The sequence below is a fragment of the Alteromonas sp. IB21 genome, from assembly GCF_016405965.1.
GTDB lineage: Bacteria > Pseudomonadota > Gammaproteobacteria > Enterobacterales > Alteromonadaceae > Alteromonas.
This window is the reverse complement of sequence record NZ_JAEFCD010000033.1, coordinates 1-52,972: the sequence shown is the minus strand read 5'-3', so window position 1 is coordinate 52,972 and position 52,972 is coordinate 1. Positions and strand designations below refer to the sequence as shown.

Sequence of the window (52,972 nt, the reverse complement as noted above, 5' to 3'; positions counted from 1 at the left end):
TCTCTGTTGGAGAGAGTGGATAAATTTGGTCAATTAATTAATGCAATTGGTATAAACGTATAATTACGCCGTCTCTTCTTAACGCAAGTTTCTTCTTATGCAAAAAACAAAACACAGTGTCATCGAGGATGTATTCGCTTTGATAAGCGCCGGCTTGTTTGTTGCTTTTGGCGTTTACCTTTTTCAGTCTCAAGATTTGATGGTTGGAGGGGCAGCAGGTTTAGCCCTACTAGGTACGTATGCCGTTAATATGGATTTTGGCTTATTGTTCTTTCTAATCAATCTGCCGTTCTACACATTAGCTTGGACGCAGATTAGTAAACGCTTCACTATCAACACGTTTATTTCGGTTACTACGGTATCAATTTTAACCGAGCAAATTCCCGCGTTTGTGGATATTAGCCACGTAAACCCAATATTTGCCGCAGTGTTTGGTGGCATTCTAATTGGCGTGGGCATGCTTATGATGTTCCGTCATAGTTCTAGCCTTGGCGGAGTAGGCATTATGGCGTTTTACTTACAGCAGCGTTTCAATATTAGAGCAGGCACCTTTCAGCTCGCCGTTGACAGCACCATTTTGCTGTGCGCATTGTTTTTTATCGCTTGGCATTTAGTGCTGATTTCTATCTTAGCCGCATTTTGCCTCAACATGGTTATTTCTCTTAACCACAGACCTGAGCGCTACTTCCCTGCTCAAGAGAAACAAGCAAAAAGCAGGGCCGAGACAGACACTTTAGAGGGCTCAGACAAACGGGTTACCGCTTGAAAAGATAATACTCGTCTGTAGTAAAGCCATATTAAGAGACAAACAAGGATATAAGTCGCTATAGGCTAATTCTCTATCTTTTCGTTTTAATTGGGCTACACTGCCCTTTGTGTTAGAGCTAGTCAAGATAAAAAGCCCGATTAGGCTGTCCTAATCGGGCTTTTTTGTAACTCTTATTTGTATCCTTTGGCGCCTATTACAAACCTATTGCTTCTTTTGAACGGGTCTAGACGGTCGACTTACAACTCCACGGTTTACTCTTGGACGAGAAAACGAAGTACGCATACAAACCTCACTTATGAGTTGTTGCTCAGCACAGTCGGAGGCGAAACATTCACCGCAATCCTGCGTCTCAGCATAAACAGTATAGACTTAACTCACGGGTAAAAGTCTCATTCTTTTAATGAATAGTACTTTATTAAAACTTATATAGTGTTAGGCAAAATTGGCACAGCATTGAAATTTAAAGGTATTTCACAATGCGCGGTACACGCTGGGAAATTCTTGTCATGAGTTCATAGTCGATAGTGTCGGCCCACATCGCCACTTCCTGTATAGATACGTTTTGCCCCCATAGTTCAACCACATCACCCACGGCCACGTTGTCGATGTGAGTAACGTCAATGGTGATCATATCCATAGAGACGCGCCCGGCGAGAAACGCACGTTTTCCACGCACCATCACTGGCGTACCGTTTTTACAGTGCCGCGGGTACCCATCAGCATAGCCAATGCCTACAGTGGCTATTTTGCTAGGCTTATCCGCTACCCATGTTTGACCGTAACCAACGCCCTCTCCGGCTACGATATCACGAACGGCAATTACGCTGGAGCGAAGGGTCATTGCGGGGTAAACCTCTGTATCGCATTTTTGCGAGGTAGATACTGCACCGCCATAAACCCCTACACCTAATCGATTCCATGCTTTACGACTTTCTGGCCAATTCACGGTTGCAGGCGAATTTGCCACACTGATGGGGAAGCCGAGTTTATCCGCCACCTGCTTAAATGCCGTGAGCTGAGACTCAGTAAAGCTATTGTCTACGTCATCTGCACAAGCGAAGTGCGTAACGATAACGGTTTGGTCATTCAATAAATGGCGATACTTCGCTGCCACTGCTTCTATATCAGTCATGGAAAAACCCAATCGATGCATGCCACTATCGACCTTAAGCCACACGTGAGGGCGTTTGTCTTCAGGGCACTTATCTAACCACTCGAGCTGTTCCTCACAATGCATCACTAATATGCAGTTATTCTGATAGGCCATTTTGCACTCTTTTATCTGGTGCGCCCCTTCCAAAACAACAATGGGTGCCGTAATACCCGCGTCGCGAAGCGCAATGGCTTCTTCGATAATAGCAACGGCAAAACGCGAAGAAACATGCTGAAGAATCCGCGCTACATTTACTGCTCCATGACCATAGGCATCAGCTTTTACCACCGCCATAGACTGGCTTGAAGGCGCTAAAGCAGCAAGGACTTTGAAGTTATGTAAAAGGGCGTCAGCATGAATGATAGCTTGCGTTTGTCGGCTCACAGAAAAACACGTTCCTTAAATGTTTAATGGGAAAGAGTATAGAATGCCAAAGTGTACCACGAGAAGCATATTAGCGGCGCAGGATTAATAATGAAAAACGTACCATCTAACGCAAGGTTTCTTATGGCATAAAATACCGTTATGCTTTGTGCTAGCTCATTATCACAATTTCGCTGCCTCAAGGTTTTCAATGTCTTCGTACAATCCTTCTACTTCAGAATCGTCTGCCAACGCCAATATTAAAAGTAAAGTCAGTACTGGTAACCAAGCAGCAGGTAATAAACCCACCGTTAACGAATTAGCCCAGTCACTGAATAAAATTGTGTCAGAAGGCAGAAACCCAGACACCCTTGATATAGACACGCTAAGCACCGAAGGCATTCTTACCCGCATTAACAACGAAGACGCGAAAGTGGCAAACGCGGTAGCATCGCAAATTTTCCAAATTGGAAAAGCGGTGGATGCTGCAACCATTAGCATTAAAAACGGTGGCAGACTTATTTATATTGGCGCGGGGACCAGCGGCAGACTGGGCATACTTGATGCCGTAGAGTGCCGACCCACGTTTAGCGTTCCTGATGAACTGGTTGTTGGCGTGATAGCTGGCGGAGAAAAGGCCATTCAGCACGCCGTAGAAGGCGCAGAAGATGACGTCGACGCTGGGCGAGCTGATCTTGAAGCCCTGTCCCTAAGCCAAAATGATACGGTTATTGGGATTTCAGCAAGCGGTCGCACACCCTATGTAGGTGGTGCATTGGAATATGCCCGTTCGCAAGGCTGCTTTACCGGCGCTATTGCATGTAGCCCTAACGCCGCTATTTTTACCCATGCTGATGTAGCGATATGCCCAGTGGTTGGACCCGAGGCGCTTACAGGCAGTACACGCATGAAGTCGGGCACGGCGCAAAAGCTCATACTTAATATGATTAGCACCAGCACCATGATTAAGCTGGGGAAGACCTATCAAAACTTAATGGTAGATGTGAATGCCACCAACGAAAAACTAAAAGCCCGCGCGCTTCGCATTGTTATGCAGGCTACAGAATGCAATGAAGAAACAGCTTTGACCGCGCTTAGTGCGTGTAACAACAAAGCTAAAGTTGCGATTTTAATGGTATTAACGGGGCAAACTGCCGGGCAGGCCGCCGCTCAATTAGAAGCAAACGGGGGGTATTTGCGTACCGCCGTAAATAAGAGCGAATAACGACGGTAAACGAATACTATGAAGGTTTTAACTCCGGTTAAAGTGAACAAGGTTTTTAGACGCCTTACATCTAGCGCATTCGTTGCAGTACTTTCTCTAGCACTAATTAGCTTATCGCTTAACGGCTGTGCACAAACAAACTTATCTACACATGTACATCCAAGCAATACGGATGGCTCTTCGAAGCAGTCTTCATTTAGGGCAAAGCAGCTTGAATCAAGTGCCAAGCCGCTTGCTGTAGGCGCTGAACGTTATTCGAAATACCTGCCATTGCTGGAAGGTAAGCGAGTTAGTTTAGTGGTGAATCAAAGTGCCTTGGTTTCGACTCGCAACGCTTCGCCTTCTAACAAGATTGAGCCTGAAGAGACCGAATCAAGCATTAGCCTGGCTACACAATTGAATAAGATAGAGGCAAGCCAGCGCAATCAGCATCTGCTTGATGCCCTGCTACAACGCAGTGTTAACGTCGTAAGCATAATGTCACCGGAGCACGGATTTAGAGGAGATAAGGGCGCGGGCGAAAAGGTAAATAGCGATATTGATGCTAAAACCGGTTTGCCTATTCACTCCCTTTACGGCGCAACCAAAAAGCCTTCTTCAGACATGTTAGAAGGCATCGATGTGATTGTTTTCGATATTCAGGATGTAGGCGTACGCTTTTATACTTATCTAAGCACCTTGCACTACGTGATGGAAGCCGCCTTCGCGCGCAATATCGAGGTTATCGTGCTAGATAGGCCAAATCCTAACGGCCGTTATGTTGACGGCCCAGTACTACAACCTGAATTTTCGTCTTTTATTGGCATGCACCCTATTCCCGTTTTGCACGGTATGACCTTAGGCGAACTTGCTCAAATGATACTGGGGGAGCAGTGGTTAGATATTGACGTGAGCAGTTATAACAACGCGAAGCTAACCGTTGTCCCAGTAAAAGACTATCAACGCACTGCACATTATTCATTGCCAGTACCGCCTAGCCCTAACCTGCCAAACGATTTATCGATACTGCTTTACCCAACGCTGTGTTTTTTTGAGGGGACTGACGTGAGTATAGGTCGCGGCACTGACTTCCCCTTCCAGCTTATTGGTCACCCTTTTGTTGAGTTCGGTAAAACTCAGGTCCCGGTAAAAGCAAATAGAGCAGCGCCCCACCCTAAGCATGAAAATACCCTACTAAATGCAAACGTATTTACTTATGCTGATCCTACGAACTTGGAAGGCTCTGGCTCTAAGCTAACAACTCACAAGTACTCACCAATTAGTGGCTTAGATATCGCTACATTGATAGATGCCTATTCTCGTTTTTCTGAATATAACAAGGTGGTCGGCGCCAGTGGTGGCTTTCAAGAAACCTTCTTTACTCGCCCAGATTTCTTCGACAAATTAGCGGGTACTGATGCGCTAAGAATGCAAATTCAAACTGGTAAATCGCCTGCCGAAATTCGCCAAAGTTGGCAGAAAGAGTTAGGCGAGTTTATAGAAAAAAGACGGGCGTATCTTATTTACGAAGACTTGCTTTACGAAGACATGGATTAGGGTTCAGACAAGCGCCTTCAGCTTTGGGTATTTGAGGAGCCTTGCCAAGGTAAATAGAGGGGCGTACTCGCTAGTTGAACTACACAGGCAATATGCAAGTGAATACTCACACTCTGTAAATTCATAATTTAATAAGCACATGGAAAAGTTAGTAAAGACTAACTTTCGTCATTTTCGTCCCACAGTTGCGAGCTGTTCTTCAGCGGTAGCTTTTTATAATGACGCTTATTTCAGCGAAACAGGTGAACGTCCTTCAGCAAGTATGTTTCCAAGTAACACATCGGCCAGTGCGTTAAGGCCATAGCTTGTAACGTGCTTATTTTCCTTGTCACTTTCCGGTGTCATGCTCACTGTATAACTAAATGTAGCAATAGCAATGTTGGCTAACTCCTTCACGTCTTGCGCTTTATATGGCATACGCAGTGGGGCGAAGACCACGGTTTTATTCTGTGCTTTTGCAGCAACCATTATCTTTTTGCTAAATGTCATCACATCAGCCGCGCTTGCGCGACGCTTTACATGCTCGGGTAAATCAAACCCACCTAGTTCGTAATTCGCGTGAAGAGGACTAATGTTGCCAACTACCAGCGCATCAGCTTGTTTTAGTAGGTTCATTGCCAATTGGGTATTTGGTAACGCAGTTAATGGCAAACAGGCAAACTCTAGAGGCTTATTGTTGGCTTTGGAACGAGCGCGTGCAAGCGCTGCATCAAACGCTAAACACCTTGCAGCATCTGGCATAAGCGCAAGCCAACGGTTTGATGTTATTGGCAATTCATCCTCCCCATAAAGTACAGACACTGACGACCTAGAAAGCCCTTTCTCAATTTGAATTCCTCTGTTTTTCAAACTGTTAGCATTGTTCGTAGAAGCATTTTCTTTTGCTTCGTTAAGCCACCATGATATGGGCTTGGAAATAAAATCTTGCAGAGCAAAGCGTTGTTTTTCCTTAATAATTCTATTGTGGGAAGCATTAAGAAAAGCGCTTTCCGACATTCGTTTTGCCACGTTATCTAGAAGCAAAGCGAACTTTTCTATGTCGTCTTGGTTTCTTATAGTGAACGGCATTAGCGCTATGTCAGCACCTGCGTTGAATGCGCTAACTAACGCTTCTTCGTGGGAGAAAAACTGGGTAATGCCAGCCATATCTAACGCGTCAGTAACGATAAGACCTTGATACCCTAATTGCTTACGAAGCACGTCGGTTAGTATCTTTTTCGACAACGTTGCTGGAACGATTTGCGACTTACCATGCTTGTCAATAATTGTCGTATCGTCCAAAGATGGGTATTGAATGTGTGCACTCATTACCATTGCTGGAGGCGTTGCACTATTAATGATATTAGCAAATGGAAGAATATCGCCCGCCATTGCTTGCGCTTTGCTATGCGTTACTTGCGGCAGGCCGCTGTGGCTGTCTACATGGGTATCACCATGGCCCGGAAAATGTTTGATAGCGCTCATGACTCCCGTACTTTGTATAGCACTAACAAATGCCTGCCCAAGTGCAGCTACCTGCTCGGGGTTTTCAGAAAAGCTGCGTACGTTTATAACCGGGTTCTTTGGCTCGCTATTCACATCAACCGACGGCGCAAAGTTGGTGTTAATTCCAAGCGGTAGAAGCGTTTGGCCAATATGCGATGCCACACTTTGCGCAAATGCACTGCCTCGCTGATGAAAGGTGGCACCGATGGCCATATTGCCAGCAAACGGCGAAAGCATGTCTGAAGGCAACCTTGCGACTCTCCCCCCTTCTTGGTCGATAGCAATGAATAACGGCTGACGACCTGCTTTTACCATATGCTGCTGCATGGTGTAGTTGAGCGTTACTAATTGCTCAGTATTTTGGATATTCTCTGAAAACAAAATAACACCGCCGATGTTGTGCGTACTGAGCACATTTAACAGTGACGGTGGAATTAAGGCCATAGGCGTACGGCACCGTGATGATGGCGTATTGTCTTCGCAAAAATAGCGAAAATCCAAAATAATTTTTTGCCCGAGCATGTTTTTTACAGCGCGAATTGTTTCGGCATCAGCGCTGGGCTTAGGATTATTCGAAGCGTTAGCGCTTCCAGATTGAGCGGTTGCGCTAGCAGTAAACAGTGAAGCACTTAATAAAATGAGTATGCCTGACAAGATAGCGCTAAGGCCCATCAACGAAGCACGTTTTTTACAAATAACTTGCTGGAATAACAATGTTTATCTAATCCTTGGTAACACGAAGCACAATACGGTACGCTAGCATAAATGAGAGAAGCATGTTCGCCAACTTTGAACTGCAATCACACATTCTCTTACGCAAATAGACATACCTATAGGGCAAGTAGAGCGTAGTAACTTATCAAAGCTCAACAAGTCCTAGGCACACATAAATTTAAGTTTGGATAGAAGTATGGATTGGATGTCAGTCATCCCCCCTCTTGTGGCTATTGCCGTCGTTTTTTGGAAAAAAGAAGTCATATTAGCGTTGGCCCTAGCCGTATTGTGCGCGGAAGCGTTAATTTTGGTCAATGCTGATATTACTACAAGCTATATGGCACCCATTAATGCAATAGAGCGTGTGGTTGATACCGCGGCTAGCCCCGGCAATACACGTGTGCTGATCTTTTCAGTACTGGTTGGCGCATTGCTCGCGTTTATACGAGACTCTGGTGGCGTGACAGCAACCGTAAACTTTCTAGTAAACAAAGGGGTAGCGAAGAGTCGCAAACAAGTTGGCGGCTTGACCATGTTCACTGGCATCGCTGTATTCATAGAATCAAACTTAAGTGTGCTCACTGCCGGCATATTTGCCCGAGGTCTATTTGACCGTTTCGGCATGAGCAGAGCACGTCTTGCCTATATTATCGACTCTACCAGTGCGCCAGTATGTATCTTGATTTTACTCAACGGCTGGGGGGCGTTTATTTTAAGCTTACTTGATGCTTATGAGTTGCCTGCGTCATCTGCCTCTATTTTGTGGGGCAGTGTATTTTTCAATTTTTACGCTATCTTCACCCTGCTTATTGTCGCCTACACGATTTCCGCCGACAAAGTACATGGTCCTATGGCGGAAGAAGAAAAAGCGCTGACGCATGTTGAAGTAAACCAAACTACTGAACCTGCCACCAAAGCCCGTTTCATGCTGGTTCCACTGATAGTAATGGTGCTGAGTATGATTGGCTTTATGTTCTGGACGGGGAACGGCGTGTTATCAGAAGGTAGCGGCAGTAAGTCAGTACTTTATGCCACTGCCCTTGCCACTGCTCTTGCCTACGGCTTACTTCTAATTCATAAACGTTTTACCCATAAACAAGCGGTAGAAATTGGTTTTAAGGGGATGGGTGAACTCCTTCCTCTGGTCTCCATAGTGCTATTGTCGTTAACCCTAGGCAATAGCCTTAAGGAGCTTGGAACAGGCGTGTTTGTTGCGGGAATAGTGGGAGAGTACCTTCCACTTATGTTAATTGTACCTATGCTGTTTATCGCGGGAGCAATCATGTCGTTCACGACGGGCACGTCTTGGGGTACCTTTGCTATTCTCATTCCTATAGGCGTTCCCCTGATTCAAAGTTTGGGATTACCTCCCTCGCTTGTTATAGGTGCTATTTTAGGTGGCGGTATATTTGGCGATCATTGCTCGCCCATCTCAGACACAACGGCAGTGTCGTCACTCGCAGCCGGAACTGACGTGTTAACCCACGTAAAAACGCAGTTCCCTTATGCACTATTTGCGGGCGCACTTACGCTTGTTGCCTATTTCGTCGCCAGTTTAGTGATGCTTGGCTGATCCAGTAAGCATAGACATAGTGATAGCGCCTATAAACTGCTAAATGTTGCCAGTAAAAAATGAGTCGAAAATTTTCAGCAAGGAGTTTGTACATGATAAAACGGATAATGATCTTAGCGGTTATTTCTGTAGTGGTAGCTTGTTCTCATGCACCGAATAACACGGTAGATAACACGAACAACACCACCGTTGGCATTAGCCAACAGGCCGTTGCCATGCCTGACAGCTACAGTGCCGATGCGGCTATGCAAGTACTTCAAGAAGGCGGCAACGCTATTGATGCTGCTATTACCGCACAGTTTGTTTTGGCCGTCACTCTGCCAGAGGCGGGTAATGTGGGCGGTGGTGGCTTTATGACAATAAAGTTTGAAGATAGCACCGACTTTCTAGATTACCGCGAAATGGCGCCTGAAAATGCCCATCGCGATATGTATCTTGATGAGCAAGGTAATGTAAAACCTTACGAATCCTTGTTTGGGGCTAAAGCGTCTGGCATTCCCGGTACCGTAGCAGGCATGTGGGCCGCGCATAAACAATACGGCACATTGGATTGGGAGCGTCTACTTGCGCCCGCAGTAGATTTAGCAGAGCAAGGTTTTGTGGTTCACGAAAAACTGGCTAATAACATTGCTCACTATATTAAACGCACCGAAGAAGAAGGTATCAATAACAACTTCAGTGAGTATTTTGCACGCGCTAAGGCCGGCACTACTTTCAAACAGCCGGAACTAGCGAAGACGCTTAAAGCCATTCAGCAACAGGGAAAGGATGGCTTTTACAAAGGCCATGTAGCAAAGCACATTGTTGATTTTATGCAGCAAAATGGCGGCCTTATTACCTATGAAGATTTGCTAGCTTACAAAGCAGTGTGGCGTAAACCTCTTCACTTAAACTGGCAAGGTTATGAGCTGGTCACCGCACCTCCTCCAAGTTCTGGCGGTGTTGCCGTAGCCCAGTGGATTGGCATGCTAGAAGCCTATGACGCAACCCACGATTTGCCAGCGCAAAACAGCACTGAATATATTCACGTCATGTCAGAAATTGGTAAGCGCGTGTTTGCCGACCGCGCAGAATACATGGGCGATCCTGACTTTGTCAGTGTTCCGGTAAAAGCGCTAACAGACGCTAACTACATCACCGAACGCGCGGCAGATATTCAGCCCACCAGCATTTCTGATACCCCAAGCGTTAAGCCTGGTTTAAAAGAAAGCGAAGATACAACACACTTCTCCATTATGGACAGATGGGGTAACGCTGTTGCCAATACAACGACCATCAACCTTACTTTTGGTAGCGGTGTTGTTGTGACTGGTGCTGGCTTTTTGTTGAATGATGAAATGGACGATTTCAGCGCTAAGCCTGGTGTACCAAACTTCTTTGGTGCTGTAGGTGGGGAAGCGAATGCTATTGAACCTTATAAGCGCATGCTGTCTTCAATGACACCAACGCTGGTCACTAAAGACGACCAAGTGGTTTTGGTAACCGGCTCTCCTGGCGGCACCACCATTATTTCGTCAGTCACTCAGTCGCTATTGAATGCTCTGCTTTACGATATGAGCGCTGAAGAAGCCGTGAACTCACCACGTTTTCATCACCAGTTACTGCCAAAAGACACCATTCGTATGCACGACGGGTTTACAGAGGCTACCGTAAATGAGCTTAAAGCAATGGGCTATACCATAGATAACCGTCGCTTTGGTGATGTGCACTTAATTAAACGGACTAAAGAGGGCGTTGAGGCCGCGTCGGAAAAAAGCGGAAGAGGTAAGAGCCTTGTCCAGCCTTATTAACACAGTCGTATTTACACAGCCGTCTTAGTACAACCGTATTAGTACAGGGCTCAGCGTAATTAGTTCAGCCTTGAACAAAGTACAAGCTGAAAACTACAGCAACAGCGTGGCGTCTATAGGCACATACTTAGACGCCACTTTTTGAATACTTTCAGCCGTTAATGCAGGAACACCGTACACCGTTACGGTTTTCCCTTTGGCTTTAAGGGCGTTTACAAGAATATCGAAATCGCCGTCGCCCGACACCAAAATGATCTCATCAACATCGTCGGCGTGTTCAAGTGCATCTACTGTTATACCTACATCCCAATCACCTTTCGCCGAGCCGTCAGCACGTTGAATGAAAGGCTTTAACTTTACTTCAAACCCAATAGCACGAAGAATGTTTTGAAATTCACGCTGCTTGCTGTCACCCCTGTCTATGGCGTATGCAAAAGCATGTGCTATGTCTAAATTGTAGGTAAGTTCACGCCAAAACTGGTTGTAATTAAAGTTACGTTTGTACGCCTGACGACAGGTGTAATACACGTTTTGTACGTCTACCAGCACTAATGCTTTATTCAAAACCACTCTCTTCTTCGGTTTACTCGGTTAATGTTTTCTGATGTTATAGCCTTTTGCCAGTAAAACCAAAAAACGTGATGATGAAGTTTATGCGCAAAGCGCACAATTACCTGGGCTTAATACTATTTGTACAAATAGGTCTATGGTTTTTAAGTGGCTTAGTCATGGCCTGGTTACCTATCGATGAGGTAAGGGGTAATCACTTAAAAAATAGCATCGCCACATCCTGGCACAAAGCTGCGATCTCCCCCTCAGATATATTAAGTGAGCACGGTCGCTCAGGGTCGCTTTCACTCACCTATCGCGTTGATACCTCACAACCCTCGCTCGATGCCATCCCTGTTTATTTTGTCGTGGATGGCGATAATACTTATCGCTACAGCGCATTAACAGGTGAAGCTTTGCAAACCATGCAAGAAAGCGATATTCGTAAAGCAGCAAAAGGGCAATACGCAGGTACTGCCGATATTGGTGAAATGCAGCTATTGAGCGTATTGCCTCAAGAGGTACAGAATTTGTCTGCCCCGTTATGGCAGGTGAGCTTTAACGACGACCTTAATTCGCGGTTTTATATCGACCCAAACACAGGCAGCGTTCTACGAGTACGTACCGACACATGGCGTCTGTTTGATTTCATGTGGATGCTGCACATTATGGACTATAAAGACAGAAGTAACTTCAATACGCCGTGGTTAATTGCTTTTTCGGGCTGCGCCTTTTTGTTCACGCTTACAGGCGTTGCGCTTTTGTATAAACGCTTCAAACCGAAACGGAAAAACCGCTAGCCTAGAATTTGTTGACCTTTGATGTAAAGCAGAGATCAACAAACACTAATTATTGCGTAGCAAAAAGCTGGGAAATATCTGCGAACGCTTTGAACTCTAACGCGTTACCGAAGGGGTCTTTGAAGAACATGGTGGCTTGTTCACCCGGCTTTCCTTTGAAACGAATGTAAGGCGCGATAACAAACTCGGTGTTTACCGCTTCCAGTTTACTTGCCAGTGCTTGCCAATCGCTCATGGTCAGCACAACGCCAAAGTGGGGCACCGGCACGGCATGGTCATCGACACCGTTATAAGAAGGTGGTGACGGCATGGCTTCTACGCAGTGCGTCACTAATTGGTGGCCGAAGAAATTCCAGTCTATCCACTGGGTATCACTGCGGCCCTTTTCACACCCTAGCAACTCACCGTAGAACGCTTCTGCGTCGCTTAAATTAGTGACCGGTATGGCAAGATGAAAGGGCTGAACCATGAAAACTCCTGTTATAAAAACTTCTTAAGCAACGAAAGCTTAAACTTAGAAAACGGCGCATAACGAAAGAACACATCTAACGCGAATGAGCGCTTCATTACCGTTTTGATATGGCTAAATGTATCAAAACCTGCTTGCCCATGATAGCTCCCCATGCCGCTATTTCCCACACCACCAAAGGGCAACTCAGGGTTTGTCATAAACAGCATAGTGTCGTTAGTACACACACTGCCCGAACTGGTTCTACTGATTATGTTATCAAGCACATCATCCTTATCGCTAAAGGCATAAAGCGCAAGTGGCTTAGGCCTGCTGTTTACAAGCTTTATGCCCGCGTCTATGTTGTCGACGGTAATGATGGGAAGAATGGGGCCGAAAATCTCTTCTTTCATTAACGGGCTATCTAACGATGGTGCTAGCACGAGCGTGGGAGCCATTGCGGGGCGGGATGTATCTAGCTCGCCGCCATACACCACATTCACGTTTTCAAGGTAGCTTTCAAGGCGCTTTAGATGGCGATGATTGACAATATTGCCATAATCCGGTGACGACAGCGGTACTTTGCCGTACTGTTTTTTCAGCTCTTTTTTTACCGCATCGATAAGCTTTTGCTCAAAGCCCTTTTCTACAATGACATAGTCTGGCGCAATACAGGTTTGCCCCGCATTCATCCATTTACCCCACACTAAACGACGCGCGGTAACGGCCAAGTTTGTGTTTTTATCGACAAAGCACGGGCTTTTTCCACCGAGTTCCAGGGTTACCGGCGTTAAGTGCTTGGCGGCGGCGCTCATTACAATCTTCCCTACTACTTCACCACCAGTGTAGAAAATATGGTCCCATTTGCAGGCAAGTAGGGCCGTCGCTTCATCTTTACCGCCTTCTATTACGGCAACGCATGAATTATCCATATATTGAGGGATAAGCTTAGCCACCAGCGAAGAGGTTTCTTCAGCCAGTTCTGAGGGTTTTAATACCGCACAGTTGCCCGCTGCAATAGCGGCGATATAAGGAGCAAGCAATAACTGGAGCGGATAGTTCCACGCCCCAATAATAAGCACAGTGCCAAGAGGCTCTGGTTTTCGAAAACTTTTACCCGGCCACGCCACCATTGGCGTAGATACTTTGCGTGGTTTTGCCCATTTGTCTAAATGCTTAAGCGTATGCTTGATATCAGAAAGCAGGAAACCTTGTTCAGCCACCATAGCTTCGGTCTTACATTTGCCCAAGTCATTTTTAAGTGCTTGTAAGATATCGTGCTGGTTGTCTTTAAGTAGGGTTTCTAATGCCTTAAGCTGACTTTTACGCCACTCGAGGGACTGTGTTTTTCCAGTATCGAAACTGTCGTTAAGTTTGTGAACAACGTCGACAAAACACACGCCAGTTTCTACTGCGTGAAGAGAAGGTCTATTTGGCATAAGAAGGCTCCGATAGCATTACACCCACTACAACAATTATATGGTTCATCTTAAGGTTGTTGCCGGGCAAAGCAGCGCAATAATTAACTGATACTATCTTATATTAATAGGGATGTTCGAAGACAACGCAACTAAAATGTTAATTAATGTTTAATGCGAACGTGTCTAACCGTCCGTAAGCGGAATGAAGATGTATAGCGGACGGACGCTAGACAAAGAGGACTTACTGGAAATCCATAAGAAAAAAATAAAAAAGCCCAGTGAAAACTGGGCTTTTGAAGGTATTCAACGTGGTGTTTTTACGCGTCGTATGGACTACGTAAAACGATAGTTTCGTTTCTGTCAGGGCCTGTTGAAACGATGTCAACTGGAACACCTGTTAGTTCTTCAAGACGCTTAATGTAGTTTTTCGCCGCTTGAGGAAGGGCTTCAAACTCAGTTACACCAAAGGTATTGTCTGTCCAACCCGGCATTTCTTCATAAACTGGTGTTACTTTATCGTAACCGTCAGCCGCCATAGGTGGTACGTCTTTCACGTTACCCTCTGCGTCTTTGTAGCCGACACAAATTTGAAGGCTTTCAAGACCGTCTAGCACGTCAAGCTTGGTTAGGCAGAACCCGGTAATAGAGTTAATTTGTACTGCGCGTTTCATTGCAACAGCGTCAAACCAACCCGTACGGCGCTTGCGACCTGTAGTCGCGCCAAACTCGTGACCTTTAACACCTAAGTGCTCACCTACTTCGCAATCTAATTCAGTAGGGAAAGGACCTGAGCCTACGCGGGTGGTATATGCTTTTACGATACCAAGAACGTAATCTAGCTTAAGCGGACCAAAACCCGCACCTGTTGCTACACCACCAACCGTTGTGTTTGATGACGTAACGTAGGGATAAGTTCCGTGATCGATGTCTAGAAGTGTGCCTTGAGCACCTTCAAACATGATGGGTAAACCTGCTTTGTCCGCTCGGTCTAGCTCATCAGTTACGTCAACAACCATCGCTTTAAGAATGTCAGCAACTTCCATTGCACCTTTTAAGGTTTCATCAAAGTCTACTGCTTCTTCGCCATAGTATTGCGTAAGCGTGAAGTTATGAACATCTAGCACTTCTTTTAGCTTAGCTGCGAAGTCTTCTGCGTTAAATAGGTCACCAACACGTAAACCGCGGCGAGCAACTTTATCTTCGTACGCAGGACCGATACCACGACCGGTTGTACCAATTGCTTTCGCACCACGTGCTTTTTCGCGCGCGACGTCTAATGCAATGTGGTAGGGAAGAATAAGTGGACAAGCTTCACTAATCTTTAATCGCTCGCGCACTGGAACGCCACGCTCTTCAAGCATAGTCATTTCTTTCATTAGTGCGTCTGGGCTAAGCACAACACCATTACCAATAATGCAGGTAACGTTATCGCGTAGGATGCCTGATGGGATTAAGTGAAGTACGGTTTTTTCACCGTCGATTACTAGAGTGTGACCTGCATTGTGCCCGCCTTGGTAGCGAACAACATATTTTGCGCGATCAGTGAGTAGGTCTACGACCTTGCCTTTACCCTCGTCACCCCATTGAGTGCCGAGTACCACAACGTTCTTTGCCATGAATCATATGTGTAAGAAAATTAGGCGGGGATTCTACAAAATTCTAGGGCAAGGATCACCCCTTTTTCGAACAAAAATACCACTATTTTACTTTTGCTTTTAAAAACCGTTGGATGTGAATGGTTTATTCAACCACGTTTATTCAGGTGCCGAATGATTTTCAGACAACGAAGAGACAGCCGCAGTCAGATTTTAGCACTTTACTCACGGATAGAATAAAAAGATGAAAAAAGTAAAGCGACGGCGCTTTACTCTTTACTAGCTAAAATAAAACAATAACAGCACGCCAATAATAACAAGCGTACCGCCGATTTGACGAAGCTGATTGGTAGGCTGCTGACTGATTTCCAGTAGATAGTTTCGCCATTTATTAGGAAAGAGCAGCGGGCCAATTCCCTCGATAATTAAAACCAGCGCCACCGCGGGCAAAAGCCATTCCATACATTATCCTTTTTTGTACTTCTTAGACGGTCTAGACCATATTAACTAGCGCGGCGAGGTCGATGTAGTCGGCCGTATGATAGAGACCAAAACCAAACCGTAAGCGGTTGCCTCGAAAATCGGTAAGAATATGGTGTGATTTAAGGGTTAACGCTAATTGTTTGGTAACGTCAGCATCCTCTAATTCGAACGTCAAAAAGTGCCCTCTTTTTGATGCATCCCTTACCACCAAGTTTTCTTCATTGAGTAGCGGATGATTATATTCAGCCAGCTTATCTAAAAATATACGCTGCATGCCCATCACATGGTCATTTACCGTTTCGACACTGATATCATTCTGCTCAAACATGCGAAGTACCGCTCTTAGACGATACAGCGCCGTGAAGTCCATTGTTGCCCCAGCAAAGCGCATTCCATCTAGACTGTAGGGAACGCTTTCCTTTCCACCTGCAATGCGTGGCTTGTCTAATTCCCCAAACTCAGCAAACCAACCTGTATAAACCGGTCTTAAATTGCATCCTGTGGGCACATGTGCAAAGCACGCGCCCTCACCTGCTTGAGCGTATTTGTAACTACCCGCTAGATAAAAAGCGCGATGAGCAATGGCTTTTAAATTCGTAGGTTTTGCCATAAAGCCATGATACCCATCGACCACGACCAGTGTATCGTTGTTGGTCACGCTGTTTACAATATCCGCAACGTCATCTACGACATAACCCGAGTTGAAGAAGACCTGACTGAAAAAAACCAACTCAGGATTATGCTCAGCAATAGCTGCAATAAAGCGTGAAGAGAAAGTATCATAAGGTTTAGTTGGCACGGTAATGAGTTCTATCGCGCCTTGCTCTTGCATTCTACTGGCCTGACGCTGAAAACTATGGAACTCGCTGTCTGTCGATACCACTTTATACGGCACAGACGAGTCGATACAACTCATAATGCGGTACAGTAGTTCATGGGTATTAGGCGCAAAGACAATTTGCTCTGGGGCACCCGTTTTTAGGATATCGCTAATGCGTTGCTGTAGTTCTGGTACGAGTGTTTCGAAGAAGTATCCCCACTTCTCGTCTACATATGTTGCGCTGTCATCCCAGTATTCCAACATTGCGTCGCGGGTACAGTCTGGCCAAAAATAATGGCTGTGGCAGGCATAGTGTTGTTTATGTTTATTCGCGTTAAGAAAACCCGTGTAAAACTTTTGATATGACATACCTGCTACCTAAGTGAAAATCGTGCAAAATAAATAACTGGGTAAACAGTATCAAAGTTCTATGGTGTGCGCATGGCTCTGATTAAAGCCGATAACATTTATTTACAATTAAAGTGTAAATAGTTTTGCCCAATTTATGTGAATTGATGTTATTTCTGATGTTTGTCAAACAGGTGTGGAATCCACATCCGTAGCTGACATTTCAAAAACGAGTTTGTGTTTCTCGATTTAATGGTTAGTCTTATATCAGTGGATCTATAAAAAGGTTTTTTATGCGTTTCCCTAAATATGGAAATTACTCTTTGGATATATCAGGTAACGTACTTGAAGTGTTCGCGACAGGCGCATGGAACTTGAAAACCACTGAATTCTTCGTAGAAGAAATGCATGACATCATTAGCACTTTTGATAGCAAACCTTGGGCAGCGTTAATGGACGCTCGGCGATGGGTGCTATCTACCCCTGAATGCCAAACCCGGCTGACCGAAGCAATAAAAGTCAATATTAGCCGGGGGTTGACCCGTTCAGCTTATGTATTGGATGTTGGAATGGTAAAACGTGCTCAGTTAGAGCGAACTCACCCTTCAAAACATCGCGACTTTATTAGTAATAACTACGAACGAGAATATTTTCACAAGTACTTCGACGCGCTTAACTGGCTACATAAAGAAGGGTTTTCACCTATAGTAAAACCATAGTGGTCTATGTAGCCGACTGATTATAAAACGTTTATCAGGTTTTATTATAGGCAGCGCTGGTTAGTACAGAAGGCTGTAGACCTTACGGCGGTATTCTGACTTTAGCGGATCACCATCTGCCAGGGCATTTATCATATCCATCATTAGCTTTCTTGCATCACCAAAGCCGAGCTCTTTTTTCAGCACGCTGTAGAGAAGCGCTAGCGCATCTTGAGATTTGTTTGCCTGGTGCAATTGTACGGCTAAGTCTACTTTCAGTTGAAGATCATCTGGGTTAGCTTCTACCGCAGCTTGAAGATTACGAATTTCCGGCGTGTCAGCCGCCTGCTCTGCCAACTCAATTTTGCCCGCTAAGCTTTTGTAACGAGAGTCTTGGTCGACCAACTTAATCTCTTCAAGTAACGCTTTCGCAGTGTCAATTGACCCTGTCTCAATGTAGCAGTCAATAAGCATATACTTGGCATTTACGTTATCAGGGTTAAGCGTCAACGCTTCTTTGGCCGCTGGCAGTGCTTCTGCGTATTCACCCTGCTGAATGGCCTTACCCGCAGTAGCAAGCAAATCATCTTCTGGATTAGGAAGGTATTTGGAAAGCATTTCGCGAATTTGCTGTTCAGGCTGAACGCCAGCAAAGCCATCGACTGGCTGACCATTTTGAACCACCATTACTGTGGGTAGACTTCTGATACCGAACTGCGCGGCAACTTCTTGTTGCGCTTCACAATCTACTTTCGCCAAGATTAGGTGCTGGCTATATTCACCCGCTAACTTCTCAAGAATAGGCATGAAATCTTTGCAAGGCTCGCACCAGTCAGCCCAAAAGTCGATAAGCACCAGCTTATCTTGAGATGCTTCAATAATAATTTGTTGAAAGTTTTCTACCGTAATATCAACAATAGTTGCTTGGCTATTCGCAACGAGATTTTCCATAACGCAGGCCTTTAATTACTTATGTTGTGTGGAATATGGGGCAGTAATAGATAAATTACAAGGTTAGCTTAGCGTGAATAAAGCCTTTACCTTTGTCGGATTGGCGACTATTTGTTATGGAGTGTGATGTTAATGTAGTGTGAAGTTTTGCTGTTACACCTAGACTGAGAGGGGTTTATGACTACACAAACCAGCGAGAATACCGAATTTACTTCGTTTAAAGCCTTTTATCCTTTTTACTTAAATGAACACAGAGACGGTACGTGCCGTACTCTTCATTTCATTGGCTCATGGTTAGTCTTAGGCGTTATTGCTGCCGCTATCGTAACCGGCCACTGGGCTATATTGTGGGCAATTCCTTTAGTGGGCTATGGATTCGCTTGGGTCGGTCATTTCTTTTTTGAGAAAAATCGCCCTGCCACTTTCAAGCACCCTATTTATAGCCTAATTGGTGACTGGGTCATGTTTAAAGACATTCTGACGGGCAAAATCAGCTTAAGGGGAGAGGAAAAATAAGACAACGCTCTTTTTAACACGTTATTTCGCGTCTTTACCGCACACTCTTTACATACGAGAAACTAAAGCGATATGTTTAAGGCAAGGCTTGCCCTACCAGGCTGACTCTAATGTTCAGTCAATAACAGCAATCGCCAAATCTATCGCGCTCTGCGCCAGAACAATAAAAAGGAACCACCATGTCTGCGTTTCGCTTTACTTCTCGGTCTATCCGAAAAGGCTTTTTAGTCACATCGACAGCGTTTTCACTACTTGCCGTCAGTGCGGGTCAAACTTATGCAATACAGGAGCAGGAAGACAGCGCCTCTCTTGTACCTTCTAATGCACTCGCTTTTGGTGACACCTTTAATTTAGAGTTTGTCGCTAACCCACAGTTTATTGATGAAAAAACCGTGGTATATGCTCGACAGAGCATGGACATTATGTCGGACAGTCGTCAAAGCAGGCTTTGGCAGGTAGATATAAAATCAGGCGAACACCGCCCATTTATCGGTTTAGATGAGAACCTATCTCAAGCTACGTTATCACCCAACGGTAAAATGGTGGCCTACACGAAGGCAGTTAATGGCAGAGGGCAACTCCACCTTTACTATTTAGATACAATGCAGTCTGTGCGGCTAACGAATACCAGTGAAACGCCTCGCCAGTTGGCCTGGTCTCACGACAGTAAATCGCTCGCATTTACACTGTTTACGGAAGAAAAACAAAAGCCACTGTTTACCGCTATGCCAAATAAGCCAGAAGGCGCAAAGTGGGCAGAGCAAGCCACATATATTGACGCGGTGCAGTATCGAGGCGACGGCAGAGGCTATCTGAGAGAAGGGTTTGATCAAATCTATCTGCTGCCTGTTGAGGGCGGTACACCACGTCAGCTGACTTCAGGAAAATTCCCAAGTGGCGGCGCTCTTTCTTTTTCGAATGACAATGACTGGGTTTACTTCGCCACTCCCCACCAAGAAGACTATGCGTTGAACCCGCTGTCTAGTGACATTTACAAAGTGAATGTGAAGACGGCAGATATTGAACAAGTTACCGATATTGACGGACCTGAGGGTAGCCCTACGTTAAGCCCTGACGGTAAGTACTTGGCTTTTACTCAACTGAATGACAGGAAGCTGTCCTACCAGAATGGTGATCTCGTTGTCCTTGAACTTGAAAGCGGCAACATCACTCGCTTGACTGAAGCATTAGATAGAAGTTTAGGTAAATTTGAATGGCGTAGAGACAGTCGTGGCTTAATATTTTCTTACCGTGATCAGGGGGAAACCAAGCTTGCCACCGTGAATTTGAAAGGTGACATAAAACCTATTGATGTAACGCTTGGTGGCCAAGCCTTTGGACGCCCTTATACCTCTGGCGATTTCGCTGTTAGTGACAAAGGCGATATTGTTTACACGACGGCGAGTCGAACCACCCCCGGTGACCTCGCGCTTTACCGCAAAGGGAAAAAAGACACACAGCTTACTGATTTAAATAGCGATGCGTTAGGCCATAAGGCACTTGCTCAAGTTCAGGACCTATCTGTTGTATCTAGCGTTGATGAACGCACCATTGACGCGTGGATTGCCTTGCCTCCTGGCTTTGATAGCAGCAAAAAGTACCCACTTATTCTAGAAATTCATGGCGGCCCGCATGCTGCTTATGGTCCTCACTTTGCGATGGAAATACAGCTAATGGCGGCGCAGGGCTACGTAGTGGTATGGTCAAATCCAAGGGGCAGTAGCTCTTACGGTGAAGATTTTGGCAACCTTATTCACCATAACTACCCATCTGAGGACTACAACGACCTAATGGATGTGGTGGACGCGGTGGTAGAGAAAGGTTACATAGACAGCGATAATCTTTTCATAACCGGTGGCTCTGGCGGCGGCGTATTAACCGCCTGGTCTATCGGTAAAACCGACCGTTTTACGGCAGCGGTAGTAGCCAAACCTGTGATTAACTGGATAAGCTTTGCACTGACTGCTGATGCCTACCCCTTCTTCAGCCAGTATTGGATGGCTGATAAGCCTTGGAATATCGCAGATAAGCTTTGGAAGCGCAGCCCTTTGAGTTTAGTAGGTAACGTGAAAACGCCAACAATGCTACTCACCGGTGAGGCTGACTACCGTACTCCGATCAGTGAGTCTGAACAGTATTACCAAGCGCTTAAATTACAAGGTGTCGATGCTGCTATGGTCCGCATCCCGGGAGCGTCACACGGTATAGCAAGCCGCCCCTCACGTTTAATCCAAAAAGTGGGGAACATCATGGCGTGGTTTGAGCGCTATAGGAAAGAAAAAGACACCGAATAACGTTTGTCCTTAATGTAAAAAGCGCCACATGATGTGGCGCTTTTTTTATGCTTGCTAACTCAGCTACTTAGTTAACTTTAGAACTTTTCCATTAGGCGCGTCGGTTAATAAATAGATAGCGCCATCGGGGCCCACTTCAACATCACGTATACGGGCTTGATTGTCTCGTAAGTATTCAAACTGTTCCACTGCCTCACCATTTTCTACTTCAATTCGACGAAGGTGAGTAAACTTTAAAGAGCCAACCAATATATCGCCGTTCCACTCTTTGAACATATCCCCCTGATAAAAGGTTAGACCGCTTGGCGCTATGGACGGATCCCAGTAAATCCATGGCTGCTTCATACCATCCATATGGGTCTTGTCGCTGATTATTTCACCGCTGTAATCAATACCGTAAGTTATTGAAGGCCAGCCATAATTCGCCCCTTTTTCAAGGATATTGATTTCATCACCACCTTTAGGGCCATGCTCCATCGCCCAGACTGCGCCAGTTTCAGGATGAACTGTTATACCTTGCACATTACGATGGCCATAACTGAATATCTCAGGCGCATCACCATCAGTAAACGGATTGTCTTGCGGTACGCTACCATCGGTATTAATACGTACTATTTTACCGAAGTGGTTATTGGTATTTTGTGCTTCCTTCATGTATTTATAGCGATCGCCCATGGCAACATATAGCTTGTTGTCGGCATCAAACGTGAGGCGACAGCCAAAATGAAAGCCGTTATCTACGATTGAATCGGCACTAAATATCACCTGAACGTTTTCAAGACCTTTGTCGGCTAAGGTGGCTTTGGCAACACTGCTGCTACTTCCAGGTTTATCCGCTGCATCACTTGCTTTGCTGTAACAAAAATAAATAGTGTTGTTGCTGGCAAAATCTGGGTCTATAACAATATCAAGCATACCGCCTTGGTTTTGCGCTACAACCTCAGGCACGTTTTCTAATCGTCCCGACAACGTGCCGTCTTTCGATAAACGCTGAATACCACCCGCTCGCTCAGTAATGAGCATGTCACCATTCGGTAAAAATGCCATTCCCCACGGATGAACAAGCCCCTCTGCCAGGGTGGTAACAGTAAGTTCATCGTCACTTACGCCGTGATCGTGGTCGCCGTGAGCCAGTGCAAACTGGCTAGCGGATAACGTAGCGACACACGCAACTGAAGCAGCGATTTTGCATATTCGCTTAGCATTTACAGACTGGGGGATATTTGTTTTCATTCAACATAGGCCTTTAAGTTCAAGAGGGCTTGTGCTTTTCTGCACACGCCTCTTTTTTATTGTCGTTTTCGTTTTTTCTTTGAAAAGCAGTATACAAAAAAGGGTACAGCCCTGCTGTACCCTTTTTGACGGATTCACTCCCTGACGGGATTAATCGACGTATATTATCGTTTTATCGAGGTAAGGTTGCGCGAAGCATCCATGCCGTTTTCTCGTGCACACGCATGCGGTCGCCAATTAATGCAGCTGATGACTCGTCATCAGCGTCTTGCGCTAGCTTCAACGATTCTCTGCACGTTTTTACAACTTGCTCGTGGCCATGGGTTAACAGACGCACCATTTCCGTGGCCTCTGGCACACCTTCTACCTCTTCAATTGAACTTAACTCTGCGAACGACTTGTACGTACCGGGAGCGGCCACGCCTAGCGTACGTATACGCTCTGCAATTTCATCCACTGCTTCTGCAAGTTCGGTGTAATGCTCTTCAAACATTAGGTGAAGCTCGCGGAACTGCGGGCCTTCAACGTTCCAATGAAAGTTATGTGTCTGTAGATACAATGTGTAAGAGTCTGCCAGCAGCTTCTTAAGACCTTCTGCTACTGCGTTACGATCGCTCTCAGATATACCAATATCAATCTTGCTCATTTCACACTCCTTAGTGTACAACACTATTAAATTTCGTTTCGGCTAGTTAGCTAAGCCGTAACAACATAACATAATAGTACTATAGAAATTTTGATTTAGATTAACGGTTAAATTGATTGCGCTTATCGCCTTATTCGATGGCGACATAATTACCAAAACATTTTGATCAATGGTGGTTATGATGACTTTTCACATCGTCTTTGTTGACAGGAAGTGTAATGTCGAGTTCATCATTGTCTTCAAAACGTAAGGTGAGTTTTATTTCGGTGCCTTCAACTAAGCCGTTATTTAAGCCTAACAGCATAATGTGGTAACCACCTGACTCGAATGACACCATTTCGCCAGCGCCTATCGTTACGCCATCTTCAAGCTCACGCATTTTCATAACATCGCCTTCCATAACGGTAGTGTGAATTTGCGCTTCACTGGCAAGTTCTTCAGACACGGTTACGCTGGTCAGTGTTTTATCTTTGTCACTTTGATTATGTAGCGTGAAGTAAACCGCGCTGGTTTTCGCAAGGGGGAAGGTTGCTCTGGCGTAGCCGCTCATCACCATGATATCGGTTTTTTGGTTTGCGTTATGCTCTTGATGCCCATGCGCAAAAGCTGCAGAAGAAGCAGAAAAGCTCAGCGTTGTGATATAAATAGCAACAAGTAATGTCTTCAGGAATTTGGATAGATAGCACATACATTGAGTTCCAAAGTGATAATTGAAACTAGTGTACGTAAGATTGGCATGAGAAAAAAGAAAAATGGTGCCGACTGCCGGAATCGAACTGGCGACCTACTGATTACAAGTCAGTTGCTCTACCAACTGAGCTAAGTCGGCACACTTTTTAAAACCGCTGCCTAGACAGCGGATGCGTATTCTAGCGATAAACGCGTGGGTGTCAACCTTTTAATCGCGTCGCTTCACCAACTAATTTCGGGAAGTACTCAAGTGGCAAATATTTACTCAATGCCATGAGCTTTTCACCTAAACTTTCGTAGCTGTTGGTGGTGACATTAATGTGACCCATTTTACGCTTTTCACGCACAGACTTTCCGTACCAGTGAAGGTGGCTACCATCAATACTAAGAAGATCTCGTGAGAAGCTGCTGCAACCGATAATATTAACCATGGCGCTTGGACCAATAGCTGAGGTATCACCCAGCGGCAAACCACAAACAGCGCGTAGATGATTCTCGAACTGGCTTGTGACCGCACCAGACTGACTCCAGTGGCCAGAATTGTGCACACGAGGTGCTAGTTCATTCACTAGTAACGTGTTGCCTACCTGGAATAATTCCACGGCCAACACACCCACATAATCCATACCTTCTGCCAGCTTAACGAAAATGTCGTGCGCTTGAGCTTGTAGCGCGTCATCGACATGTGTTGCCGGCGCAACCGATACATGCAGTTGGCCTTGATGATGTAAGTTTTCAGCAAGTGGATAAGTTCTCACGTCGCCATTCGCATTTCGCACACCGATAAGCGATAGCTCTCTATCAAAATCCACCATTTTTTCAACAACAAGCGGTACGGTTTCTAGGTCTAACCCTTGCAGAGAATTTTTCAGCGTCGGCAGATCGGCTTCATCACTTAATCGCCACTGACCGTAACCGTCATAACCATCGCGACTTGCTTTAAGAATAAGCTTAGCGCCAAGCTGCTTGACGCAATCATCAAGCTGAGCAAGGTCCGTTACAATCTGATGTTCGCAATTCGCCACCTGCATACTTTCAAGTAGCTTCTTCTCGCGAACCCGATCGGCGCCGACAAGAATACTGTCAATGTTGGGCATCAACTTATTAGTCTTCGCCGCATCTTCGAGCAGTCTTTCAGGTACATGCTCAAACTCTACCGTCAACGCGTCTGCGTCTTCTAGTGCTTGAGCAAGCGATAAATCTAACGGTGTTTTGCTAACTGGATGTACAACGGAATCGTTGTTTACGTCCACAGCTTGAACCTCAATACCTAGTGGACTTCCCGCTAGATACATCATTTGAGCAAGTTGGCCTGCGCCGTAAACAACTACTCTCATTCATCTAACTCCAATGTGTTGCTTGACGCTAGAACGGTTTCGGTTTGAGACTTTCTAAAAGCGATAACCGCATCTCGTACACTTTCTTCTTGCAGTGCAACTACTTGCGCCGCGAGTAGGCCCGCATTAGCGGCTCCCGCCTCACCGATAGCCAATGTACCTACCGCAACGCCCTTGGGCATTTGAACAATTGAGAGAAGTGAATCTAACCCGTTTAATGCTTTTGATTTAACTGGGCATCCGAACACGGGTAAATGCGTGTGTGCGGCAATCATGCCCGGTAAGTGTGCTGCGCCACCTGCACCAGCAATGATTGCGCTGAAACCTTCATCAGCAGCGTTTTCTGCAAACTCTACTAGCAAGTTCGGTGTACGATGCGCCGACACCACCTTCGCTTCAAATTCAACACCAAACGACTTCAGCATTTTTGCGGCCTGCTGCATAGTAGGCCAGTCTGAAGTTGAACCCATTACAATCGCGACTTTTGCCATCTAGAGATCCTCGAGGTAGGTAAAATGGTCAACCTTGGAAAACCCGCGATTGTAGCGCAAAACGGTTTAAAATCCCACCGCAAATGCCGCCAAACAGTGTGCTGACAACAAAACGCTTACACAGGTTTCAAATCTATTAGGGTGATCTTTCACTGTGAGGTAATCCGTATTAACTATAATTAATTTACACGCTTAAATTAGCCTAATTGCACGGGTTTAGACGGCACCGCACTTTCTTGAACTCAGTGACAAGGCGTTAGAGGTTATCAATGACAGATAAGCATGAACACGATGTACTCGACGATGTTATAGGAGAAGTACAATACGTGGTATCTGATTTCCTAAATAGAGAAGCGGCCCCTGGCATTTTGCTTATGGGAGCTACGCTCTTGGCACTTATCATCGCCAATTCTCCTTTAGATTCTATTTACGACCAGCTAATTAGTATGCCAGTACAGATCTCAGCAGGAAGCTGGGCTATCGACAAACCTCTTTTGCTCTGGATAAACGATGGTTTAATGGCCATATTCTTTTTTCATGTGGGCTTGGAGCTTAAACGGGAAGTATGTGAAGGTGAGTTAGCCAACCCGAAAGACATAATATTGCCCGCAGCGGGAGCCATTGGTGGGATGGCACTACCCGCGCTTATTTATGTGGGTATCAATTATGACAACCCCGTCGCGATAGCCGGTTGGGCAATACCTGCCGCTACTGATATCGCTTTTGCGTTAGGTATTCTTGCGCTATTGGGTAGTCGAGTCCCCACCAGTCTTAAAGTATTTCTCGTAACCCTTGCCATTATAGATGATATCGGCGCTATCGTTATTATCGCACTGTTTTACACAGAGAATATAACCACGGGAGCGCTTGCTGTTGCGGCGGGATGTTTGTTGCTGTTGTGGCAAATGAATAAACGAAATGTCGTCGATATTCCAGCGTATGTTCTCGTCGGCATTGTTTTATGGGTAGCTATGCTTAAATCTGGCGTACACGCTACTCTAGCTGGTGTCGTGCTGGCCGCTTTTATTCCTATGCGTGACGATAAGGATGAATCATATTCACCTGTCACCCGGCTGGAGCACGGCCTCAACGGCTCAGTGAGCTTCGCAATACTCCCGTTGTTTGCATTTGCTAACGCTGGAATAAGTTTTGGCAACATTAGTCCAGAGGGTATTTTTCACCCCGTCACGTTCGGAATCTTTTTGGGGCTAGTTATCGGGAAACAAATAGGTGTATTTGGCTTCTGTTATTTGATGGTAAAACTTAACTTAGCTAAATTGCCGGAAGACCTTAATTTTAAACATATTTATGGCTGCGCTTTGCTTTGCGGCGTGGGCTTCACTATGAGTTTATTCATTGGCGGCCTCGCCTTTGCACAAACCGGTATAAACCAAATTTTTGACGAACGTGTAGGTATTTTAATCGGCTCTTTAGTATCAGCATTGCTCGGTTATATTGTGCTTCGCTTAGTGAGTGAAACACCGGATGGTGACAACACTGATGTTGCCTCAAATGCGAGCAAGCTCACTGGAAATACAGTCAAATAGGACCTGTTTGCGAATAGGTTTGCTTAAATGCGCATTCATGCCTGCTGCTAAGCAGGCATTTTTGTCTTCCGTAAATACATTGGCGGTTAGCGCGATTATTATTAGGCTATCTTTGTTTCTACCTTCTCGCCTAATAGCTTCAGCTGCGGCGTATCCGTCCATCACTGGCATCTGACAATCCATTAAAATGACATCAAAATCGTACTTGCGCTCAGCGGCTACGGTTTCTTCACCGTTTTTCGTTCTAACGCATTTGACCTTTGCAGCTTTTAGCATATCCATCACAATCTCTGCATTGATATCATTGTCCTCGGCAAGGAGCACGCGCAAACCAGGCGGTAGCGCTGCCTGAATTGCCTCGCTACTTTTTACCGAATTACTTTCGTCCAGTTCCCCCACCGAAGCAGGAATAACTAGCTTAAACCTAGTGCCCTTACCTACTTCGCTTTGAACGTCCAATTCTCCGTTTAGCAACTCAACCAGTCCCTTTGTTATTGGAAGGCCTAATCCAGTGCCACCAAAGTGCCTTGTTGTGGACGCATCGGCTTGTTCGAACTGTTCAAAGATAAGATCAACTTTTTCTAAAGGGATACCAATTCCGGTGTCGGTAACGGCGATATTGAGCCCATCGTTTTCATAGCTCACGCATACCGAAACCTCACCTTTACGGGTAAATTTAATAGCATTGCTCAGCAAGTTATTGAGAATTTGGCTTAGCTTGCCAGCATCGAGGTTGAGCACCGTCGGCACATCATTTTCTATTTGTAGCTGAATGTCGTATCCCTTTGCAGCTGCTGTCGAGCGATAAAGTTCGCAGGACGCTTCGAGGAGTTCACGCAAAACACAGCTTTGTATATCAACCTGCATTTTACCTGAATCAATCTTAGACCAGTCTAATATGCTATCAAGAATCATTAACAAGTTGGCTGCCGAGCGAGAAATCACTTGAGCGCGGGCGCGAACATGGTCAGGCAGCTCACTATCAAGCATAAGCTCGCATGACCCAATAATGCCGTTCATCGGTGTTCTAATTTCATGACTCATGTTCGCAAGAAATTGCGTTTTTGCGACGTTAGCGGCCTCAGCTTTTTTAAGGGCATATTCTAGGTGTTCAGTTTTTTCCGTTATTCGGGACTCTAATGATTGATTTAACTCACCAAGTTCAACGTTAAGCATCTGCTCTGCTTTTCTTGCATCTTTTAGTTCAGCAAACGCTCCCCTTAGACGAGACTCTAAACTCATAAATTCATCGCTCAATGATGAGAGTTCTTTAATGTGTAGTGCGCGCTGGGGAACCTCATTAATGTCCTGATTAGAAGGGTCAAACTCGGCGATATAGCGGACGAGACGACGAATGGGGGCCCCCACCATTTTGGCCACGACATACCCAGTAAAAGTTCCAAATGCAGAGAGAGCTAAAAGCAACAATAAATCTTTTAGTAAGTAGTTGCTCATTGATATAAGTAACAATCGTTTGTCGAAGTAATAACTCACTCTCCAATTGGCGAACGACATATTGTCAGTAAGCCTTAACCATGTTTTCCCCTGCACACCGTTTTCAATTTCAACGCCGCAATTGGGTTCACAGGCGTAAACAGGTGCTTTGGATAGTGGTTTTATATCAAGGGCTTTGGACGCATAGATAACCTCACCGTTTTGATCTTCGATGAGCATTGAAAAGCCGTTTAAGCTTAAACGATCAATGGCGGCGAAGCTCTTTAGAGAAAGCGAACCCTCGACAATACCTTTTGGCACGCCCTCTTTGTCTAAAATAGGCGCCGATACCGCAACAATGGGGTCGTTACCAAACCCTCTTCCCTGAAATACATTCGATAAATATGTTTTTCCCGACTGCATAACTTCACTGAAATAAGGCCGATAAGCAACATTAGGCACGCCGTTTCGCTGTGCTTTTTCGAGCATGCCAGAAGGGTAAGCATGAGTTATATCGCCGCTTTTATCCGCGATAAGAAACGTTAGAAATTCAGGATTGTGAGACGCCAGAACCTGAAGTGCAGTGGACGCAGCGTCATCAAAGCTTTCTTCAACTGCATCGCTCGAAATAAGTTGAGCGGCACTGGTTACTGCATTTTGATGCTGTTTAATAAAGTTAGTTAGCTGGAACGTTAACACATTGACCCGCTGGGCCATGTAACTACGAATTTGTTGTTCTTGTTGATGCTGAAACAGGCTTACAGACAGATAGATTACCGCCATTGAGGCGACAAAAAAGCAACCAGAAAAAAAGTAGCTAAAAAGGAAATGAAGCGTCACTCGTTGAGATTCGCCAGATGTTTGCCGTCTTAATCCATGAATTGCTAGATAGGCAAAATGACCCGTGACCAACCCGAATACACCGCTTACCCACGTTACCAGTACGCCAGAAAACAACATATTAATGTTGTCACCGTTATGCAGTGAGTGTTCAAGCAGTAATATGGGTAAAAAGACGATAGACCAGAAGCCTGCCCCTATTTTTATTACTTGCTTAAGCGATTTATTATACCCGAAAAAACTAATCACGATTGGCAATAAGGTAAGGCTTTCTTTACCTACAATACTAACGTGGTCTAGCCATAGTGGGATGCTGATGACAAGAGCAAGGGGAATTGCGAAAACAGGGGGGAATCGAAGTGAAGCGTAAACCGCGACGCCCACTCCAAAGACGGCTATACCTTCACTGTCAAAAGGCGCAGCAAGGCTATTTATTCCGAAACCAAGTATGCAAGCGATAGTCGCTTGAAAGGCCAGAGACCACGACGAAGAGTGTGAGTTGATACTACTTAACTTCAATGCATGTCTCCGGCCGATACACTCAGTGTTGAGCCATATAATCTAACGTAAAGTTGGTTAGCAGTTTGACGCCTAATTTCATACCCGCATCGTCAACATAAAACTCAGGAGTATGGTGTGCAGGGCTGTCTTTCTCAGATACATCGAGGGGCTTACCCCCTACCCACACGTATAAACCGGGCACTTGCTCTTGGAAGAAAGAAAAGTCTTCCGCGCCTGTAACGGGCTTAGAAAGTAAGGTGTTTTCTGCACCAGCGGTACGCTGCATTGTTGCTAACATGGCCTGCGTCAATTCTGGGTCGTTATAGGTGATGGGATACGAGTAGTCCAATGGCAAAGTAAGCTCTGCCTCAGCGCCCATGCTTTCTGCAATAGCTTTCACTTTTCGAGGAAGCGATTCATAGATGTGTTCTCGGGCTGCTTTGTTAAGCGTTCGAATTGTCCCAACCATTTCTACTTCATTAGGAATAATGTTTGAGCGGTTACCGCCATGAATAGAGCCTATAGAAACCACAGCGGCGTCATCAATGAGCTTTAGCTCACGGCTCACGATAGTTTGGATTGACATAATCATTTGCGCGGCAGTCACTACCGGGTCCACACTCTTCCAAGGATAAGCACCGTGCGCTTGTTTCCCGTGTATCACAATTTTAAACGGATCAACCGCCGCCATAGTACCACCCGCGTTGTAACGAACTTTACCCACGTCGGTATTGGCATTAATGTGAAGACCAAAGATAGCATCCACGTCTGGATTTTTAAGTACCCCTTCGGCGACCATGACTTCTGCACCACCTTTTTCTCCAGCCGGCGCACCTTCTTCGGCTGGCTGGAAGATAAATTTCACTTTACCTTTCAAGTCGCCTTTCATGTCGGTTAGAATTTTTGCAGCCCCCATTAACATAGCCATGTGTGTATCGTGGCCACATGCGTGCATCACGGGTACCTCTTTACCGTTATATTCACCCACTTGGGTAGAACGGTAACTCAGATCATTCTGTTCTTTTACTGGAAGTCCGTCCATGTCTGCACGAAGGGCTACCACTGGTCCTGGATTTCCAGAATCTAAAATGGCCACAACACCAGTCTTAGCTACGCCTGTTTGTACCTCTAACCCCAAGCTTTTAAGATAATTGGCGACATACTCTGCGGTTTTGAATTCTCGGTTTGATAACTCGGGAAATTCGTGAAAATGGTGACGCCATTTGATAACGTCAGGCTCTACTTTATCGGCTAACTCATCAACATTAATTTGGCTGGTTGCGTTAGCTGACGCACAAGCCAATCCAACAAAAGCAAGTGACAACAATTTACGATACATAGTTATTTCCTTTGGTGTTTTTAGACAGAGTAATTCATCTACAGAAAGAAGACACCACTGAAATTACTGTTGTTGGGGTGAATAAAGCGTTGAAGCTACCCGATTCACTAGATTGAAGATATTAGACGGAAGTATAATTAGTGAGTTTTTTTGAAATCAATCAATAAAAAAGGCGCCTACTGGCGCCTTCTACTTAATTATCAATTAATTGACTAGCTCTTTTGCCTGCGCATAGCATCGAAAAACTCATTGTTTGTCTTTGTCATAGACAGTTTGCTAATGAGGAAGTCCATGGCGTCAATCTCTGACATTTCATGAACAATCTTGCGTAGGATCCACATTTTTTGAAGCTCGTCTTGCGTAGTAAGTAATTCTTCGCGACGTGTACCAGAGCGGTTAAAATCAATCGCTGGGAAAACACGCTTTTCTGCAATCTTGCGGTTCAGGTGCAATTCCATATTACCTGTACCTTTAAACTCTTCGTAGATAACTTCATCCATCTTAGAGCCGGTGTCGATAAGCGCTGTGGCGATAATAGTTAAACTACCACCTTCTTCTACGTTACGTGCTGCACCAAAGAAACGCTTCGGTTTATGTAGCGCGTTTGCGTCAACACCACCGGTAAGTACTTTACCTGATGAAGGAATAACCGTGTTATATGCACGCGCTAAACGGGTAATCGAGTCAAGAAGAATAACTACATCTTTCTTGTGTTCAACCAAACGCTTCGCTTTTTCGATAACCATTTCGGCTACTTGTACATGACGGCTCGCTGGTTCATCAAACGTTGATGCAACCACTTCACCTTGAACAAGGCGATGCATCTCGGTAACTTCTTCAGGGCGCTCGTCAATAAGCAACACCATCAGCTCACAGTCTGGATGATTCGCTGCAATCGACTGAGCAATGTTCTGTAGTAGAAGGGTTTTACCTGCTTTAGGTGGTGCTACGATGAGTCCACGCTGGCCTTTACCTATCGGCGATGCCAAGTCAAGAACACGCGCTGTAATATCTTCAGTTGAACCGTTACCACGCTCCATACGCAAACGATCTGCAGCATGTAAAGGGGTAAGGTTTTCAAAAAGGATTTTATTGCGAGAGTTTTCTGGTTTGTCGAAGTTTACTTCACGGATTTTTAAAAGAGCGAAGTAACGTTCACTGTCTTTGGGAGGACGTATTTTTCCTGCAATCGTATCACCGGTGCGCAAATTAAAGCGTCGGATTTGGCTTGGCGACACGTAAATGTCGTCAGGACCTGCTAGATACGATGAATCAGCTGAGCGTAAGAAGCCGAAACCGTCCTGTAAAATTTCTAGTACCCCGTCCCCAAAGATGTCTTCACCGCTTTTTGCGTGTGTCTTTAAGATCGAGAAAATGATGTCTTGCTTTCTGGCGCGTGCCATGTTTTCCAGGCCCATTTCCTCGGCCAGGTTAACCAACTCGCTTATTGGTTTATTCTTTAATTCAGTTAAATTCATACTGGTGGGTCTTTGTGCTTGAACTTCGCTTACAGGACTTATTGTCACTCTGTTCTAGTTTAGATTTGATATCACCCGGATATGGGCGTAAGCAGAATGCTGCTCGGATGAGCGCTGAAGAAAAGTTAGCACTATATTTAGACAACGTCCAGCGTTTTACTTCCGAAATGTTAAATAAATTGCAACGCTTTCTCCTAGAATGGAGCTTTTGGTCCTGTCATTTGAATAAAAACCGGCGCTACACGAGCACCGGTTTTTTATTTTTTTGCAATTAAAGATTTTCGTTAAGAAACTCTGTTAATTGCGTTTTTGATAAGGCACCAACTTTCGTTGCGGCAACGTTACCGTTTTTGAAAAGAAGCAATGTAGGAATACCACGAATACCATATTTAGGTGGAGTTTCGTTATTTTCATCGACATTCAACTTGCCAACTGTTAACTTGCCTTCAAACTCGTTCGCAACTTCTTCTAAGATTGGTGCGATCATTTTACACGGGCCACACCATTCGGCCCAGAAGTCAACCAGTACAGGACCTTCAGCATTGATAACATCTGCTTCGAATTTATCGTCAGATAACTGGATAATTTTGTCGCTCATTCTTTTCTCCATTATTGGTCTGTCGCTGATTTGTCTCAGCCCGACCATAAGTGTTATATAGAAACTGTTTTTTAATGCAAGCACTGATAAGCTATAAGCTATGCCTACTCACTTAACTGATACTCATTTTTCCGACCTGCCGATTAACGGCAAGGTTGTTGACGCCTTAACGGCAGCTAATTTTTCACATTGTACACCAATTCAAGCACTTGCACTGCCTCCATTATTAGAAGGACACGACATTGCAGGTCAGGCTCAAACAGGAACCGGTAAAACTATTGCCTTTTTGGTGGCTACATTTCACTATTTGCTAAGCAAAGCAGAAAATGTAGACAACAGCAAATCAAATGGCCCGCGCGCTATTATTATGGCGCCAACCAGAGAACTCGCCGTTCAAATTTATAACGACGCCAAGCTCCTTAGTGAGCACACCGGATTGTCGCTTGGTTTGATTTATGGGGGCGAAGGTTACCAAAGTCAACGTGAAACTTTGGAAGAAGGGGTGGATATTATTATTGGCACGACGGGACGCATTCTGGATTACTACAAGCAGAACGTGTTTACACTGAAAAATATTCAGGTTGCCGTGCTAGATGAAGCCGATCGAATGTTCGATTTAGGTTTTATCAAAGATATTCGCTTTTTATTCCGTCGTATGCCACCTGCAAGCGAACGCTTAAGCATGCTGTTTTCAGCTACCCTTAGCTATCGCGTGCAAGAGCTGGCTTACGAACACATGAATAACCCAACACACGTTCAAGTGGCTCCTGAGCAAACTACCGCTACCCGTGTATCGCAAGAATTATTCTACCCATCAGACGATGACAAAATGTTGCTGCTTCTTACGCTTCTCGAAGAAGAATGGCCAGAAAAAGCCATTGTCTTTGCGAATACTAAGAACAGCTGCGAAAAAGTCACTGACTGGTTAACTGCTGATGGCCACCGCGTGGGCTTACTTAGCGGAGATGTTCCGCAAAAGAAACGCTTGGGAATACTAGAAGACTTCACTAAGGGTAGCCTGGATATATTGGTTGCAACAGACGTTGCGGCCAGGGGTCTTCACATCGACGCCGTGACCCATGTATTTAACTACGATTTACCCGACGACGCAGAAGACTATGTTCACCGTATAGGTCGTACAGGACGCGCGGGCCAAAGTGGTATTGCAATTAGTTTCGCTTGCGAGAAATACGCACTAAACTTACCTGCAATTGAACAATACATTAATCAAACTATACCTGTGACTGATTATGATCGCAGTGCGCTTCTTGAAGATATCACACCCCCAGCACCGCGCAGAAGACGTGCGCCAAGCAATCGTAATACGTCGCGTCGTGGTAACAGCCGAGGCCGAGGCAAACCCCAGCAACGCAACAACAGAGCGCAATCATAAGGCATAAATATAGTTAATCAGAATCGAGATATTATGCAGGCAGAACTCCAGCACAGTGCACAAACCTACGGTGAGTATTATGCGGCCGTAGACTTAGGCTCAAATAGTTTTCACATGGTTATTGTTCATGTGGTTAACGGAAGTGTGCAAATAATAGGGAAGATTAAACAAAAGGTGCGTCTAGCTGCAGGGTTAGACAACGATTTAGCACTTGATGACGTTAGCATGGAACGCGGCTGGCAGTGCCTGCAGGTATTTTCGGAACGCCTACAGGACATCCCCCCTTCTAATATCAAGATTGTGGCGACCGCCACTTTAAGACTGGCTACGAATGCCCATTTATTTATCACCAAAGCGGAAGAAATTCTAAATCACAAGCTTGAAGTAATAAGTGGTGAAGAAGAAGCCCGGCAAATTTATCTTGGCGTAGCTTATACTTCAGCGAACCAAGGTAATAGCTTGGTAATTGATATTGGTGGCGCTAGCACTGAAATCATTATTGGCAATGATATGCAACCTATCCACCTGAAAAGTTTGGATATGGGGTGCGTGACCTTCATGGAGCGCTATTTCACCGGCGGCGAAATATCAAAAGACTGTTTTGAAAACGCAAAAGCTGCCGCACATGCATTGATAGCGCAAGTGTCTGATGCGTTTTTGTGTTTCGATTGGGAAAACTGCCTTGGCGCGTCAGGCACCCCCCAAGCCATCACTGAAATTTTAGTGGCTCAAGGTATCAGCGACGCCATTCGTTTAGACTATCTCTATCACTTAGAGAAGCAATGCATCGATTGTGGTGATATTAAATCACTTAATATTGACGGCCTTGAAGACAGCAGAAAAGCTATTTTTCCATCAGGACTTGCCATCCTCATTAGCTTATTTGAAGCACTACATATTGAACATATGAATATTTCAGGTGGTGCGCTTCGAGAAGGACTTATTTATGGCATGTTAGATAACGTTACCGAAAACGACCGTCGTCAGCAAACCATCAATCAAGCTAAGCAGCGTTATCACATCGATAAAAGCCATGCGAATTCCGTACGGCATGTTGCGCTTAATCTCTGCCACCAGCTATGCGCTCAACAAAACATTTGCCACTTGGATACAGAAACTATTTTGGGGGCTGCTGCGCAGCTTCACGAAATAGGTCTTCATATTGAGTATAAGCGTCATCACGAGCATGGTGAGTACATACTAACTTATATTGATTTACCCGGTTTTACGCGACTTCAGCGAGCCGCAATACGGGATTTAGTCGCGCAACATCGTTTGACAATGGGCGTCGATGCTTTTGAGAAATATCACGAAGATTATCGCCCCATGTTGAAAGGACTGCTTCGCGTGTTGCGCATTGCAGTGGTTTTGTGTTTGCGTCGCCAAAACAAACATATTCCTGAAGTAAGCTTACATTGTGAAGATAGTAAGTGGACACTAACATTCCCGGAAGGTTGGCTCAAGGCACACCCTTTGATAAACGCCGAGCTAGCGAATGAAAGTTGGCTTCAGCACAAGGCTGGGTTTGAACTAGTTTGTAAGTAATCACTATCATAATAGTGATTAGAATAGATATAGAAAAGGCGTGCCATGCACGCCTTTCTTAACTTGGATATAGTCCCTTTAACTATATCTTGTATTACCGAGCAAGTAGTTGGGCAGCTTTAGGCGCAAAGTAGGTTAAAATACCATCTGCTCCAGCGCGCTTAAAAGCAAGCAACGACTCTAAGATCACCGCCTCCTCGTTTAGCCAGCCGTTAGCAAATGCGGCCTGGTGCATAGCATACTCACCGCTTACCTGATAAGCGAAGGTCGGCACTTTAAACTCATCTTTGCAGCGGCGAACCACATCAAGATAGGGCATGCCCGGTTTTACCATAACCATGTCTGCACCTTCCTCAATGTCTAGAGCAATTTCATGCAGCGCTTCGTCGGTATTGGCAGGATCCATTTGATACGTTTTTTTATTGCCACCTTTTATATTGGCCGCTGAGCCGACCGCATCTCTAAACGGTCCATAGTATGCGGATGCATATTTAGCAGAGTAAGCCATAATACAGGTATTAATGTGCCCTGCCTCTTCAAGTGCTTTTCGTATACTTCCAATACGCCCGTCCATCATATCTGACGGTGCCACGATATCGGCCCCAGCATCAGCGTGTGATAGTGCCTGCTTGATCAACGCGTCAACGGTTTCATCATTCATCACATAACCACTTTCGTCCAGAAGGCCATCTTGGCCATGGGATGTGAAAGGATCAAGCGCGATATCAGACATAATCATAACGTCTGGAAAAGCCTTTTTAAGGGCTCTAATCGCCTGTTGAGCAAGTCCTTCAGGGTTAAATGCTTCGCTGGCACAATCTGTTTTAAAGGCCATTGGCGTTACGGGAAATAGGGCGAGTGTTTTAATGCCCAGCTTTACCCAATTAGCCGCTTCTTCAACAATAAGGTCGATAGACAGTCGTTCAACGCCTGGCATCGAAGGTACCGCTTCTCGACTTTGACTTCCTGGCAATACAAATACAGGGTAAATAAGGTCGTCTGTTGTCAAGCGATGCTCTGCAACCAGCCCACGCAATGTATCTTTTGCTCGAAGTCTACGCATTCTGCGGTGGGGAAAAGAAGAAGATGTCATAGTTTTTCCTGTAATGGTTTATGTGCTACTCGGTTTCGCCCAGCTGATTTGGCTCGGTATAAAAGCTCATCGGCAAACTTAAACAAGCGTTGAGCATGGTCTTCATCCACGATAATAGTGGTCGACAGGCCCGCACTTGCCGTTAATTGAATGCTCTCATCCCCGTACACGAGAGGCGAAGATTCAAGGCCCTGTCGCATACTTTCAGCCACGTGTAATGCGCCTTCTATATCGGTATTAGGCAGTATAACCGCAAATTCTTCACCCCCAATGCGACACAAGTCATCTGTAGGACGATGGATGTGGCTTTGAAACACTCGTGTAACGTGTTTGAGACACTCATCGCCACCATCATGCCCATATTTATCGTTTATGCTTTTGAAGTGATCGACATCGATAACGATAAGGGAAAGTGGCGTTTGCTCACGACGGCTTCGCCGCCCTTCCGAGCGCAGTCGTTTATCAAAATGTCTGCGATTATGCGCGCCAGTTAATGGGTCAATCGCATTAAGCCTCTCAAGCTCATGATTAACCTCAGACAGTTCACGTAGCGTGACCTCTAATTCCAATGTGCGCTCTTCAACCTTATATTCGAGGTCCTCTTGATGGCGCTTTTGCGCTTCGATAAGACTTTCTTTCGCAATATTAGCGTGCTTTTCCTGTTCAAGAGCAAATTGCTGCGCATCGACTAAATCATCGCGGCTGTGACTATAATTTATAGCAAGAATAAGTGCCAAGATTAACGTTTCAACTGCACCGCCTATAATCAGCAAGTTATTCGACGATATAGGAAGCTGAACCAGGTTCACATTGTCGAGGCTTGCGCTTAAACCACTCACTAATAAGAAACCCCATGCAATGGTAAAGTAACGCGCTACAACTACGCCTTTTAATGTTAACCAAATGCCTAACCACATGGTAAAAATAACGGTACAGCTAAGTAAGAGTAGAAAGGCTTTTATCATGAAAGTGTACGGAAGAAAGAAGCTGGTCACTATGCTTATGCCATAGAACCAACTCAACGCTTTTACTGTCTTATCCACGTTACCACTATAAACGCCTATGGGTAGTAGGCTTCGGGTAAACAACGTGGCAAACATAATGGTGGCGTTTGAAAACAATAAGATAGCTTTCGATTGAAATAAGGCACTGTCTGACCACAAATAGGCAAAACCATAGCCGTGAAGCGTGGCCAGTATAAGCGCCAAGTTGATAATGTAGCCCGAATAGTACAAGAAGGACACGCTGCTTGTGGTTACCGTAAGAAAGGCATTGCTAACACCCATTGCAACCATGATTCCAAAGAAAATACCCAGTGCAAGATTTCTGCTTGAAGTAAATGAAATGAATTCAGCCTCTTCCCATATCCTAATGGGCAAACGAATAGTACCCGAGGTTTGAACCCGAATAATGATCCGCTGCGATTGCGCGCTTTCGGGAAGCGGAAACAGCGGTTTTACGTGCAAAATGGGACGGTTATCAAAAGGCTCAGCATCCCCACTGGCATAAGTAACAACAGGCGAGCTGCCTAACTGATTAAACACGGCAACATCGAGATGATCAATCAGCGGATAGTCGATGTGCAGCAAGTAGCGACTTCCCGTACTTTGTGTCGGTGACACTATCATGGAAAACCAATGCACTTTTGTATCCATTCCCAAATTAATGGGCGACGAGGCCGACTGCCACTCATTTAGTGATTTTTGAGTTACAGTTCTGAAGTTTAAGGCTTCACCTTCCGTCTCTTTGAGGTAACTTAGTTGTGAGTACTTTGGATTAGAATTGGTAATAGGGGAAAGGCTTAGCAGAACAGAAATAAAGCCAACAGCGGCAACTATTGTTACAAATATAAGACCTGCATCATATTTGCGCATAGCTCTAAGATTTGTTTGCATATGAACCTAGGGTTAGCTGAGGGAAAACAACTCACAAGTATTAGCATAACTGCTAATACGTAATTTTTCAGTGTCTACCTGCAGATATTCTGCTAATTGTTGACCTATGTGGGGTAGAAACGCTGGCTCATTATTGCGTTTTCTCGGCCGCAGAGTTTTAGGAAATAGGTAAGGTGCGTCTGTTTCTAAAATAAGGCGATTTGAAGGTATATGCCTTACGGCGTCCCGTAGGTCTTCACCACGTTTTTCATCGCATACCCAGCCCGTAACTCCAATATAAAGGCCTAATGAAATGTACTGCTTTACTTGCTCAGCGCTGCCGGTAAAGCAATGCGCGATACCGCCTTTTATATGCGGCATGTACCGGGTTAAAAGTGACAGCTGCTCACTGAAAGCATCCCTTTCATGCAGATACACGGGCAAATTCACATCAGCGGCTATTTTTAATTGCTCTTCGAAGACATCACGCTGAACAGACTGAGGCGAAAAATTTCGATTAAAATCCAGTCCGCACTCCCCTATAGCGACGCATCCTTCTTGTTGCGCTAATTCGCGTAAAAGATGGTAGTCTTTCTCGGACACATCTTTAGCGTTGTGAGGGTGCACGCCAATGGTATAACAGCATTCACTCGGGTATTGGTTGTAGAGAGCAATAGCGCTCTGCCACTCTTTTGGATGGGTAGTTATAATGCACAGCTTATTGACGCCAGCATCCTTAGCCCTCTGAATAACCTCGTCAGCGTCAAAGCGCCTATCCAGCAAATTGACGCCGCCATCAAACCAAGACATCTACTTAACGCGTTTCACTTTCATACGTTTATTCAGGTCTGCCACGCTTAGGAAGAAGGCGCCTAATAAACCGCGTTCAATTGTAACCACCTGACCTTCCTCAAGCTTCATGTAGGTATCGTCAGTCTGCTGCCATTGAGAACCGTCACTGAAAGTAACAACGTACTTATCACGCAAGTTTTTCTTAAACGAATCGATAGTAACCGCTATTTCAGACGCTTCTTTTGTTAAATCGCGTTTATGCTCTAAACCAAATTCACTTTTCGGTTTAGCTGGCGCGCTTGGCATTTGCGTCGATGGCACTGGGCGAGAACTCGTGACATTGCCATTAGCCCCTTTATACGCTTGAAGCTGATTAACTTGCGCATCGACACCGTCGTACTGGTTCAATGATTTGGCCACTTTGTCATAACACATCAAACGCTTTAAGCTGTTGTCTGTATTCCGGCATTTCTCCATAGCATCGCCAATCGATTCGGCCGATACGTTAAACGCGCTAAAAGCACAAAGCAAAGTGGCAACAGAAAGCAGTCGAGTTTTCATTTTTATTCCTTTCTTTTTATAACTTTTACGTGTTGTCAGAGGTTTCAGAAGGCGTCTCATCGCTGGGTTTCTTACCTGCATAGAATCCACCTACAATAACGCCAACCTCAAACAGTAACCACATTGGAATGGCTAAAAGCGTTTGAGAGATAATATCTGGTGGAGTAAGTAACATGCCAACCACGAAAGCCCCTACCACTACATACGGGCGTTTTGCACGCAGTGATTTAGCATCGGTGACCCCGGTCCAACACATTAAAATAATGGCTATTGGTATCTCGAATGAGACCCCAAAAGCGAAAAACAGTTTCAATACGAAGTTTAAATAGCTTGAGATGTCCGTACTTACCGTTACTCCCTCTGGCGCGACACTAGTAAAAAATGCAAACGCAATGGGGAATACTACGAAATAGGCAAAAGCCATACCTGCGTAGAACAGTAATGTACTTGAAAGTAGTAACGGCGCTACTAGGCGTTTTTCGTTACGATATAGACCGGGCGCTACAAACCCCCACACCTGATAAAGAACGTAGGGAATGGCAATGAAAAATGACAAAACCAACGTAAGTTTGAAAGGTGCGAAGAAAGGAGACGCAACGTCGGTTGCAATCATACTCGAATTTTCGGGCAGCGCCTCAAGCAGCGGCATAGCTAAAATCTGATACAGATCTTGCGCAAAAGCCGCTAGACAAAGAAACACAATGAGTACACTCAAAAGCGCTTTGAGAATACGACTGCGCAGTTCAATTAAATGAGAAATTAGGTTGTTAGCGTCAGACATCTATTGCTTTTTGTAAGGTTCTTGAACCGACTCTGCAGCTTTTTTAAGCTCATCGACACTTTGTTCAAGTTCAGGTGAAAGATCTTTAAGCCCTTGTTGCTCGGCTTTTTTCAAGTTTTCATGCAGTTCATGCACGCGCAACTGATGCTCAACTTCTTGCTTAAAGCCTGTTGCCACATTTCGTACACTACGAATTGTATTGATAGTAGAGCGCATGGCACCCGGCAATCTCTCTGGCCCCAAAATAAGAAGGGCCAAAACGCCAACAACCAACAGCTCCCAAAAGCCAATATCAAACATTAGGATTTTTCTTTAACGTCGCTCTTTGTCTGCGTTGTAACAGGCTCTGAGGCTGACTTTTCTTCAACTTGCTTCTTTTGCTCAAAGTCCGCGTCTTTCTCTTCTTCGCTGACCGCCTTTTTGAAACCTTTGATTGCGCCGCCAAGATCAGTACCAATGCCTTTTAGTCGCTTTGTACCAAACAAAAGCACTACGATAACCAGTATGATCAGCAACTGCCAAATACTAATACCACCCATATAATTTATCTCCCTAACAACGATTGATACAGTATGCCACTGCACGACAATGCTTTCACCTGAATATTTACGCCTATGAATAAAGATTGACGTTTTGGCTATGACAATTCATGCTCTGTATATACTGAATATATATAGAAAGACATTCAACTATTCTAATTTTTACAAGGAGTTAGTGAGTAATGCTTTGTCTTACGGTGGTCTATTGCCATTTGCTACTCGCTGCCCCCGTCCCTACTGCAACCATAGATAGTACGGTGAAAGTCACTGCAAATGCGACCAGTGCACACGAACCTGTTAATACCGTGTATCGTGCACTTCCCCAAGCATCGACAATTGAGAACGTTGATAAGGATAGCCCGTTACTTTCTTCAACAGGTGAACCTGACGAAGCGTGGTTTGATATTTGGCAGCGTAGCTTCACCGACACGATGGACTTTACCGTAAAGCAGCTTGATGGATTGTTCGAAAACTCTGACTCACTAGGCGCTACAGGGAGCAAGGAAGCAAGAGCGGAGGGCCGTGTTCAACTCGCGTGGGAACCAAGAAGCGGAATGCTGTCTGATACAGATTTACGCTTTCGCATTCGTGTACGACTACCTGCTTTGAAAGAGCGCGTGGATTTATTACTGAGCGATAACGAAGACGAGACACAGACCAATACCATCCGCGCTGCGCGAGAAACGGGAAACAATAATAGAGACAGGACGACAATTGCCCTTCGGTTTCGCCCCGACCAAGACTCTCACTACTCGTTTCGAATTGGTGCAGGCCGTCGCGATCAGCTCTATGGTATGGCAAGATACAGAGATGCTTTCGCCTTTTCTAAACAATGGGCCATGCTTTATGACGCAGAATTTTACTACTACACCCGCGACCGCCTAGGGGCTGAACTGGGCGCAGCAGTGCAATACGAGATAAATAAAAAACATTTAGTACGGCAAAATAATCGGTTTTACTTCCGCGATGACACCAACGACTGGCTGTGGCGCCATGAAGTCCATCATTTGTTTTCAGTAGATAAGCATAACGCCATTATTCCTCACTTTATGGTTGAAGGATTAAGTCAGCCTAACTATCGTGTGGAAGAGGTATATACAGGTTTCAGATGGAGAAATAACACGTTGCGCGATTGGCTTTTTTTTGAAGTAGAACCTTTCGTTTTATGGCTACGCGAAGAGGATTTTAAAACTTCTTACGGCGTAGCGTTGCGTGTAGAAGCTTATTATGGAAACAGCTATTAATTCACAACATTAGTCAGTTGCGCTCTGATTATATAACTTTGTTATAACCTTACTTTTCAACATCATAAAAATAAAAGAGGCTATCAATGAGACAACCTCTTCCATCATATTCACTTGACAAAAATATCAATTAAGGACGAAGCGCCCTATCACCTCGTGCAAGACCACATACACCGGTGCGCGATGACTCGATAATTTCCGCACATTGCCCCATAGTGGTGGCAAATGCGTCTAGCTTATCTGTGGTGCCCGTGATTTCAATGGTGTAATTATTTACGTTCACATCCACAATGCGCGCACGGAAGATATCAGCATTACGCTTAACTTCAGCGCGCACTGACTCGGTCCGCGTTGCAACTTTAATAAGCATCAGTTCACGTTCAATGTGTGTACCTTCAGTTAGGTCCACCACTTTAAGCACGTCAATAAGCTTATTCACTTGCTTGGTAATCTGCTCGATCACTTTATCATCGCCATGAGTGATGATCGTAAGACGCGAAAGACTCGCGTCATCGGTTGGTGCTACACACAGTGAGTCGACGTTGTACCCTCGTTGTGAAAATACACCAACGATACGGGATAGTGCGCCAGGGGCGTTTTCCATTAATACTGAGATAATACGTTTCATCAGGTTCGCTCCGTCTTGCTTAAGCGCATGTCATCCATTGCGCCAAACTTAATTTGCATTGGATATACGTGTTCATTTTGGTCTACTGCTATGTCCATAAACACTAAGCGATCTGTGTAGCTGAAACATTTCTCCATTGCTGCGTCTAGCTCATCGAGCTTATCTACTTTAATGCCCACATGACCATAAGCTTCTGCCAACTTCACAAAGTCAGGCATTGAATCCATATATGAATGTGAGTGACGCCCTTTGTAAATCATATCTTGCCATTGTCTAACCATACCTAAGGCACGGTTATTCAATGAGATAATCTTGATAGGCAAATTGTACTGCAAACAGGTAGATAGCTCTTGAATATTCATTTGAATACTGCCGTCACCCGTGACTACAACAGACGTTGAAGTCGGATGGGCGAACTGCACGCCCATAGCAGCTGGTAAACCAAAGCCCATGGTGCCTAAGCCACCAGAGTTAATCCACTGACGCGGTTTATCATAAGGATAATAAAGCGCAGCAAACATCTGGTGCTGACCTACGTCAGAGCTTACATAAGCTTTACCGTCGGTGTGTTTGTACAAGGCTTCGATAACGCGCTGAGGTTTAATTACCTCTTCACCTTGGTTGTAATTTAGGCACTGACGAGAACGCCAGGTCTCAATTTGCTGCCACCAGTCAGCCAGCTTTTCACTTTGACCTGACAAGTCTTTCTTGTTGACCTGACTGAGAATCTGGTCAAGAACCTTATCAACCGAGCCTACCACAGGTATGTGCGCATTGACGGTCTTAGAGATTGACGCAGGATCAATATCAACGTGAATAATATCCGCGTGAGGACAGAACTTATCTACATTATTAGTAACACGGTCATCGAAACGTGCACCGAGCGCAATAATGCAGTCGGCATTATGCATGGTTTTATTCGCTTCAAGTGTACCGTGCATGCCCAACATACCGATAAACTGCTTATGTGTGCCAGGCATGGCGCCAAGGCCCATCAATGTGCACGTAACAGGGGCATTTAACTTTTCAGCTAACTCAATAACTTTTGCTGACGCCTCGCAGGCTACGGCTCCACCACCAACATAAAGTACAGGGCGCTCAGCTTTAAGTAGAGACTCAACTGCCTTTTTAACCTGTTTAGGATGACCTTTTTCGGTTGGGTTGTAAGAGCGCATTGTCACATCAGTTGGAAACACGTACGGGTGCTCTTCTGCTACGTTAACAATGTCTTTTGGTAAATCGACTACCACCGGACCAGGACGCCCTGTGTTAGCAATATAGTAAGCTTTAGCAATCGCTTCTGGAATATCTACCGCGCGCTTTACCAAGAAACTGTGCTTAACTATAGGGCGCGAGCACCCTACCATATCAGTTTCTTGGAATGCGTCTTCACCTATGTGCTTTGAAGGCACCTGCCCCGATAAAACAACCATCGGGATAGAGTCCATGTATGCGGTAGCAATACCGGTAATGGTATTCGTTGCACCTGGACCTGATGTGACGAGCACAGTGCCGGTTTTGCCAGTTGAACGTGCATAACCATCCGCCATATGGGCGGCTGCCTGTTCATGACGTACGAGGACGTGTTTGACATCATCTTGCGCAAATAACGCATCATAAATGTCAAGTACGGCACCACCTGGGTAACCGAACACGTGTGTCACTCCTACATCTTTTAGCGCTTCAACCACCATGGCTGCGCCCGACATCATTTTCACAGTGCTTTCTCCTGTAATGGGTTGGGGGGTTTGTCAGCGTACGTTGACGATGCCCCGACTATAACTAAGGTAATAGGAAGATAAAACACTAAATTGCGCAAAAGTGAGATATATATCCCAATATTCGCAATAATTAGGATAAATGTTTCGATTTCGTGATTATTTTCACGCAAGATAGGATATTTATTTACATCAATTTAACACCAAAAGAAACGCCTGGCCTCCAGACGTTGTCTTTGTGAGCGGGATTAATGCACGAAGGCATGACTTAATCATCAAGGTCGATATCTAAGTCACTGTTATCGCTTATGTCATCATCATCGTCAACAGCGGGCTTCTTCGAACCGTAAATACTCGCCGTCTTTGGCCTGTTAATTCGCGCTTGGTATTTTAACCACGCTTTTTCTTGAGGGGTGGCGGGCTCGCGATGCCCGAGTGCCGACTCTAAATAGGCTTGTTCTTCATCATTCTCTGGAGTGATCTTCCCATCCACCAGTGCGGCAAACAAGCTACCGTAAGATTGAAGCAGTTTACTTTCATTTATGGAAAAATCGCCTGAACGGGCAAAACCATAGGGATAATGTTTCTTATCTGCAAAAGGTTTTCTGGTAACTTGCTCTTTTGTGATCACGGACATCTTAACCTCTTTTATCGTAACAACCTGAAAGGATTACTCAGGATATTGTCACAAAAATAGTTGAATGAAATAAACTACCGATTTAGCGCCTTAATCGTTAACACCGTTATTCTTAGTTGGATTTTGTTTTCCTGTCAAACACAAAACGCCCTGTCGTAAAAACTTAATACTTACGTTCAGGTGAAAAAAAAAGCCGCAAGTGCGGCTCTTGTAACACTCTCAAAAAAGACTAGCGCTTTTCACTTACCCAAACGGTAATGGTGCCGTCGACAACCACAGTGCCTGTCGCGTTGTACGCTTTTACCGCAATCGGTAGATCACCAGGTTTCCATGCATCAGCAGGCACTTCAGCAACACAGCGAATATCAGAATCTGCTTTTGCCGGATACTTCACTTCCATGCCTTTTGGGATCCACCGGAGGTTCTTGGGAATTGAGGCTTCGCACATGAAACCCATGGCCATTTCCAAGCCATTACATATAGCAATAACGTGAACCGTGCCTATATGGTTTTCCACCCCTTTGCGTTTTTTAATTAACACCTCACAGTAGTTTGGTTTGATATCTGTAATAACTGGCGAAACGGTGGCGAAATAAGGAGCCCTGCGCGCTGAATACCAGCTAAACAGCTTTTTGCCAAAGGGCAGTTTTAGAAATTTGTTGTAGGTATTAAGTACGTAATTCTTTGACATAATTGTTCACGCTGATTTTCTAAAGAGTGCGAACGCAGGAAAGCGGCGTTGATACACCGGCTCTTGCGTAATCTGGTTAGACCAGTAAATATAGCGTTAACATAATCGTTACGTTTAAAGGTTGCAAACGAATCTGTATTTTTTCAGTCAAATAATACCTAATGACTTCTGCAAAGCTTCAGTTTGCAACGCGTAACGTTCCCAGCGACCTATTGAACGTGTATTTATTGGTTCCCTCACCTGAACTTTACTGGCTGTTGACACCGGAAGTTTGTTATTTTCTACCCGTAGACATTGTGCTTCCCACCGCAAGTTGCAAAATGCCAAAAGCTCTCTAATCTGTGTCTCAGGGTTTTGTGCAAGTTGTTCATAAGATTGCAGGCGAATAGCATCTGGATAGGTATTAGCAAATTCTCGTACCCATTTTTCGAAGCTTAGATAAAGTTGCCCGATGACTTCGAGGTCGTAAGCATAGGCGTAATACGGGCTATGGATTGAGAACAACTGTCTAAAGTTGCCAACGCAAGTATCCATAGGATGACGAAGCAAGCACACTATTTTTGCATTAGGCAGAGCTTTGCGAATAAGGTCGATATAAAAAAAGTTAAACGGCAGTTTGTCGACCAAATGCTTTGAATTTTTTCGCAGAAAAGCCGTTCGCTGAAGATAGAGCTCTCCAATCTTGCCTAAATCACTCTCATACGCTTGTTTAATTGTAGATTCATCGAGCACCAACTGACCGCTAGTTTGAGTTACCTGTTTAACAGCAACCCCAAAGTCCTGCAGTTCTCCTCCTGATGCAACACTGGAGTGATGACTTAAAATACGCTCTACCAATGTTGTACCGCTGCGCGGCATACCCACCACGAATATAGGGGCGTCACTTTTAGAAACATCATTTGAACAGGAGTCTAAGCTAACCTGTGATTTCAAATTCTTATGAAGAATCCTAAATATTGCCTGATAATCTTCCAGCGTATTTTCACTACGCGCCTGCTGGGGCATTTTCGCATGACGGAGTGCCTCAAAAGCCCGCGTATACTCACCTAATGCTTCGTACTCTTTTGCTAGAGCATGCCCTATGTGAAGACGGGCTTCAGGATTTGCTTTTACCTTTTCAACTAACGGCTCAAGTCTAGCTAAATTATTGTTCTCGGGGGTAACACCGCCGAGATCAGACAGGGCAAAGTGAGCCTGATAAAAATTAGGCTCGTTTTCTATCGCTCTTTCAAAGTACTTTCGAGCTAATTCAAACCTTCCGGCGAATTTACAGCTTACCGCATAGTTGTAATTGTATTGTGGGTTCGCCGGCGCCAACGTTAGCGCTTTTTCAAAGTATGCGGTGGCGTCATCATGTAGTCCTACTCTAGATAACGACACACCCACGGTATCTAAGTCGAGGGCGCGTGATAAACTTTCAACCGGCGCCTGTTTCACATGCTCCAACGCTTGCTGCATATCCCCTTTGAGTGCAAAGCATTTTGCTAGGTATGCAAAGGTGATCGCACGCTTTTCTAGTTCATTAGACTTCGATAACAAGGCTATTGCCTTTTCTATTTGTCCAATCTCAATATGAATAATACCAAGCAGAAAATAGGCGTGAACATGCGAACCATAGCGTTGAATTACTTCAACACAGCAACGGTGAGCTTGTTTAAAATCTCTCTGGGCTAAAAACCTTACAGCATCGTCTAAGCGAAGTTGGCTTGTATTCATTTTTATCTTTTTTCAAAACCGTTAAATACGAAAAAGGCGCTTACACGTTTAGCATAAGCGCCTTTATCTACCTTCGTGATGCAGTAACTATACTACATGCCAAATTGATACTTAAACATCAAACCAATGGTACGCGGTGTTAACACGTAATGACCATAGTTTCGCTGTAACTCTGTACCATTTGGCTCTAAGGTATCGTTAAATTGGCCTAAACCAATATCACCTACGTTACGACGTGTTGAAGTAAACGCATACTTATCAAATAAGTTATCAATATAAAGGGTTACCGACCAATCTTCATCTGAAATGGTGGCATTAAGATTACTTACTGCATAGCCAGGTAGTGCCTCGCCATCTTGACGAAGACCTACAGTGGTATACACATCGCTTTGTGCAGTAATACCATAGTTCACGTTGAGCATTTTATCGTCGAATACTTCTTGGCTATAGGTAATACCGAAAGAGAACTGATGTTCTGCTGTTCCTGGTAAGCGGTCCCCATCTTTACCATCGTAAAAGTCTTGAAGCTCTGTACCTTGATCGTCAAATACGCCGAATAGGAATGGTGCATCTGCTGTTAACTCAGCTTGTGTGTAGGCATAAGTTGCATAAGTAGTAATATTGTCGCCAATAATGCCGCGTACCGAGAATTCAGCTCCTTTTGACTCCGCGCCTTCAGCGTTTACGATAATTGGCTGCTGCCCATTAATTGTGGCACCCGATACCTGTGGGTCCTGCCAATCAACGTAGAATAGCGCGGTATTCAACTGAAGCTTGTTTCTAAAGAAACTGGTTTTGACACCTAGCTCGTAATTAGTTGTGGTATCTGCTTCGAAGAGTTGCTCTTCTGTAGTAGCGCAAACAATCTGGTTATTCAATTCATCAACGTTGTCTGGGCAAGCTGCAACGCCGTTCGCACCACCAATTCTAAAGCCTTCGCTAACGGTCAAATAACCCATAGTGCTATTGGTAAATTGATAGCTAGTATTGAATTTAAGTAGCGTACCGCTATCGTCAGCCTCTGTCTCACCATAATCTAGAACAATAGAATCTGATGCTCTACCTTCAAATACCGAGTAGTACAGCGGAAGGTCTACTGCTGAGCGTGAATATACTTCATACTCATATGCGCGCAGCCCAAGGGTGATATCCCAATCATCGGTGAGTTCGTAAGACAGCTCACCAAATAGTGCTTTTTCAGTAACGTCGCTTTCATCGACCGAAAAGTATTCAAGCGAGTCAGGACGGTAATTACCGTCAATGCCCCATACATCAATTGCATAAACATCGAAATTAGGTGTAAATTCTTTACTGCTACCTTCACTGTCTAAATCATAGTAAAAGCCACCTACAATCCAAGATAAAGGGCCACTGGTTTGAGAGACTAAACGTAATTCTTGCGTAAAGACCTCGCGCTCTTCCACTTCTTCAGTGTAAGCAGAAAACGCAGGAAATTCTTCATAGCTGTAGTCTAAACGAATGAGAAGGTCGGTTTGGTCACGTTGACCGTTTGCATCAAAGTTAGATAAGCCCGTTGCAGACACCAGCTCAGCAAAGCCAAGGTCCGCACTCACTTCAAGGCTCAATAATTCATCTTCTTTTTCACGAGGCTCTTCATAGCGATAAGCTGACTCGTATTTACCTATTATTTCACTTAAAGGATTTTCAGATGACAGCGCGTCGAAGTGGGTAATAGAGCGACCTTCCACGTCCTGCTTTTGATAAAAATAAGTCAGCGTGCTGTCAAACCAATCGTTGGGCGCCCAGCGCACCGCGATGCGACCTGTTAACGTATCTTCACCATTGGCATCTTCAACGCGGCGTAGATTGTTATTTATCTCTTCTTCGTTGGACCAGTCTGGGTCGGGCAGTGATACCCCGCCTTCTCTTACTACGTAGTTGTAGTCAAGGAAGCCAGGGTTGTTGAAATAATTCAAAGACGCGCGTACTGCTAATTCGCCATCAATAATTGGAGCATTAAATACGATACTGCTTTCACCGCCTAACGAGTCACTTTCGCTGATGCTGAATACATCACCGGTTACTTCACCTGACAAAAACTCTAGGTCAACTTTCTTTGGAAGATACCGAATAGCGCCCCCCAAGGTCCCTGCTCCATAAAGAGTACCTTGTGGCCCAATGAGAACTTCGACGCGATCGACATCGACAAGACGCATATTTAGGAAAAGAGGAATATCACCAAAATAGGTAGCTACCGTGCCACCATTTGAGCCTGGGCCTGATGAATTCGTGTTTAGACCGCGCACAATGATTGGAGAATCATTACGCCCACCTTGATCAGTAACCGTAAGACCAGGTACCCAACGCGCTACGCCGTCAAGATCTTCAATATTCTGCTGATCTAGTACGTCAGATGTAAGTGCAGAAATGTTGATGGGTACTTCTTGAAGCGTGCCGGACCTGCGGGTAGCCGTGACTTCTACTTTTTCGATTTGTTTTTCGTCTACTGCAACCGTTTGGGCGTATACACCTTGGCTTGAACAAGCAGCCAATACTGCGCCTGCTACAGCAGAAATATGGAAAGGAGCACTCTTACTATGCATGTTCTCTCTCTTAAATGGACGTGCTAAAAGTCGCTGGCCCGTTCCATTGGATAAACAGAGTCCTTCTGATAAAGCGTTTTTAGCGTAAATTAGGTAAATATGCGTACCGGCTCTTTCTGTTCTTGATAGCAATCTTATTATTATTATTAGTGCTACTCATTGAAAAGGGCCTAGAACCCAAGACTCAGCAGAATGTATGCCGGAATTTGCGCGCATTCTAATATAAATAACGGCAAAAGCCAGAGCATTAACGGATACTTATTCATTTAAAGTGCAAATAATCCCACAAACGCGTTACACATTGGGGCAGTCGCACTTTATGAGGACTCATGAAACAAGCACTTTTAACTGAAATATCATAGCTTTATACATATAGACATATAACCCTATTAAAGTCGCACGACTTTGGTGCGTAGGAAAGCGAATTTATACCCAGAATCAGTGCAGGTTATTGTGGAAAAGGAGAGCTTAGAGAGCTGTAGTCATTTATTTACTCGCCGATTAATATAATCATTAAAGCGGCTGTTATCTCTACACTTAACTCTTCCCTGTACAGTGATAGAGTCTGATAGAGAAGGAAAATCACGATCCTCAATCGTTACGCCCTTATTTTCACTTAGAAGGCTGAATATTTTTCCTTTCGCAGTATTGCAGTCCACTACAATTTCAATACTTTCACGAAGCTCTTCGTCTTCAGAATTGTAGCGTTTAGAAAGTTTGGTATTTTTTACTGCGTTTGAATGAGTTGTGTTGGAAGACGATTGATTAGCGATGTCATGCAAACGCTGTCCGTTCAAGCGATTAATATAGTCTTGTGTCGCTTCCCGAATACTCGGCCTGACATCTTTTGTTTCTGCATGAAATTGTGCTGAAGGTTTTTTTAGCAAAGATTTTTGTGGTTCTTCAGATTCACCTGCGTCATTTGAAGAGTTCGTTTTGCTCTCACCCTGCTTTGCTTCTTTGATGTCGACGCTATGTGCTACATCGGCGTTTGTCTCAGGCGCTGACTTTGGCTTGCTTTGGGCCTTTCGCAGTGCAGTCGTTGGTTGAACTAATACTGCTTTTATAGAATGTGGGTTGGAATGTTGCTGACTGACAGGTTTTTTATCTGTGGTGAATGCCAACGCAAGTAGCAATAACATGTTGATACCGAATGAAATTAGGAGTGCACTAAGAGTAGAAGGGCTTGGCAGGCTTATTCGAGTAAAACAACTCCTCTCAAGTTCATATCTATCAATCCTTTGCTCTAGCATTAATGCATCCGTCCACATAAGCACGTAGCAATTGAGCACTAATAAAAAAGAAAGTTCAGATAACTTTAACGTACAACGTAACGTTGATTATCTAATGTGAATAATGAGGTATGAAAATTTGGAGCGGGAAACGAGGTTCGTATCTGGCCGACGCGCGGTCGCGGACACATAAAGAAATCGCACTAAAAAACTATATAAAATTTAATTTTTGAGATGTCTGAAAAATTTGGAGCGGGAAACGAGATTCGAACTCGCGACCCCGACCTTGGCAAGGTCGT

45 protein-coding genes and 1 tRNA gene are annotated in these 52,972 nt (G+C 44.8%); 13 read left to right on the top strand and 33 right to left on the bottom strand.

The genetic code is table 11. The features are described from left to right. The first annotated feature begins 97 nt into the window (after positions 1–97). Entirely contained in the window at positions 98–766 is a 669-nt protein-coding gene (locus JC525_RS17855) for a YitT family protein (protein ID WP_198817169.1), read from the top strand. A gap of 463 nt (positions 767–1,229) precedes the next feature. Here JC525_RS17855 and alr read toward each other — a convergent pair whose 3' ends face one another. Then, positions 1,230–2,306, bottom strand: coding sequence for an alanine racemase (gene alr / locus JC525_RS17850; protein WP_198817168.1), 1,077 nt, complete (start codon positions 2,304–2,306; stop codon positions 1,230–1,232). Positions 2,307–2,496: 190 nt separating this feature from the next. Between alr and murQ the strand changes: the two genes are divergently transcribed. Then, positions 2,497–3,510: an N-acetylmuramic acid 6-phosphate etherase gene (gene murQ / locus JC525_RS17845; protein ID WP_233095286.1), complete on the top strand. Its 1,014-nt coding sequence runs from the start codon at positions 2,497–2,499 to the stop codon at positions 3,508–3,510. A gap of 18 nt (positions 3,511–3,528) precedes the next feature. Continuing rightward, positions 3,529–5,046 carry an exo-beta-N-acetylmuramidase NamZ family protein gene (locus JC525_RS17840; protein WP_198817167.1) on the top strand — a complete coding sequence of 506 codons (1,518 nt, stop codon included), beginning with the start codon at positions 3,529–3,531 and terminating at the stop codon, positions 5,044–5,046. Between the two features lie 225 nt (positions 5,047–5,271). On the opposite strand, the gene JC525_RS17835 is transcribed toward JC525_RS17840, so the two are convergent. Further along, entirely contained in the window at positions 5,272–7,245 is a 1,974-nt protein-coding gene (locus tag JC525_RS17835; RefSeq protein ID WP_198817166.1) for a glycoside hydrolase family 3 N-terminal domain-containing protein, read from the bottom strand. Between the two features lie 196 nt (positions 7,246–7,441). Between JC525_RS17835 and JC525_RS17830 the strand changes: the two genes are divergently transcribed. Further along, complete coding sequence (locus JC525_RS17830) at positions 7,442–8,818, top strand: Na+/H+ antiporter NhaC family protein (RefSeq protein WP_198817165.1); 1,377 nt, start codon at positions 7,442–7,444, stop codon at positions 8,816–8,818. 92 nt (positions 8,819–8,910) lie between these two features. Beyond that, positions 8,911–10,608, top strand: a complete 1,698-nt coding sequence (gene ggt, locus JC525_RS17825; protein WP_198817164.1) for a gamma-glutamyltransferase — start codon at positions 8,911–8,913, stop codon at positions 10,606–10,608. 93 nt (positions 10,609–10,701) lie between these two features. Here ggt and JC525_RS17820 read toward each other — a convergent pair whose 3' ends face one another. Continuing rightward, on the bottom strand, positions 10,702–11,172 hold the full coding sequence (locus JC525_RS17820; protein ID WP_014948113.1) for a LabA-like NYN domain-containing protein: 471 nt from the start codon (positions 11,170–11,172) through the stop codon (positions 10,702–10,704). Positions 11,173–11,336: 164 nt separating this feature from the next. Between JC525_RS17820 and JC525_RS17815 the strand changes: the two genes are divergently transcribed. Then, a complete protein-coding gene (locus JC525_RS17815) occupies positions 11,337–11,957 on the top strand; it encodes a PepSY domain-containing protein (RefSeq protein ID WP_332874131.1) in 621 nt (206 codons plus the stop codon). A gap of 49 nt (positions 11,958–12,006) precedes the next feature. Here JC525_RS17815 and JC525_RS17810 read toward each other — a convergent pair whose 3' ends face one another. The 5 genes from JC525_RS17810 to JC525_RS17790 all read right to left on the bottom strand — a co-directional run bounded on the left by JC525_RS17810 (position 12,007) and on the right by JC525_RS17790 (position 17,093). Beyond that, the gene (locus JC525_RS17810; RefSeq protein ID WP_198817163.1) at positions 12,007–12,426 is read right to left on the bottom strand and encodes a VOC family protein; all 420 of its coding nucleotides are present in this window, start codon (positions 12,424–12,426) and stop codon (positions 12,007–12,009) included. Positions 12,427–12,437: 11 nt separating this feature from the next. After that, entirely contained in the window at positions 12,438–13,844 is a 1,407-nt protein-coding gene (locus JC525_RS17805) for an aldehyde dehydrogenase family protein (protein ID WP_198817162.1), read from the bottom strand. Between the two features lie 299 nt (positions 13,845–14,143). Next, positions 14,144–15,442, bottom strand: coding sequence for an adenylosuccinate synthase (locus JC525_RS17800; RefSeq protein ID WP_198817161.1), 1,299 nt, complete (start codon positions 15,440–15,442; stop codon positions 14,144–14,146). Positions 15,443–15,700: 258 nt separating this feature from the next. Beyond that, a complete protein-coding gene (locus JC525_RS17795; protein WP_198817160.1) occupies positions 15,701–15,883 on the bottom strand; it encodes a DUF2065 domain-containing protein in 183 nt (60 codons plus the stop codon). A 31-nt stretch (positions 15,884–15,914) separates the two neighbouring features. Next, a complete protein-coding gene (locus JC525_RS17790) occupies positions 15,915–17,093 on the bottom strand; it encodes an aminotransferase class V-fold PLP-dependent enzyme (protein ID WP_198817159.1) in 1,179 nt (392 codons plus the stop codon). A gap of 272 nt (positions 17,094–17,365) precedes the next feature. On the opposite strand from JC525_RS17790, the gene JC525_RS17785 reads away from it, so the two are divergent. Further along, positions 17,366–17,791 carry a hypothetical protein gene (locus JC525_RS17785; protein WP_198817158.1) on the top strand — a complete coding sequence of 142 codons (426 nt, stop codon included), beginning with the start codon at positions 17,366–17,368 and terminating at the stop codon, positions 17,789–17,791. 60 nt (positions 17,792–17,851) lie between these two features. Here the strand turns inward: JC525_RS17785 and trxA (JC525_RS17780) are convergent, their stop codons facing one another. Further along, positions 17,852–18,721, bottom strand: coding sequence for a thioredoxin (gene trxA, locus JC525_RS17780; RefSeq protein WP_198817157.1), 870 nt, complete (start codon positions 18,719–18,721; stop codon positions 17,852–17,854). A gap of 177 nt (positions 18,722–18,898) precedes the next feature. Here trxA (JC525_RS17780) and JC525_RS17775 point away from each other — a divergent pair, with 177 nt between their 5' ends. Both JC525_RS17775 and JC525_RS17770 read left to right on the top strand, forming a co-directional pair. Continuing rightward, the gene (locus tag JC525_RS17775; protein ID WP_198817156.1) at positions 18,899–19,237 is read left to right on the top strand and encodes an Mpo1-like protein; all 339 of its coding nucleotides are present in this window, start codon (positions 18,899–18,901) and stop codon (positions 19,235–19,237) included. 179 nt (positions 19,238–19,416) lie between these two features. Beyond that, positions 19,417–21,531, top strand: a complete 2,115-nt coding sequence (locus JC525_RS17770; RefSeq protein WP_198817155.1) for a S9 family peptidase — start codon at positions 19,417–19,419, stop codon at positions 21,529–21,531. A 63-nt stretch (positions 21,532–21,594) separates the two neighbouring features. Here the strand turns inward: JC525_RS17770 and JC525_RS17765 are convergent, their stop codons facing one another. The 6 genes from JC525_RS17765 to purE form a co-directional block, all read right to left on the bottom strand. Next, the gene (locus JC525_RS17765) at positions 21,595–22,764 is read right to left on the bottom strand and encodes a PQQ-dependent sugar dehydrogenase (protein ID WP_198817154.1); all 1,170 of its coding nucleotides are present in this window, start codon (positions 22,762–22,764) and stop codon (positions 21,595–21,597) included. Positions 22,765–22,936: 172 nt separating this feature from the next. After that, complete coding sequence (locus tag JC525_RS17760) at positions 22,937–23,410, bottom strand: Dps family protein (protein ID WP_105930478.1); 474 nt, start codon at positions 23,408–23,410, stop codon at positions 22,937–22,939. Between the two features lie 166 nt (positions 23,411–23,576). Further along, entirely contained in the window at positions 23,577–24,098 is a 522-nt protein-coding gene (locus JC525_RS17755; RefSeq protein WP_198817153.1) for a copper chaperone PCu(A)C, read from the bottom strand. Between the two features lie 65 nt (positions 24,099–24,163). After that, positions 24,164–24,239: transfer RNA gene (locus JC525_RS17750), tRNA-Thr, on the bottom strand. Positions 24,240–24,300: 61 nt separating this feature from the next. Continuing rightward, positions 24,301–25,437: a 5-(carboxyamino)imidazole ribonucleotide synthase gene (locus JC525_RS17745; RefSeq protein WP_198817152.1), complete on the bottom strand. Its 1,137-nt coding sequence runs from the start codon at positions 25,435–25,437 to the stop codon at positions 24,301–24,303. Then, entirely contained in the window at positions 25,434–25,928 is a 495-nt protein-coding gene (purE, locus tag JC525_RS17740; RefSeq protein WP_105930481.1) for a 5-(carboxyamino)imidazole ribonucleotide mutase, read from the bottom strand. Before purE ends, JC525_RS17745 begins: the two co-directional genes overlap by 4 nt. Before the next feature lie 269 nt (positions 25,929–26,197). Here purE and nhaA point away from each other — a divergent pair, with 269 nt between their 5' ends. Next, on the top strand, positions 26,198–27,475 hold the full coding sequence (nhaA, locus tag JC525_RS17735) for a Na+/H+ antiporter NhaA (RefSeq protein ID WP_198817151.1): 1,278 nt from the start codon (positions 26,198–26,200) through the stop codon (positions 27,473–27,475). On the opposite strand, the gene JC525_RS17730 is transcribed toward nhaA, so the two are convergent. The 4 genes from JC525_RS17730 to trxA (JC525_RS17715) all read right to left on the bottom strand — a co-directional run bounded on the left by JC525_RS17730 (position 27,437) and on the right by trxA (JC525_RS17715) (position 33,665). Then, complete coding sequence (locus JC525_RS17730) at positions 27,437–30,268, bottom strand: ATP-binding protein (RefSeq protein WP_198817150.1); 2,832 nt, start codon at positions 30,266–30,268, stop codon at positions 27,437–27,439. The two genes, nhaA and JC525_RS17730, sit on opposite strands and share 39 nt — an antisense overlap. A 22-nt stretch (positions 30,269–30,290) precedes the next feature. Then, positions 30,291–31,589, bottom strand: a complete 1,299-nt coding sequence (locus JC525_RS17725) for an amidohydrolase (protein ID WP_198817149.1) — start codon at positions 31,587–31,589, stop codon at positions 30,291–30,293. 212 nt (positions 31,590–31,801) lie between these two features. Next, a complete protein-coding gene (gene rho / locus JC525_RS17720) occupies positions 31,802–33,067 on the bottom strand; it encodes a transcription termination factor Rho (protein WP_105930485.1) in 1,266 nt (421 codons plus the stop codon). A 271-nt stretch (positions 33,068–33,338) separates the two neighbouring features. After that, positions 33,339–33,665 carry a thioredoxin TrxA gene (trxA, locus tag JC525_RS17715; RefSeq protein WP_159493219.1) on the bottom strand — a complete coding sequence of 109 codons (327 nt, stop codon included), beginning with the start codon at positions 33,663–33,665 and terminating at the stop codon, positions 33,339–33,341. Positions 33,666–33,765: 100 nt separating this feature from the next. Between trxA (JC525_RS17715) and rhlB the strand changes: the two genes are divergently transcribed. Then, a complete protein-coding gene (gene rhlB, locus JC525_RS17710; protein ID WP_198817148.1) occupies positions 33,766–35,058 on the top strand; it encodes an ATP-dependent RNA helicase RhlB in 1,293 nt (430 codons plus the stop codon). Between the two features lie 33 nt (positions 35,059–35,091). Continuing rightward, a complete protein-coding gene (locus JC525_RS17705; protein WP_198817147.1) occupies positions 35,092–36,603 on the top strand; it encodes a Ppx/GppA phosphatase family protein in 1,512 nt (503 codons plus the stop codon). A 94-nt stretch (positions 36,604–36,697) separates the two neighbouring features. Here JC525_RS17705 and hemB read toward each other — a convergent pair whose 3' ends face one another. Genes hemB through tatA form a run of 7 tightly spaced genes read right to left on the bottom strand, consistent with a single transcriptional unit; the run spans position 36,698 to position 42,243 of the window. Continuing rightward, on the bottom strand, positions 36,698–37,696 hold the full coding sequence (gene hemB / locus JC525_RS17700; RefSeq protein ID WP_198817146.1) for a porphobilinogen synthase: 999 nt from the start codon (positions 37,694–37,696) through the stop codon (positions 36,698–36,700). Next, entirely contained in the window at positions 37,693–39,570 is a 1,878-nt protein-coding gene (locus tag JC525_RS17695) for a sensor domain-containing diguanylate cyclase (protein ID WP_233095284.1), read from the bottom strand. Before JC525_RS17695 ends, hemB begins: the two co-directional genes overlap by 4 nt. A gap of 33 nt (positions 39,571–39,603) precedes the next feature. After that, positions 39,604–40,380: a TatD family hydrolase gene (locus tag JC525_RS17690; protein WP_198817144.1), complete on the bottom strand. Its 777-nt coding sequence runs from the start codon at positions 40,378–40,380 to the stop codon at positions 39,604–39,606. After that, on the bottom strand, positions 40,381–40,923 hold the full coding sequence (locus JC525_RS17685; protein WP_198817143.1) for a hypothetical protein: 543 nt from the start codon (positions 40,921–40,923) through the stop codon (positions 40,381–40,383). A 25-nt stretch (positions 40,924–40,948) separates the two neighbouring features. Beyond that, entirely contained in the window at positions 40,949–41,704 is a 756-nt protein-coding gene (tatC, locus tag JC525_RS17680; protein ID WP_198817142.1) for a twin-arginine translocase subunit TatC, read from the bottom strand. Then, positions 41,705–42,004: a Sec-independent protein translocase protein TatB gene (tatB, locus tag JC525_RS17675; protein WP_012517066.1), complete on the bottom strand. Its 300-nt coding sequence runs from the start codon at positions 42,002–42,004 to the stop codon at positions 41,705–41,707. Further along, entirely contained in the window at positions 42,004–42,243 is a 240-nt protein-coding gene (gene tatA, locus JC525_RS17670; protein WP_120963418.1) for a Sec-independent protein translocase subunit TatA, read from the bottom strand. Before tatA ends, tatB begins: the two co-directional genes overlap by 1 nt. Positions 42,244–42,425: 182 nt before the next feature. Here tatA and JC525_RS17665 point away from each other — a divergent pair, with 182 nt between their 5' ends. Then, on the top strand, positions 42,426–43,487 hold the full coding sequence (locus tag JC525_RS17665) for a hypothetical protein (protein ID WP_198817141.1): 1,062 nt from the start codon (positions 42,426–42,428) through the stop codon (positions 43,485–43,487). Between the two features lie 130 nt (positions 43,488–43,617). Here JC525_RS17665 and ilvN read toward each other — a convergent pair whose 3' ends face one another. The 7 genes from ilvN to JC525_RS17630 form a co-directional block, all read right to left on the bottom strand. Next, positions 43,618–44,115, bottom strand: coding sequence for an acetolactate synthase small subunit (gene ilvN, locus JC525_RS17660; RefSeq protein ID WP_105930498.1), 498 nt, complete (start codon positions 44,113–44,115; stop codon positions 43,618–43,620). Further along, positions 44,115–45,833 carry an acetolactate synthase 3 large subunit gene (locus JC525_RS17655; protein ID WP_198817140.1) on the bottom strand — a complete coding sequence of 573 codons (1,719 nt, stop codon included), beginning with the start codon at positions 45,831–45,833 and terminating at the stop codon, positions 44,115–44,117. The genes ilvN and JC525_RS17655 overlap by 1 nt, the downstream gene beginning before the upstream one ends. A gap of 268 nt (positions 45,834–46,101) precedes the next feature. After that, positions 46,102–46,470, bottom strand: coding sequence for a DUF413 domain-containing protein (maoP, locus tag JC525_RS17650; protein WP_198817139.1), 369 nt, complete (start codon positions 46,468–46,470; stop codon positions 46,102–46,104). A 229-nt stretch (positions 46,471–46,699) separates the two neighbouring features. After that, positions 46,700–47,161: a hotdog fold domain-containing protein gene (locus tag JC525_RS17645; protein ID WP_198817138.1), complete on the bottom strand. Its 462-nt coding sequence runs from the start codon at positions 47,159–47,161 to the stop codon at positions 46,700–46,702. 147 nt (positions 47,162–47,308) lie between these two features. Then, positions 47,309–48,877 carry a tetratricopeptide repeat-containing sulfotransferase family protein gene (locus JC525_RS17640; protein ID WP_198817137.1) on the bottom strand — a complete coding sequence of 523 codons (1,569 nt, stop codon included), beginning with the start codon at positions 48,875–48,877 and terminating at the stop codon, positions 47,309–47,311. A gap of 92 nt (positions 48,878–48,969) precedes the next feature. Then, complete coding sequence (locus tag JC525_RS17635; RefSeq protein ID WP_198817136.1) at positions 48,970–51,441, bottom strand: TonB-dependent receptor; 2,472 nt, start codon at positions 51,439–51,441, stop codon at positions 48,970–48,972. A gap of 482 nt (positions 51,442–51,923) precedes the next feature. Continuing rightward, positions 51,924–52,694: a hypothetical protein gene (locus JC525_RS17630; RefSeq protein ID WP_233095283.1), complete on the bottom strand. Its 771-nt coding sequence runs from the start codon at positions 52,692–52,694 to the stop codon at positions 51,924–51,926. Between the last annotated feature and the right edge of the window lie 278 nt (positions 52,695–52,972).

Excerpts from the sequence above, each read along its gene's own strand:
- JC525_RS17695 (WP_233095284.1), bottom strand. The coding sequence starts at position 39,570 with ATGCGCAAATATGATGCAGGTCTTATATTTGTAACAATAGTTGCCGCT.
- maoP (WP_198817139.1), bottom strand. The coding sequence starts at position 46,470 with ATGTCCGTGATCACAAAAGAGCAAGTTACCAGAAAACCTTTTGCAGAT.
- trxA (WP_159493219.1), bottom strand. The coding sequence starts at position 33,665 with ATGAGCGACAAAATTATCCAGTTATCTGACGATAAATTCGAAGCAGAT.
- JC525_RS17815 (WP_332874131.1), top strand. The coding sequence starts at position 11,337 with ATGGCCTGGTTACCTATCGATGAGGTAAGGGGTAATCACTTAAAAAAT.
- JC525_RS17800 (WP_198817161.1), bottom strand. The coding sequence starts at position 15,442 with ATGGCAAAGAACGTTGTGGTACTCGGCACTCAATGGGGTGACGAGGGT.
- JC525_RS17765 (WP_198817154.1), bottom strand. The coding sequence starts at position 22,764 with ATGAAAACAAATATCCCCCAGTCTGTAAATGCTAAGCGAATATGCAAA.
- JC525_RS17810 (WP_198817163.1), bottom strand. The coding sequence starts at position 12,426 with ATGGTTCAGCCCTTTCATCTTGCCATACCGGTCACTAATTTAAGCGAC.
- nhaA (WP_198817151.1), top strand. The coding sequence starts at position 26,198 with ATGACAGATAAGCATGAACACGATGTACTCGACGATGTTATAGGAGAA.
- JC525_RS17770 (WP_198817155.1), top strand. The coding sequence starts at position 19,417 with ATGTCTGCGTTTCGCTTTACTTCTCGGTCTATCCGAAAAGGCTTTTTA.
- JC525_RS17755 (WP_198817153.1), bottom strand. The coding sequence starts at position 24,098 with ATGTGCTATCTATCCAAATTCCTGAAGACATTACTTGTTGCTATTTAT.
- rhlB (WP_198817148.1), top strand. The coding sequence starts at position 33,766 with ATGCCTACTCACTTAACTGATACTCATTTTTCCGACCTGCCGATTAAC.
- ggt (WP_198817164.1), top strand. The coding sequence starts at position 8,911 with ATGATAAAACGGATAATGATCTTAGCGGTTATTTCTGTAGTGGTAGCT.
- JC525_RS17760 (WP_105930478.1), bottom strand. The coding sequence starts at position 23,410 with ATGAGCAAGATTGATATTGGTATATCTGAGAGCGATCGTAACGCAGTA.
- JC525_RS17635 (WP_198817136.1), bottom strand. The coding sequence starts at position 51,441 with ATGCATAGTAAGAGTGCTCCTTTCCATATTTCTGCTGTAGCAGGCGCA.
- ilvN (WP_105930498.1), bottom strand. The coding sequence starts at position 44,115 with ATGAAACGTATTATCTCAGTATTAATGGAAAACGCCCCTGGCGCACTA.
- JC525_RS17725 (WP_198817149.1), bottom strand. The coding sequence starts at position 31,589 with ATGTATCGTAAATTGTTGTCACTTGCTTTTGTTGGATTGGCTTGTGCG.
- trxA (WP_198817157.1), bottom strand. The coding sequence starts at position 18,721 with ATGGAAAATCTCGTTGCGAATAGCCAAGCAACTATTGTTGATATTACG.
- JC525_RS17640 (WP_198817137.1), bottom strand. The coding sequence starts at position 48,877 with ATGAATACAAGCCAACTTCGCTTAGACGATGCTGTAAGGTTTTTAGCC.
- JC525_RS17690 (WP_198817144.1), bottom strand. The coding sequence starts at position 40,380 with ATGTCTTGGTTTGATGGCGGCGTCAATTTGCTGGATAGGCGCTTTGAC.
- JC525_RS17795 (WP_198817160.1), bottom strand. The coding sequence starts at position 15,883 with ATGGAATGGCTTTTGCCCGCGGTGGCGCTGGTTTTAATTATCGAGGGA.
- purE (WP_105930481.1), bottom strand. The coding sequence starts at position 25,928 with ATGGCAAAAGTCGCGATTGTAATGGGTTCAACTTCAGACTGGCCTACT.
- JC525_RS17705 (WP_198817147.1), top strand. The coding sequence starts at position 35,092 with ATGCAGGCAGAACTCCAGCACAGTGCACAAACCTACGGTGAGTATTAT.
- JC525_RS17665 (WP_198817141.1), top strand. The coding sequence starts at position 42,426 with ATGCTTTGTCTTACGGTGGTCTATTGCCATTTGCTACTCGCTGCCCCC.
- JC525_RS17790 (WP_198817159.1), bottom strand. The coding sequence starts at position 17,093 with ATGTCATATCAAAAGTTTTACACGGGTTTTCTTAACGCGAATAAACAT.
- murQ (WP_233095286.1), top strand. The coding sequence starts at position 2,497 with ATGTCTTCGTACAATCCTTCTACTTCAGAATCGTCTGCCAACGCCAAT.
- JC525_RS17840 (WP_198817167.1), top strand. The coding sequence starts at position 3,529 with ATGAAGGTTTTAACTCCGGTTAAAGTGAACAAGGTTTTTAGACGCCTT.
- tatB (WP_012517066.1), bottom strand. The coding sequence starts at position 42,004 with ATGTTTGATATTGGCTTTTGGGAGCTGTTGGTTGTTGGCGTTTTGGCC.
- JC525_RS17630 (WP_233095283.1), bottom strand. The coding sequence starts at position 52,694 with ATGCTAGAGCAAAGGATTGATAGATATGAACTTGAGAGGAGTTGTTTT.
- JC525_RS17645 (WP_198817138.1), bottom strand. The coding sequence starts at position 47,161 with ATGTCAAAGAATTACGTACTTAATACCTACAACAAATTTCTAAAACTG.
- rho (WP_105930485.1), bottom strand. The coding sequence starts at position 33,067 with ATGAATTTAACTGAATTAAAGAATAAACCAATAAGCGAGTTGGTTAAC.
- tatC (WP_198817142.1), bottom strand. The coding sequence starts at position 41,704 with ATGTCTGACGCTAACAACCTAATTTCTCATTTAATTGAACTGCGCAGT.
- JC525_RS17830 (WP_198817165.1), top strand. The coding sequence starts at position 7,442 with ATGGATTGGATGTCAGTCATCCCCCCTCTTGTGGCTATTGCCGTCGTT.
- JC525_RS17805 (WP_198817162.1), bottom strand. The coding sequence starts at position 13,844 with ATGCCAAATAGACCTTCTCTTCACGCAGTAGAAACTGGCGTGTGTTTT.
- JC525_RS17685 (WP_198817143.1), bottom strand. The coding sequence starts at position 40,923 with ATGAAAACTCGACTGCTTTCTGTTGCCACTTTGCTTTGTGCTTTTAGC.
- hemB (WP_198817146.1), bottom strand. The coding sequence starts at position 37,696 with ATGACATCTTCTTCTTTTCCCCACCGCAGAATGCGTAGACTTCGAGCA.
- JC525_RS17775 (WP_198817156.1), top strand. The coding sequence starts at position 18,899 with ATGACTACACAAACCAGCGAGAATACCGAATTTACTTCGTTTAAAGCC.
- JC525_RS17785 (WP_198817158.1), top strand. The coding sequence starts at position 17,366 with ATGCGTTTCCCTAAATATGGAAATTACTCTTTGGATATATCAGGTAAC.
- JC525_RS17855 (WP_198817169.1), top strand. The coding sequence starts at position 98 with ATGCAAAAAACAAAACACAGTGTCATCGAGGATGTATTCGCTTTGATA.
- tatA (WP_120963418.1), bottom strand. The coding sequence starts at position 42,243 with ATGGGTGGTATTAGTATTTGGCAGTTGCTGATCATACTGGTTATCGTA.
- JC525_RS17745 (WP_198817152.1), bottom strand. The coding sequence starts at position 25,437 with ATGAGAGTAGTTGTTTACGGCGCAGGCCAACTTGCTCAAATGATGTAT.